Source organism: Sulfitobacter sp. G21635-S1 (genome assembly GCF_027213915.1).
GTDB lineage: Bacteria > Pseudomonadota > Alphaproteobacteria > Rhodobacterales > Rhodobacteraceae > Sulfitobacter.
Genome location: NZ_JAPWGV010000004.1, coordinates 107,054 through 163,762, shown reverse-complemented (window position 1 = coordinate 163,762; position 56,709 = coordinate 107,054). Strand labels below are relative to the sequence as shown.

Sequence of the window (56,709 nt, the reverse complement as noted above, 5' to 3'; positions counted from 1 at the left end):
CAGCGACTCGGTCCATTGCAGCCCGCCCTGTTCGGGAATGGTGGTGGCAACATTGGCCCCGTCGCGCTGCAGGACGCCGGTGATCCAGTCGCCGATCCCCGGCATCGCCGCCACCTCGCCCGAGCGCAGGGCAGACAGCGTGCCACCGTAGTCATAAAAACCCCGCACCTGGGGCCGCAGCGTCAGCGCCGCCTCCTGCACCTGCTGCCAGGCGGCCGTGTCCAGGTCAAAGGGGGCCGGATTGCCTTCGATCAGGCTGATGGTGCCAAAGTTGGGCAGATGCCAGTCGAATTGCCCGACCTTGCCGCGCAGGTTTTCCTGCCACATCGCCCTGTAGCTGCGCGCCTCCGAGCGGCTGATCGCGTCCAGATGATGCGACAGCCCCAGAAAGCCAAAGCGCAGGAACACCGCGTAAAGACCGTCATCATACCAATGGCCCTCGAACTTCTGGAACTCGGGGAAGAAATCATCAAACGGATAATCCGCCGGATCCAGCTGTTCGATGTAATCGGCCTGATACAACTGCGAGACATATTCGGCGTCGGCCAGGATAACGTCATAGGTTCCGGCCGGCGACTGGGCAAACTGCGCCAGCATCTGATCACCGCCGACATATTCCTTGGCGCGGATGCGCACGTTATGGGCCTGTTCAAAGGGGCCAACGACCTCCGGGTCGGCGTGGCCTGCCCATGTCAGCATGGTCAGCTCGCGCTGCGCCTGCGCCCGCACAACCGACGGGGCGGCCAGCACGGCACCCGCAGCCAGACCGCTTTTCAGCAGCGCGCGGCGTGAATATTGAAAATTTGACATATCGTTTTTCTCCCTGTTTTGTGACTGCCACCTTCTGCGAAACGCCCCATTTGCTACAAATTCGTTTATCTCAGGGGGTCTTGAGCAAAACTTCACGAAGGACAAAGGATGCGACGGCTTCCGCCCCTGAATGCGATCCGCGCCTTTGAGGCGGTTGCGCGCTGCCTCAGCTTCTCGGCCGCCGCCGACGAACTGGGCGTGACCACGACAGCGGTCAGCCACCAGATCCGGCATCTGGAAAGCTATCTGGGCTTCAAGCTGATCGTGCGAAACCCCCGCGACATCGCGCTGACCCCCGCGGGCGCAGAGATGTTTCCGAAACTGCGCGAAGGGTTCGACCTGCTGGCCGAGGCCTTTTCGGTGCTGAATGTGGACATCGAAAAGAACGTGTTGCGCGTCACCACAACCCGCGCCTTTGCCGACAACTGGCTGCTGCCCCGGCTCTCGCGCTTTCTGGCCGAAAATCCCGGGATTCAGGTCGAGCTTGTTACCGACGATGCGGTGCGTGACCTGTCTTCGGACCGGCTCGACGTGGCGATCCGCTATGGCCAGAGCCCCAGAGACGCCGCCGACAGCATCCTGTTTTCGGATGCCTATCGCCCGATTGGCCGAAAGGACGTGATCGAGAACGGGTCAGGCACCTATCCGGTGATCGGATTTTACTGGAACAACAAAGATCTGGACGGCCCTGTCTGGGCCCGCTGGGCACATGATTCCGCGCAGAGTTTCGCGGTGGCGGGCGTCCTGAACTGCAGCGATGAATCCGCGGCTTTCGAGGCGCTGGATCAGGGGCTGGGCCTGCTGTTGTGCAGCAACATCCTCGCCGCAGACCGGCTTTCGGCGGGCACCCATCAAAGCCTGGGGGATCTGCAGATCGAGGGGTTTCAATATTACATCGTCACCAATCACGCCTCCCGCGCCAAACCTGCCGCAAAGGTCTTTATCACCTGGCTGCAGGCGCTTGCGCGCGAGACCGCCCGGCAGGTCGAATGCACGCAGGAACAGCAGCGCGGCCCGACCGGGGGCGCAGATCAGCAGGAACACCCTTCCTGAACAACGCCCGCTTGCACACTACTCGGCGGGTTTGGACAAGGGCCCGCCCGACCCCTGCACCGCCAGCTTCATGAATTCCAGAAACGACAGCGCGGCGGGGCAAAGCTCGGCGGCGCGGGGCCAGGCCAATCCGACGTCCATCGTCGGCAGCGTGTCGGTGATATCAATCACATCGACCTTGCTGCCATCCAGCGACCAGGGCCGGTAGACCATGTTCGACAGGATGGAGACCCCCATGCCGGTCGCGACCATGCTGCGGATCGCTTCAACCGAAGAGGTCTTGAAGATGATGTTGGGCTTTGTCGGCAGGTGATCCCAATAATGTTTCGCGGTCTCTGATGCCTCATCCACCGTCAGCATGATATAGGGTTCCCTGGCAACATCGCTGAGCGACACGGATTTCGCCGACAACAGCGGGTGGTTCGCCTGCAGCCACAGCCTGCGCCGCGACCGCAGCAGCACCGTATGATCTATGGCGCTGCGGTTCTTGAGGTTCGAGGTCAGCATGACCGCCACATCGAACCGCCCGTTGGTCAGCCCCTCTTCGATGGCCACCCGCTCGGCTTCGACAAGGGTCACCTGGACATTCGGCAGCGCCTGCTGAAAGCGCAGCAGAAGCGGCGGCAGGAAATACCCCCCCACCGTATAGGTCACGGCAAGGTTGAAGGTGCCGATCACATCTCGCTGAACCCGCCGGGGAATGCGAATCGCCTCTTCGACGGAATCGATGATCCCCCGCGCATGGTTGAGGAACAGGCTGCCCTCATAGGTCAGGGTCACCCCGCCGGCATGGCGGTCGAACAGCGATGTGCCGATCAGCTCTTCCAGCGCCTTGATCGCCGTGGTGATCGCGGATTGCGAGACGTTGATCTCGCTTGCGGCCTTGGAAATCTGGCCCGCATCGGCAGCGGCGATGAAATAACGGATCTGGCGCAGGCTTGGGGTCATGGCAGGTTTCCTTGTGGGGCGGCGCCGCAGCGCAGGGCCAAAGCGGGCGCCGCAGGCAGGCAAAGCATTATCTGTTTTTCAGAATGTACTACCTGAAAAATCATATTTTACAATCAAGTCATGCCCTGCGTAGCCTTGGCGCAACGACGCATCGGCCAGCAGGATTTGGCGGCGCATCAGTGATTTACCTTGGCATTTCCGGGAGGCTGAAATGGCTGTCGACATCAATTGTGACATGGGAGAGAGCTTTGCGCTCTACAGGCTGGGCGACGATGACGCTCTGATGCCCCTGATAACGGAGGCGAATATCGCCTGCGGTTTCCACGGATCGGACCCCAATCACATGCGCCACGCGGTGCGCTCGGCCAAGCAGCATGGCGTGCGGATCGGCGCCCATGTCGCGCTGCCCGACCTGTCCGGCTTCGGCCGCCGCGAAATGGTGATCGACCGGGCCGAGATGGCCAATATCGTGCTTTACCAGATTGGCGCATTGAATGAATTTCTGGCGGTCGAGGGGCTCAACCTGTCTCACGTCAAGCCGCATGGCGCGCTCTATGGGATGGCCGCGCGGCACGAGCATATTGCCCATGCGATCTGCGATGCCTCCGAACATCTCGGCGTGCCGATCTTCGGCCTTGCCGGTACGCTGCACGAAGAGATCTATACCGCACGCGGTCTGGGGTTCCGGGCCGAATTCTTTGCCGATCTCGATTACGACGACAATGGCAAGCTGATCATCACCCGCGAACATGATGCCAAGGACCCGGCGGAAGTTGCCGCCAAGGTGCTGCGCGCGGTGGACGAAGGCATCGTTCTGAGCGCCGCCAAGATGCCAAGCAATGTGCGCGCCGAAACCATCTGCGTCCATTCCGATACGCCCGGTGCCGTCGAAATCACCCAAGCCGTGCGCGCCGCCCTCGGCGACCGGCTGGCAACGCGCGCGGATGCCTGAACACCCAACAACCCGACAGGAGAGAAAACATGGCCAAATCTGAAATCCGCTCCCCGCTGCCCGGTGTCTTTTACCGCCGTCCTTCCCCGGAAGAGAAAAACTACAAGGAGGTCGGCGACGACGTGAAAGCGGGCGATGTCGTGGGTCTGGTCGAGGTGATGAAGACCTATACCGAGGTGAAATCCGACGCAGATGGAAAACTGACCGCCTTCCTGGCCGAGGACGAGGATGCGATCATGCCCGGCCAGGTCATCGCCGAACTGGAAAGCTGAGCGCATCATGGGGATCACAAAGCTTCTGATTGCCAATCGCGGCGAAATTGCCGTCAGGATCATCCGGGCGGCAAAGGAAATGGGCATCCGCACCGTGCAGGTCCACAGTGCGGCGGATGCCGGGTCGCTGGCCGTCGAAATGGCCGATGAGGCGATCGAGATCGGGCCGCCGCCAGCCTCCAAATCCTATCTGAACATTGCCGCCATTCTGGATGCCGCCCGGCAAAGCGGCGCGGACGGTATCCATCCGGGCTATGGTTTCCTGGCCGAGAATGCCGATTTCGCCGATGCGGTCGAGGCCGCCGGCATCGCCTTTGTCGGGCCGACGGGCGACATGATCCGCGCGATGGGGGACAAGGCCTCGGCCCGCCGCGCCGCGCAAAAGGCCGGGGTACCCACGGTGCCCGGCAGTGACGGCGTGATCGGCGACCTGGCAGAGGCGGCCCGCAGCGCCGATGAAATCGGCTATCCGGTCATGATCAAGGCCACAGCGGGCGGTGGCGGGCGCGGCATCCGCGTGGCCGAAAACGCCCGGGACTTTGCCAATCTTGCCCCCCAGGCCGCGGCAGAGGCGAAATCGGCCTTTGGCGACGGCGGGCTCTATCTGGAAAAACTGATCGCCAGGGCGCGCCATATCGAAGTGCAGATTCTCGGCGACGGCACCAACTTCGTGCATTGTTTCGAACGCGAATGTTCCCTGCAGCGCCGCCGCCAGAAGGTCTGGGAAGAGGCCCCGTCGATGGCCCTGACCGACGCCCAGCGCGCCGATCTTTGCATGAGCGCGGTGGCGCTGGCGCAGGCGGTCAAGTATCGCGGCGCAGGCACGGTCGAATACCTATACGACGATGAAACCGGCGCCTTCTATTTCATCGAAATGAACACCCGGATCCAGGTCGAACATCCGGTCACCGAATGCGTGACCGGGCTGGACCTTGTGGCAGAGATGATTGCCATTGCCGGGGGCAAACCGCTTTCCGTGCGTCAGGAGGACATCCAACTGCGTGGCCATGCCATCGAGGTGCGCATCAACGCCGAGGATCCGGCCAATAATTTCGCGCCTTTCCCCGGCATCGTCGATGGGTTCCGCGCCCCCGGCGGGCCGGGCGTGCGCTTCGATCACATGCTCTACGACGGCTACCAGATCCCGCCGTTCTACGATTCCCTGCTGGGCAAACTGATCGTCACCGCAGATGATCGTCCGGCGGCCATCACCCGGCTGAAACGTGCGGTGGGCGAATTGCGCACAGGCGGGTTGAAGACAACCGCGCCCCTGTTCCTCGCCCTGGCGGAGGACGCCGATGTGCAGGCCGGGAACTACCACACAAAATGGCTTGAGCCATGGCTCGCAGAGCATGCCGGGACATTTTCAGATGAGGAAGGTACATAACATGACATCCAGATATACCTTTGGCGGCGACGAACATGTGTTCGTCGAGGTCAGCGAGGAAATGTCGCTTGAGGCATTCTTCACCACGCTTTCGATGACCAATGCCGTGCGCGATGCCAAGATCGACGGGGTGACCGAAATCTGCCCGGCCAATGCCTCGTTCCAGATCAAGTTCGACCCCGATGTGATCCATCCCGATGCGCTGATGGACAGGCTCAAGTCGATGGAGGCCACCGCCGCCAAACAGGAGCCGAAGCTGACAACCCGGATCATCGAGATCCCGGTCTATTACCAGGATCCCTGGACCCATGAGACCCTGATGCGGTTCCGCGAAAGGCATCAGGACCCGGAAGCCACCGATATCGAATATGCGGCGCGGATCAACGGCTATGACAGCGTCGATGCCTTTATCGCGGCCCATTCCGGCGCGCCCTGGTTCGTTTCCATGGTCGGTTTTGTCTCCGGTCTGCCCTTCCTCTATCAGATGGTGGAACGGGAACGGCAGATACAGGTGCCCAAATACCTGCGTCCGCGCACCGACACCCCGAAGCTGACCGTGGGATACGGCGGCTGCTTCTCCTGCATCTATTCCGTGCGCGGGGCAGGGGGTTACCAGATGTTCGGCGTGACGCCGATGCCGATCTACGACCCGGAACAGAAGACAGGCTACCTCAAGGACTTCATGGTCTTCTTCAAACCCGGCGACATCGTGAAATGGAAGCCGATCGACCGCGCCGAATATGACCGCTGCCTGGCCGCGGTCGAGGCGAACACCTATGCGCCCCGCATCCGCGAGGTGGTGTTTTCCCTTGATGAGTTCAACGCGGATATCAACGGCACCAACGCCAGGCTGGAGGAGGCTCTTTATGCCGATTAATGTCATAACATCCGGTTTCGCCACGACAATTCAGGATCTGGGTCGTCCGGGCTATTATCACCTTGGCATCCCCATGGGCGGCGCGATGGACCGTTTCGCCCTGCGCTGCGCCAATATGCTGGTGGGTAATGATGAAGGTGCCGCAGGCCTGGAATGTGTCTTCATGGGGCCGGAACTGGAATTCACCGAAGATTGCACCTTTGCCGTGACCGGCGGCGACCTGCCCCCCAAGCTGGATGGCGAAGTGCTCGAATCCTGGACAGCAATTCCCGTGAAGGCGGGCCAGAAACTGTCGTTCGATTACCTGCGCTCCGGCGCACGGGCCTATATCGCCTTTTCGGGGGGCATCGACACGCCGCTCGATCTGGGCAGCCGCTCCACCTATCCCATCGGTGCCCTCGGCGGCATCGACGGGCGCGCGGTGCAGCCTGGCGATACGCTGCCTCTGGGGGCGGCTGACGGCAAGGCGAAAACCGGCGCGCATATCCCCGAAAACCTGCGGCGCATGCCGGCAAGGGAAACCGAACTCAGGGTCCTGCCCGGGCTCTACTGGCACCGCATCACAGAGGCATCGGGCACCCGGTTCTTTGAGGAAACCTGGAAGGTCGCATCCGAAGCGGACCGCATGGGCTATCGCTTCAAGGGCGGCACGCCGCTGGAATTCGTGGACCGCGAACCACCCTTCGGCGCGGGCTCCGACCCCTCCAACATCACCGACGCCTGCTATCCCTATGGCTCGGTCCAGGTGCCCAGCGGGACAGAACCGATCATTCTGCACCGCGACGCGGTCTCCGGCGGCGGCTACTTCATGATCGGCACGGTGATTTCCGCCGATATGGACCTGATCGGGCAGTTGCAGCCCAATGTGCCGACCCGCTTCGTCAAGGTGGACATGGACACGGCGCTGTCCGCCCGCCGGGACCGCGCCAAAGCCCTGGATGCGGTCCGGGCGCATCTGGCCTGAAACCGCCGAGGGTGGCCAGGCGCCACCCTCGACCCATCACGCAGATGCCAGGTGCCGCGCGGTTCACGGACCGCCACCAGACCACAACCGGAACGAGAGATCTGGAGAAGGAGGAAAACGACAGGGCAAGATATCCGATTTTCCGATATTAAGAGTATGAAAATCGTATTTTACAATATCATGGGGAGAGGCCTAGTCTCAGGCAGACGGCCCTGAAGCGTCAATGCGACCCAACGCCCAAAGGGGCATGTTCGCGGATCTCTTCATGAAAGGCCGCTTATAACCAATAATAAGTCCGCTGCCCGTTTCATACTGCGAACTACAACCAACGACCAAATTTGGCGAACCGGGCCGGAGGGCCGGGCGCACCACATCGGCGCTTATAATGCGAAAAAGCAACCCGCGCTGTTCATCAACAAGACTGGGAGTCCAACATGAAGAAAACACTCAACAGCATTTCGACAGCCGCCCTCATTGCGGCGGGCCTGACCACCACGGCAGCCGCGCAGGATGCGATCTGGCCGTTCGACGTGGTCAACTCCGCCGGTGGCGGCAGCGAAATCGTCTCTTATCAGGGGCTGGAGAAGGCTGAGAAACCCTGGCACATCTGCGTGCTCTTTCCGCATATGAAAGACAGCTACTGGGTCGGCGTGAACTACGGCATCGTCGATCAGGCCCGCAAGCTGGGCGTCAAGGCGACCATCCTCGAAGCGGGCGGCTATACCGAAGCGGCCAAACAGGTGTCCCAGTACAACGATTGCGTGGCGCTCGGCGTCGATGCCATCGTGATCGGTGCAATCTCCGAAGCGGGTCTGGCCAAGAGCATGGCCGAAGGCAACGAAAAGGGCATCGTGCAGGTCGGTGTCATCAACCCGATGAGCGATGTCGCAGGCGCGCGGATCTTTGCGAATTACGACGATGCCGCAGAGGCGGGCGCGAAATTCCTCGCGGACATGACCGAGGGCAAGCCCATGCGCATGGTCCACTTCCCCGGCCCGCAGGGCTCCGGCTGGGCCGAAGCATCGACCGAAGGGGTCGAGCGCGGCATCGAGGGCAGCGGCATCGAACTGCTGGAAGCCAAATACGGCGACACCGGCAAGAGCATCCAGCTGCGCCTGGTCGAGGATGCCCTGCAGGCCTATGACGACGTGAACATCATCTATGGCACGGCTGTCACCGCCGAAGTGGCCAAACAGGCCCTGGAAGAAGCCGGCAACGACGATGCCCTGATCGCGGCCTATTACTCGAACGAAGGGATGGTCGATCTGGTCAAATCCGGCGTCGTGACCGCCACGGTAACGGAATCCCCCGTCATGGAAGCGCGCATCGCCATGGACCTCGCCGTGCGCATTCTGGAAGGCAAGGATCACCTGGTGGAGCTCAACCCCTCGATGACCGTGCTGACCAAGGACAACATCGACAGCTTCGACATGAGCCGCTCGTTCGCCCCCGCGGATTGGGAACCCGTCTACGCGGTCGAGTAACCCCTCATGACAGAACACATGATTGAACCGGACGCAGCACTTGCGTCCGGCCATCCCGCGCATAAGGCCGGGGAAACATTGATCGAACTGCGCGACCTCGACAAATCCTATGGCGCCTTCAAGGCCTTGCAGGGCATGCAGTTCGAGCTTCGCGCCGGTGAAGTCCACGTCCTGTTCGGTGAGAACGGGGCGGGGAAATCGACGCTGATCCAGATCATCTGCGGCGCGCAGGGGTTTGACAGCGGCAGCTACCGTCTTTTCGGCGAACCGGTCTCGGTGATGACCCCGGCGCTGGCCCATGACAAGGGCGTCAGCATCGTGTTTCAGGAATTCAGCCTGATCCCCGAAATGACGGTCGAGGAGAACCTGTTTCTGGGCCACGAGATGGTACAGGGCCTGCGGCTTGCCAAAACCGAAATGCGCCGCAAGGTGCATGCGGTGCTGGACCGTCTGGGCTTTGCCCTTGATCCGCGCGCCAGGGTGCGCAACCTGCGCCGCGCCCACCAGCAGATGGTGGAGATCGCAAAGGCCCTGCTCTGGGACTGCCGGGTGCTGATCCTGGACGAGCCGACCGCCTCGCTCACCGATCAGGAAGCCGCTCAGCTTTTCGACATCATCGAACAATTGCGCGCCGATGGTCTGGGCATTGTCTATGTCTCGCACCGCATGCCCGAGATTTCGCGGCTGGCGGATCGCGTCACGGTGCTCAGGGACGGCAAATACATCGACACTGTCCAGATGGCCGACACAAGCGAGAAAGAACTGGTTCAACTGATGACCGGGCGCACCTTCGACGAATTCTTTCCCGAGATCACCCGCTCTGCAGGCGACACGCTCATGCAGTTCGAGGGCGTCACCCTGCAGCGCGGCATGGCCCATGACCTGAGCTTCAGCGTGCGCCGGGGCGAGGTGTTGGGCTTTGCCGGTCTGGCGGGCTGCGGCAAGTCCGAAGTCCTGCGCGCGGCCTTCGGGCTGGAGCCGCTTTCCAGCGGCCAGATCACCTGCGGCAGCACAAGGCTTGAGCGCCACTCCCCCCGCAAGGCGCTGGGCAACCGCATCTGCTATTTCCCCTCCGACCGCGCGACCGAAGGTCTGGCGATGAGCCAGAACCTGATCAGCAACAGCACGGTCGCCGCCCTCGATGACGAAAAATTCTCCCGCCGCGGCATGTTGCTCAAACGCCCCGCCGAACGATCCTTTACCAAAGAAATCATCGAGAAACTGAAAATCCGCACGCCGGGGCTGAACGCCAGGGCCGATCAATTGTCCGGCGGCAACAAGCAAAAGCTGATGATCGCGCGCGGCCTGTCGCGGGAATTCGACATCTTTCTCTTCGATGAACCGACCGTCGGCGTCGACATCCAGGCCAAGCTGGAAATCTACGATGTGATCAAGACGCTGACCGAAGCAGGCAAGGCGGTGGTGATCGCCTCCTCCGAACTGGCAGAGGTCATGCATATGTCGCACCGGGTCATCGTGATGCGCGAAGGCGCCATCGTCGGAGAGCTGGACGGCGACGAGGTGACCGAACAGGCCCTGCTGTCGCATTTCTTCGCCCATGAAGAACCTGCGGCGCAAGCGGCGGGGGAGGTGAATTAAGATGACCGTTCAAACCATCCGGAGCACCGCGCGCCGCAACCGCATACTTGCCTCCATCGGTATCCTGCCCATCGTGCTGATCGTGACCTGCGGGCTGCTTGCCCTCTATGAACCCCGGTTCCTGCGCAGCTCGAACCTGATCAACGTGCTGCGCAACGCCTCTTTCCTGTCGATCATCTCTGCCGGGCAGATGCTGGTGATCATCGTCGGCGGTTTCGACATCTCGGTCGGGGCCATCGTGGCACTGACCTCGGTCAGCTCGGCCCTGTCCATCGTCTGGCTGGCGGACCTCGGCATCGCAAGCACGGCTGTGGTCGTCGCCCTCGGATGCCTGCTGGGGCTGATCCCCGGCATCCTGGTCGGCCTCGCCAACGGGTTTTTCGTCAGCGTGATGAAAATCTCGCCCTTCATGGTGACCATCGGCACGATGACCATGGCGGCGGGCATTGCCGGATATGTGACCGGCGGAACGCCGATCTATGACCTGCCAGAGCTTTTCACCCGCGAGATCGGGCGCGGCAGCCTGTTCCGGCTGCCCTATATCGTCTATGCGGCGGCACTTGTGCTGTGCCTGCTGTGGTACATGCAGACCCAGACCCGGCTGGGCCGCTATTTCTATGCCGTCGGCGGAAATGAAAAGGCGGCGCGGCTGTCCGGGCTGAACACCCGCAAATACATCTGGGCCGCCTATGTCCTCAGTGCGCTGCTGGCGGGCATCGTCGGGCTGTTTCTGACCGCGCGGGTCGGCTCGGGCGAGGCGACCCTTGGCAGCAACCTGATGCTGGAAAGCATTTCCGTGGCCGTCATCGGCGGCGTGGCCCTGAAAGGCGGGGTGGGGCGCATCCCGATGGTCGCCCTCAGCGCGCTGTTCCTGTCGGTGCTCAGCAACGGGATGAGCCTGATCCGCATCGACAGCAAATACCACATCATCATCATCGGCATCGTGATCGTCATCGCGGTGGCCGCCGAAAGCTACCGCGAACGCCGGAGGGCCGGACATGGCTGACCAGACCCAAAGCACCCCGCTGGACATGCGCGCCATCGCCCCGCATCTGCTCTTGCCGCTGGCCATCATCGGGGTGGTGGTGTTCTTTGCCGCCCTGCAACCCGCAATGATCTCCGGCGGCAATGTCGTCAACATCATGAAGCAATCCTCGCTGTTCTTCTTTGTTGCGGCGGCACAGCTTGTTGTCATCATCACCCGGGGCTTTGACCTGTCGGTGGGGGCCAATGTCTCGCTGGTGTCGGTGGTGTCCTCGATGGTGATGACCAGCCTGCTGCCCGGTCTCGGCACCGGGATCGGCGTCTTTGCAGGGGTCTGCACCGGCCTGGCCATCGGTGCGGCCCTGGGCGCGATCAACGGGGCGCTTGTCGCCTATGCGCGGATCAACCCCTTCATCGTCACCCTTGCGACGATGAGCATCTTCACCGGCATCGCCACAACGGTTTCGGGCGGCTTCCCGATCTTCAACCTGCCCGAAGGGTTCAGCTTTGCCCTGAACCAGATGAAGATCCTGGCGCTGCCGATCCCGCTGGTGATCGCGGGCGCGGTGGCCTGGGCGCTGCATTTCATGCTGACCCGCACCGTGCATGGCCGGGTCCTCTATGTGCTCGGCGACAGCAATGAGGTCGCCCATGTCGGCGGACGGCGGGTGCGCGAACATCTGTTCTTTGCCTATGTCACCAGCGGCATCCTGGCCGCGATTGCCGGCTTGCTGATGACCGCGCAGACCGGATCGGGGGAGCCGAACCTGGGCACCTCGCTGGTCCTCAGCAGCATCGCGGCGGCGGTCATCGGCGGTGCATCCCTGCGCGGCGGCACCGGGACGATCTCCGCCCCGATCTACGGCGCCTTGCTGATCACCTGCCTGTCGATCGGGATGAACCTGCAACAGATCAACGGCTCCTTGCAGCCGGTGGTGATCGGGGCAATCCTGATATTCGGCGCAGCACTCGACGCCTATCGAACCCGTGGACGGTAAGGAAAGGACAGATCATGTGTGACGCAACCGCAGCCGGAACCGCCGTCGGCAAGGTCTTTATGCGGAACGACCGGACCCGCGTGACCGAATGGCGCTTTGCCGGGCGCGGGGCAAAGCTTTATGCGCAAATCGCCAAGTATTCGAATGGCGATAAGATAGGTTGAATTCAACGAGTCGGCCGGTTCACGCCGGAACACGGCCGACAGGGGAGAAGACGATGTATTTTTCGACGGACCATTGCGGTACAATGAACAAGGACGAAGTCTGGACCCGGACCTTGTCCGACACCTATTTCCCGCTCTCGGCAAAATGCGCCCGGCCCGAAACCTTCAAGGGCTCCTTGCAGTCCTGGCGGCTGGGCAACCTCGGCCTGTCCGAGATGAACTGCGACGGCGTCAAATACATCCGCACCAGGTCGCATTTCACCAACGAGCAGGAAAGCAGCCTGCTGATCACCATCCCGCATAAATCGGACGTCTGCTTCCAGCAGGGGGCCCGCGACACCAGCTGCAGCCCCGGCAGCTTCCTGGTGGAACGCGGTGACCTGCCTTATGAATTCTCCCATGGGCAGGCCAACAAGCTCTGGGTGCTCAAGGTGCCCACCGCCAGCGTGCGTTCGCGGCTGGGTGCCACCGACCGGCTTGGCGCGCTGACCTTTGACGCCAGCTCGGGGGTGGGTTCCTATTTCCTGGGGTCGGTGCGCAATACCATCGAAAGCATTGAACTGATCGGCGATGCCGCCCGGGAAATGGCCGGGCAGCACCTGCTGGACCTTCTGTGCCTGTCAATGCGCAGCGACAACCGCATCCTCGACAGCACCGCCTCGACGATCCGCGCGGCGCATTTGCAGCGGGCCGAACAATTCATCCGCGACAACCTCGCCAACCCCAACCTGAACTCCCAGGTCGTGGCGGAATCCTGCGGCATCTCGCTGCGCTATCTGCAACGGCTCTTTGCCGAGAATGACCATTCCGTCGTTGGCTACATCCGCGACAAGCGGCTGACCCGCTGCCACGAGATGCTGCGCATGGTGAACAACACCAGCACCATGGCCCAGATCGCCCATAAATGGGGGTTCTACGACCAGGCGCAGTTCTGCAAACACTACAGAGCCCGGTTCGGCTGCACCCCGACCGATACCCGAAAACAGACCCGGCTGGAGGCCATGGCCCGAAGCTGACGCACCCGAAAGTAAAATGCGCCACCACCCAAAGCTGTGCTTTCGGGTGACCGATACCGGCTTGCCGGCATCTGTGGCCTCAACCGAAGTAGGAAAGCAGAGATGACAAAAACGAGAGTCGCAGTCGATGTCGGGGGCACCTTCACCGATGTCTGCATCATGGACGAAGACACCGGCCAGATCCGGATCGAAAAGACCCCCTCGACCCCCGATGATCCGATGCGCGCCATCATGACGGGCATTTCGGATGCCGGGATCGACCTCGGCGATGTCACGATGTTTTCCCATGGCACCACGGTGGCCACCAATGCGCTGATCACCCGCAAACTGCCCCGCGCGGCGATGGTCTGCACCGAAGGCTTCCGCGATGTGGTCGAAATCCGCCGCTCCAACAAGGAGGATCTCTGGGACACCTACAAGGATGTCGCCAAACCCTATATCCCGCGCCGCGACCGGTTGACCGTGAAGGAACGGATCGACGCGGCAGGCAAGGTCATCACCGAACTGGACGAGGCCGAGGCCCGCCGCGTGGCCCGGATCCTCAAAAAGCGGGACGTAAAGGCCATCGCGGTCTGCTTCATCAATTCCTACGTCAACGGCGACCACGAGGTCCGGATGCGCGACATCCTGCGCGCGGAAATGCCGGATGTGCATATCTCCATCTCCTCGCAGATCATGCCGGAAATCTTCGAACACGAGCGTTTTTCAACCACCATGGTGAATGCCGTGGTCTCGCCTGTCGTGGTCGATTACGTCTCCCGGCTGGGCGACAAGCTGGCCGAGGGCGGCTATACCCGCGACCTGCTGCTGCTGCACACCGGCGGCGGCGTGATGACCCCGGCCAGCGTCAAGGATTTTGCCGCGCGTCTGGCCGGGTCCGGCATTGCGGCGGGGGCGCTGGCCAGCCGCTTCATCGGCAACCTCTGCGGCTATGAAAACTCCATCGGCTTTGACATGGGCGGCACCTCCACCGATGTCTCGCTTTGCTTTCAGGGCAATTCGACAGTGACCAAGGATTGGTACATCGAATACGGCTACCCGATCCGCTTTCCCTCCATCGAAGTGCTGACCATCGGCGCCGGCGGCGGCTCGCTGGCCTGGAAGGACGAAGGCGGCTCGCTGCGCAACGGGCCACAATCGGCAGGGGCCTTCCCCGGTCCGGCCTGCTATTCCAACGGCAATGAGGTCGCCACCAACAGCGATGCCAATGTGGTGCTGGGCCGTCTGGGCCACAGCCTGGCGGGGGGCGACATCACGCTGGACGCGGGGCTGGCGGAAAAGGCAATCCGCGAAACCGTGGCCACGCCTTTCGACATGGAACTGCACGAGGCCGCAGAGGCGGTCATCGACGTGGCCAATGCGAACATGGCCAACGCCGTGCGCCTGCTCTCGATCAGCCGCGGCCACGATCCCCGCGACTTTGCGCTGGTGGCCTTTGGCGGCGCGGGCGCCCTGCACGGCGCCGCCGTGGCCAAGGAACTGTCCATCCCGGTGGTGATCGTGCCGCCGAACCCCGGCGTGACCTCGGCGATGGGCTGCCTGCTGGTCGACATCCAGCACGACTTTTCCGACAGCTTCATGGCCGATGCCTCGCAAACCGCGCCCGAAGACCTCGAAGCCGCCTTTGCGCGGATCGAAAAGGAAGCCGTCGACCGGCTGCGTCACGAGGATGTCGCCCCCGAAAACACCGTCCTGCAGCGCACGGTAGAGATGATGTATCAGGGCCAGTGGCGCTCGCTCGCCGTCTCCGCCCCCGCGACGATCACCAGCACCGAAGACCTCGTGCGCGGTTTCCACGATGAACACGAACGCGAATACAACTTCCGCCGCGAGGATGCGCCGGTCAGCATATTCCGGGTGGGCGTCAAGGCCACCGGCGTGGTGCAAAAGGCCGAGCTGCCCTCCTTCGAGGTGACGCCCCATGCGCCGGACCCCGCCAGCCAGCGCGATGTCTGGTTCAAGGGGAAAAGCTGCCGCACCGATGTCTATGACCGCGCCACCATGAAGGCGGGCGCGGAATTCACCGGCCCGGCCATCGTCGAACAGGTTGATTCAACCGTGGTGGTCCCCCCCGGCGCCACCGCGAAGATTGACCAATATATGAACATTCTGATCCGCGTGAAGGACTGAGACATGAACATGATGCCAAAACAGGAACTGGACCCGGTCACCTTCGAGGTGCTCAAGAACTCCTTCATCACCTCGGTCGACCAGATGGCCGAGCAGATGCTGCGGACCTGCTATTCCTTCGTGATCTACAACCGCGATTTCTCCAACGGGCTGCACGATGCCGAAGGCAACTGCGTGGCCCAGGGCAATTCCGACATCGCGGTCCATGTCGGCACCCTGCACCATACCTGCAAGGAGGTGATCCGCTTCTTCAAGGGGGACATGTACCCCGGCGATGTCTATGCCATCAACGATCCCTATGCGGGCGGCACCCATTTCAGCGATGTGCGCCTGATCCGGCCGATCTTCGACGAGGAAGAACTGATCGGCTTTTCGCAGTCCAACGGCCATTGGTCCGATCTCGGCGGCTCCGTCCCCGGGTCGTTCAACGTGACCGCCCACGAGATGTTCGGCGAGGCAGTGCGCATCACCCCGATCCGGCTGTTCCACAAGGGCAGGTTCTGCGCCGACGTGGCCAATATGATCGCCGCCAACACCCGCGACCCGGCCTCGATCATCGGTGACATTCATTCACAGGCCCAGGCCACCCAGGTGGCCGAGCGCGAATTGCAGCGGCTGGTGGGCAAATATGGCCGCGATCAGGTCACCCAGGGCATGGACGCGGTTCAGGATTACGTCGAACGCGCCGTGCGCCAGCGCATCCGCGACCTGCCGGACGGCACATGGGAGGCGGTGGATTACATCGACCGCGATCCGGGTGCGGGCGAGGGGATGATCCCGATCCACATCAAGATGACCATCAAGGGCGAAGAGATCACCTATGATTTCGAAGGCAGCCACGCCACTATCGCCTCGATCTACAACTCGGCCCCCGGCGCGACCTTCTCCGCCGTGGTGGCGGGCATGAAGACCTTCTTTCCCGACCTGCCGCTGAACAGCGGCTTCTACCGGATGGTAGAGGTGAAGGCCCCCGCCAACAGCGTCGTCAGCGCCCAGTGGCCGGTGGCGGTGACCGGCTTCCTGATGCCGTTCGAAAAGATCATGAACGCGATCTTCGAAATGTGGTCGCAGATCATGCCGGAACGCGCCATCGCCTGTGCCTTCAACCTGGAATACCTGCTGGCGGGCGGCAACGACCTGCGCAAACCGGACAAGCCGATCTACATGTTCTACGAATGGCTCCCCGGCGGCTGGGGCGGGCGCAACGGCAAGGACGGCAGCGACGTGACCACCGCCTGTTTCGGCACCGGCCTGATGTCCCAGCCCTCCGAAGGCAACGAAAGGGTCAACCCGACCCGCGCGGATGAATTCCAGATCAAGCAGGACAGCCCCGGCCCCGGCAAATGGCGTGGCGGGGCAGGGGTGATCAAGGCTTCGACCCTGCTTGAGGCGGAAAACACCGTCATGTCCTACATCTGCGACCGCGAACGCGCGGTGGTCTGGGGTGTCGAAGGCGGCCTGCCTTCCATGCCGCACGGGTTGATGGTCGAACATGTCGACACCGGCGAGGAAGAATGGCTGGGATCGGTCTTTTCCAACTACAAGATCAAGAGCGGCGACAAGTTCACCCGCCCCACCGCAGGCGGCGGCGGCTATGGCGACCCGATGGAACGGGACCCCGAACATGTCCTGAACGATGTGATCGACGAATATGTCTCCGTCAAACGCGCGGAACTGGACTACGGGGTCGTGATCAGGGTCAATGACGCCGAGATGCTCGACTACGAGATCGACCATGCCGCCACCGAAAAGGCCCGTGCCCATATCCGTGCCAACCGCGTCGGCTGGGCCCGGATGGACCCCGAAGAGGTCTCGCAGATGTACCGCAAGGGCAAGATCAACGAGATGGACGCGGTCCGGAAATACGCGGTGATCCTGGATTGGGGCACCGGCGAGCTGATGCCCAAATCCACCGCGCAGTTCCGCGAAAGTTTCGAGAAACGCTCGGTCTCGCACTGGTCGTGATACTGGGGCGGCCCGCCTGCCGGGCCGCCTGATCCCCCGCACCCGGAACCTGAACAGGACATTGCCGGCATGACCCAGACAGATGTGGTTTTTCACCGCCCCGATACGATTGCAGCGGCGCTTTCTATCCTCTCCTCCGCCGCCCCGCGCCCGGCCATCCCGCTGGCGGGCGGTACATGGATCATGCGGGCCGCGCTGCGTGGTGAGGACACCGACAAGACCTTTGTGTCCCTTGCGAATATCGCCTCCCTTCACGGCATCGAAAAAACGGACGCCGGGCTGACAATAGGCGCCATGGTCAGCCACGCCGCACTTGCGCAGTCGCTGGGCGCTGACCCCGCCCATGCCGGCCTGCGCATGGCCTGCGCGGCCTCCGCCAATCCCGCGATCCGGCACCGCGCGACCATCGGCGGCAACCTGTGTTCCGATGGCTTCATGGCCCCCGATCTTGTCCCGGCGCTGATGGCCCTTGGGGCCATGGTCACCCTGCAGGCCCCGTCAGGTGAAAGACGCCTGCCGATCGCTGATTTCCTGCGCGGGCGCGGCGCGCGCCCCGCCGCCGAGATCCTGACCCATGTACACCTGCCCCCGCCCCGGGGCACAGCCGCCCATGCCCGCGCCCTGCTGCGGCAGGCGGGCGAATATCCGGTTGCGGTCGTCAGCGTTCTTGCCGGTTGCCGCGATGACGGCACCTGCCAGAGCCTGCGCATCGCCCTCAGCGCGGTGGAACCTGCACCGCGCCGCTGGGAGACACTGGAAAACGCCCTTCTGGACCGCCCCCTGGACCCGGCGGCGGCGCGCGACGCCGCACAGGCCCGGATCCAGGACCTGCACCCGCGCGACGGCGTCGATGCCAGCGGCTGGTACCGCGCCCGCCTGCTGCCGCAACTGGTGCAACGCGCCTTTGCCGATCTGACCCGGCCCACCGCAAAGGGAGACCCGCAATGACCGTAAGCTTCACCCTCAACGGCCGCGCCCGCAGCTTCTCCGGCGACCCGCGCGCCTCCCTGCTTGAGGTGCTGCGCGACACCTACCGGCTGACCGGCGCCAAGGAGGTCTGCGGCGAGGGGTTCTGCGGTGCCTGCATGGTCCGGATCGACGGGCATCCCGCCACCGCCTGCCTGGTGCCGATGGGCACGTTGGAGGGGTCCGATCTGCGCACCATCGAAGGGATCGGCACCGAAGCAGAGCTGAACCCCGTCCAGCAGGCCTTTGTTGATTTTGACGTGGTGCAATGCGGCATGTGCTTTCCCGGCATGGTGATGACGCTCACCCATTTCATGAAGGACAACCCGCAGCCGACCCGCGAGGCGGTCAAATCCGCGCTGACCGGGAACATCTGCCGGTGCACCGGCTATGAGCGGATCATCGACGCGGTGATGTCGCTCTCGGGTGCCGCACAGCCCGTGACGGAGGTTCAGCCATGAAGAACGCCCATGATCCATCCCTTGCCGTCATGGACCTGCCGCGCCGCGATGCGCGCGACAAGCTGCGGGGCCGGACCAGATACACCGTCGATCAGGCGGGGCCGGAGGTCCTGCACGCGGTCTTGCTGCGCGCGACCGTGGCCTCCGCCCGCATCACCCGGCTGGATGTCACCCCGGCCCTGACGATGGCGGGGGTCCACGCCATCGCCACCCACAGGGACGCACCGGGCCTGCACGGGATCGGCATCGCCGATCATCCGATCTTTGCCGGCGATACCGTGCGCTATCACGGCGAACCCCTTGCCGTCATCGCGGCAGAAACACTGGCCCAGGCCCGGCGCGCCGCCAAGGCCGTGATTGTCGAATATGAAGCCATGCCGCCGGTGCTGACCCTGCAGGCGGCACTGGCCCCCGATGCCCCCCTCGTCCATCCCGGCTGGGAAAGCTACGAGGTGCTCCACCCCGGCGCGACACGGGGCGGTAATATCGCCTGGGAAGCACGCGTCGACCGTGGCGACACCGATGCTGCCTTTGCCCGCGATGACGTCACCATTGTCGAAGGCACCTATGATGTCGGGCGGCAGAACCACCTGTCGTTTGAGCCGCGCGCGGTGATCGCATCTTATGAGGATGGCCGCTTCCACATCCAGACCTCCACCCAGGCGCCCTGGACGGTCAAACATGTCGTCGCCAGGGTTCTTGAGGTCCCGGAATCCGCCGTGCGGGTGACAGTGCCCGCAGTCGGCGGCGGTTTCGGGCTGAAGTTCGATTGCTCCCTCGAACCCTATGCCGCGATCCTGGCCCGCAAATCCGGGCGCGCTGTCTCGCTGGTCAATTCCCGCCGCGAAGAGATGATGACCTGCCTCTGCCGGGAAAACGCCGAAATCCACATCCGCTCCGCCATCGACACGGAGGGAGAGATCGTCGCCCGCGAGGCCAGCGTGCTCATGGATTGCGGCGCATATGGCGGCGAACAGGTCTTCCTGACCACGATGACCGCCCATACGCTGGCCGGCAACTACCGGCTGGGTGCCGCGAAAATCGTGACAAGGGCGGTCTATACCAACACCCCCCCGAACGGGGCCTTCCGCGCCTGCAACGGGGTCTACAACACCTTCGCGCTGGAACGGCATACCGATGAAATCTGCGCCGCGATCGGGATGGACCCCTTCGAGTTCAGACGCCGCAACGTGATCGGTGACGGCGACATCGGGGCCACCGGACAGACCTTTCAGGGCGATGTGCTGGCCCCCATGCTGGACCGCATGGCTGACAAATACCCGGTCGAACGGCGCAGCGGCAGGTTGCCCGACGGGCGGCTCTACGGGCGCGCGACAACCGTGGGGACATGGTTCATCTTTGTCGGCCCCTCTGCGGCAACGGTGAACCTGAACGCCGACGGCAGCGCGACGCTGGTCACCGCCGGGGTCGAGATCGGCTCCGGCACCATGATGCAATCCCTGCCGCAGATCGTCGCGGCAAACCTTGGCATTCATCCCGATGCGGTCATCGTGAAAACCGCCGATACGGATGCCGCGGGGCGCGATCTCGGGGTTGGCGGCGGGCGCACCACGGTCTCCATCGGGGCGGCAAGCGAGGCCGCCTGCGCCGAGGTGCGGGAAAAACTGCTGACCGTGGCCGCCAGATTGCTGCAGACCAACGCAGCCGCACTGGTGCTGACCAACGGCCGGGTCGAGGTTGACGGCAAACCCGGCAGCGGCATGACCCTGAAAGCCGTGATCGCCGAAGCAGAGCTGACCACCGGCCCGATTGCCGGCAGCGGTGCCTTTACCGCGCCGGGCACAACAGCCATGCCCGGCTGCGCCACCGGCCATTTCATTGACGCCATCGACATCCCGGTATTTGCGGTCCACGACTGCGAAGTGGCGGTTGACGAAATCTCGGGCCGTTGCGAAATCCTGTCCTACCGCGTGGTACAGGACGTGGGCCGCGCCCTGAACCGGCGCGCCATTCACGGCCAGATTCAGGGCGGCGTGGTTCAGGGCATCGGCTATGCCCTGACCGAAGAGGTCACGATCGGCCCCGATGGCGCGGTCGATCAGACCGGGCTGGAAAGCTACCGCGTCCCGCTGGCCGGCGATGTCCTGCCCATCGACTTCGAGCTTTACGAGGGGGCGCCCTCCCTCGGCCCGCTGGGCACCAAGGGGGCAGGGGAGGTGCCGATCCTGAATGTCGCCGCATCGCTGGCCTGCGCGATTGCCAATGCCACGGGCAAACCGGTGACCTCCCTGCCGATGACACCGGAGCGCATTGCCACCCTGATTGCCGGAGAGGCACTTTAAGCCCGGCACCACCGATTGATCCACCAAGGCCGGATGCAAGCCGGGCCGTCGCCTGCCCGGGGTAGGCGATGCTGACCTTGGTTCATGCCACTTAATTTCTCAGCTTTGATGAGTCCTATCATGGGAACACCAAGCCTAACCATATCGCCTACCCGACCGGCGGGCAGGCGATGGCCCGGCGCCTGCGGCTTGTTCCGGGCATGGCTGCCATGAACTGCCGGTTACTGCGGTCGCATCACCGCACCACCACCCGGCAATGCGCTTCGCCGCGAAAGTCAGCTCGCCCCGAGGCCATCAACCCTCATCGGCCTTGCCGCCAACCGCCGCGATGACCTGATCCGCAACCGGGTGATCCCCCGCCGCCCGCGCCAGCATCAGCGCGCCGACCACCTGGGCGATGGTGCTCAGCGCCACCGCCCTGTCCTCCGGGGCCACCAGATCCGCCAGCTTCTCCAGCCCCTCGGCAAAGGCGGATTGCAAGGCCTCTCCGTGGCGCGGCGCCTCTGCCGCAAGCGCGGGCAGGACGCAGCCCGCGCCAACCCGCGTCAGGTGACTGTCGTGCAGATAGGCCTGCCGGAAGGCCTCCAGCCGGTCGCCCCCCGCTTTCTCCAGCCGCCTGGCCCAGTCTTTCTCATGCTGCGCCATCGCCGCCTGGGTGGCCTCCACCATCAGCGCCGTTTTATCCGGGAACTGCTTGTAGAACCCGCCATGAGTCATCCCGGCGGCTTTCATCAGGCCCGAAATGCCAATGCCTTCATATCCGTGGATGCGAAACAGCCGGGCGGCTTCGTCAACCACCTTCTGGCGATTTTCCTGTGCAACTTCACGACTTACACGCATGTCAGCGCCTTTTCATCTCTGGTCGGTATGGCCCGCCAATCCTAGAAAAATCCATTTTGGATGTCAATTAACATCTAATCTTGACAGTTTGGATGATGCTTATAATCTAACCGCAAATCACGAGCAAAGCGAGTCGCCCCATGTCCCCTACCGATCCCATCGTCATCTGCGCCGCCCGCCGGACCCCGCTCGGCGCCTTCATGGGCGCGCTTGCGCCGATCCCCGCGCCGCTGCTGGGGGCCACGGCACTCCGCGCCGCCATGGCCGACGCCGGGCTCGGGCCGACGGACGCCACAGAGGTGCTGATGGGCTGCGTCCTGCCCGCCGGACAGGGCCAGGCCCCGGCACGGCAGGCGGCGCGGGCGGCAGGACTCGACGATGCCGTGGGCGCGACCACGATCAACAAGGTCTGCGGCTCCGGGATGAAGGCGATCATGACCGCCGCCGACCTGCTGACGCTGGAACGCGCCGAGATCATCGTCGCGGGCGGCATGGAATCCATGTCCCGCGCCCCCTATCTCGCACCGGAAATGCGCGCAGGCCGCAAGGCAGGCAGCGCCGCGCTGATCGATCACATGATGTTCGACGGCCTCGAAGACGCCTATGAACCGGGCCGCCCCATGGGCGCCTTCGGCGAGGTCACGGCACGGGACTTCGGCTTTGACCGCGCGGCACAGGATGCCTTTGCCATCGAAACGCTGGAACGGGCCCGTATGGCGGTCACCTCGGGGGCCTTCACCAATGAAATCGCGCCGGTCACAGTGCCCCAGCGCAAGGGCGAAGTCACCGTCGCGCAGGACGAACGCCCCGGCCAGGTCGACCCGGCAAAAATCCCCGGCCTCCGGCCTGCCTTTGCCAGCGACGGGACAATCACCGCCGCCAGCGCCTCCGCCAATGCCGATGGCGCGGCTGCGCTGGTGCTGACCCGGCGCAGCCTGGCCCAGGCGAGGGGCCTGCCGGTGCTTGCCACCATCGCCGGGCAGGCCGCCCATGCCCAGGCCCCGGCGCTCTATACCACCGCGCCGATCCCGGCGATTGAAAAGCTGCTGGCCCGCACCGGCTGGACCGCAGATCAGGTCGATCTGTGGGAAATCAACGAGGCCTTCGCCGTGGTCCCCATGGCCGCCGCGCAAAAGATCGGCATCCCCCGCGAAAGGCTCAATGTGAACGGCGGCGCCTGCGCGCTGGGCCATCCCATCGGTGCCACCGGCGCACGCATCCTCGTCACCCTGCTGCACGCCCTGCGGGCGCGGGGCAAGCGGCGCGGCGTGGCCACGCTCTGCATCGGCGGCGGCGAGGCCACGGCACTGGCCATCGAAATCTGACCCGGCTTTCACCCAACCCGAAAGGACACCCAATGGATCTGACCCGGACAACCGCGCATGTCACCAGCGCACCCCATGACAGGGGGCGGCGGGCCAGGGCCCCAGCCCTCTTCCGCAACCGCCCGCAGGGCATTCCCACACCCAGATATTCCGGAGGCACCCATGCCACAGCATGACACCACAACCAAAGAACGCGCCTTTGACGCGGCCACCATGCCCGAAGTGAGCTTCCGCCCGCCGGACCCGCGCCAGATCGCGGCCATGTCCGGGCTCGACATCCTGCGCGCGATCCCCACCGGCGGTGTGCCCGCCCCGACCATGGCGCGGACAATGCGGCAGTGGATACACGCGGTCTCCGAAGGGCAGGCGGAGTTCCGGGGCGATCCGGGGCCGGAATTCCTGAACCCCATGGGCACCGTCCACGGCGGCTGGATCATGACCATGCTGGATTCCGTGCTGGGCTGTGCGGTCCATTCGGTGCTTGGCCCCGGCCAAAGCTATACAAGCATGGGCACGGAGGTGAAGTTCATCCGCCCCCTCGCGCCCGATGCGGGACAGGTCCGGGCGCTGGGCACCCTGGTCTCCCGGGGGCGGCGGTCGGCCACGGCAGAGGCGCGGCTGGAGGATGCCTCGGGCCGGTTGATCGCCACCGGCACCACCACCTGTTTCCTCTTTCCGGCACAGGGGTAGACCATGCCTGTCATCACGCTCCTCTCCGTCCCCTTCGCCTTCCTGCTGGGGGGATTCGTCTTCTCCGGCCTGCTTGGCCCGCTGGCCGCCGACCTCGGCATCAGCGTCTCGGCCGCCGGGCTTTTGCAGGCGGGCTATGCGCTTGGCTGCGCCTTTGCCGGGCCGTTCCTGGCCCATTGGACCCGGCACCGGCGCAAGAAACCGCTGCTCCTGACGGTGCTGGGCAGCATGGTGCTGCTCAATTTCGCCTCGATCCTGGCACCGGGCTTCAATGAGCTCCTGTTCCTGCGCACCGCCCTGGGGATCACCGGCGCGCTTTCGCTGCCGCTGGCGGTCTCCATCGCCGTGACCCTGGTCCCCGCCGAACAACGGGGCGGGGCCATTGCCAAGGTTTATTCCGGCGTCGCCTATGCGCTGATGCTGGGAATGCCCGCGGGCTCGCTGGCCGGGGACTGGCTGGGCTGGCGGGCGAGCTTCGGCGTGGCCGCACTCGCTTCGGCCGTGGCCCTCGTGCTGGTCTGGCGCAACGTCCCCGACATCGCGGCACAGCCTGTCCCCAAGGGCAGCGCGCGCCTCGACGCCAGATCCACGGGGCTGCTGGCCTCGACCTATCTCGCCTTTGGCGCGATGTTCTGCCTGGTGGGCTACATCGGCCCGGTTGTCACCAGCCTGACTGGCGGCACCGGCACCCATGTGGCGCTGTTCCAGCTTGGCGTCGGGCTGTCCTGCCTCGCCGGGCTGATCCTTGGCGCGCGGATCGCGGCCACCCTGGGCGCGCGCGGGCTGGCCTGGCTCTTTGCCGGGATCGCCCTGGGGCTTGCGGTGCTGGTGCCACCGCTGTCGACCAACCCGCCGCTGCTGGTCAATATCCTGGCGCTTGTCGTCAGCGTCGCCCTTGCGCCGGTCTGCCAGTTTGCCACCGCACCGGTGGTGCAGGGGAGCCTTGCGGCAACGGCGGGGCCCTCGACGACCTTCGTTCTGACGCTGAACAGCTCGATGGTCTATCTCGGACAGGGCACCGGCGTGCTGCTGGGCGGCACCGCGATCAGCTTCGGCGGCTATGCTGCCGCGCCGCTGACCGGTGCCTTTGTGGCGTTGCTGGGTCTTGTGGTCGCCATCGCCCTGCGCTCGGGCAGCGCGCGGTCACTGTCCCGGACCTGAGGACACCAGCACATGCACAAGCGCATCCAGCGCCGCCCCCATGTCGGCGGCGCTGGCATATTCATCGGGATGATGGCTCAGCCCGCCCCGGCAGCGCAGGAACAGCATCGCGATGGGGCAGAGATCTGACATGGCAGAGGCATCATGGGTGGCCCCCGAGGGCAGCGTGACCGCCGCCGCACCGCCCTGTTCCACCGCAGCAACCAATGCCGCCGACAGCTCCGGGTCGCAGGACACCGCAGGCTGGACATAGGTCCGCGTCATCTCGAATGACAGGCCGGCATCGCCGGCAATACGATTGCCAAGCGCGCGCATCTCATCGGTAAACCCCTGCCGCGCCTGATCCGAGACCGAGCGCACCTCAAGCGGGAAATCCGCCCGGTCCGGGATCGCATTGACCGCATCGGGATGCACCGAAATCGACCCGACCGTGGCGCGGATACTGTTGGTCTGCCCGGCCTGTTCCGACACTGCCGCGATAAAGCGGGACGCGGCCACAAGCGCATCGCGGCGGTCCGCCATCGGCACCGTGCCCGCATGGCCCGTCTCTCCGGCAAAGCGGATGGCATTGCGCTCGATCCCACAGATCCCGGTCACCACCCCGACCGCCGCAGCCCGGCGCTCCAGAACCGGGCCCTGTTCGATATGGACCTCCAGATAACCCAGCACGTCGGAAGGATCGCGGCGCAACGCCTCCAGCCGCGCCGGATCGCCGCCAAACCCGGCAAGCGCCGCGCCAAGGGTCACGCCATCCCGGTCCGGCAGCGCCAGCGCCGCCGCATCAAACGTCCCGGCTAGCACCCTCGGCCCCAGCAACGCCGTGGGAAACCGCACCCCTTCCTCATCGGCAAAGGCCAGAACCTCCACCGAACAGGCCGGCGCGAGGCCCTCCCGGCGGATCTTCTCCAGCGCGAGGCAGGCCAGCGCAATGCCCATGATCCCGTCATAGCGCCCGCCGCCGGGTACGGAATCCTGATGCGACCCGATCAGCAGGGTCTTGCTGCCCTCCGGCCCCGCGCAGCGCCCGACCATGGTGGCCGCCGCATCCATATGCACCTGCAACCCGGCGGCCTCCATCCAGCCACGGATCTGGTCCAGCGCCGCCCGGTGTTCGGGGGTGAAGGGCAGGCGGGTCACCCCATCCCCGGCCTGCGAACAGGCGGCAATTTCATGCAGGCGGCTCTGGGCAATCTCACCGAAGGTCATAGGCATCCTGAATTTATTATGATAAATTATGAGCTACACAAGACTCCAGCCCTCGTCTAGACAAATGTCATGAAGCAAACCGCCGCCCGCCCCTCCGATCCAAAGATCACCGATGCGCCCCGGGCGCAGAAACGGTCGCGCCCCGTTCAGGTCGCGGATCAGATCAAACGCTGGGTGGTCGAACGTGACATGCAAAAGGGCGACAAGCTGCCGAACGAGGCGGCGATGATCGCAGAATTCGGCGTCTCCAAGGGGACCGTGCGCGAGGCGATGCGCATTCTGGAGGCCCAGGGCCTGATCGTGACCAAGACCGGCCCCGGCGGCGGCAGCGCGGTGGGCGAGGTCAGCAAGGACCGGGCGATGTCCCTGCTTGGAAACTACTTCTATTTCAAGGACCTGTCGCTCTCGGACATCTACGAGATGCGCAAGCTGGTGGAACCGGCCCTGGCCGCCCGTCTGGCCGGCAACCTCTCGGACGAGACATTGGCCGAACTGCGCGAGATGGCGCACAGATACCCCGAACCGGCGCAGACAGCCGAAGAGGAAAAGCAGCAGCATATCTCCTCGCTGGCCTTCCACGCCCGGCTCGCCGATGCCGCCGACAACCAACTGATGGGCTTCCTGATCTCCTTCATGGCGCGGATCCTCTCTGACCTGACAGTGCACCGCCGCCTCTATGCCACGCCCAACCGGGAGCTTTGGGAACGTGGCCGCAGGCATCAGATCGAACTGGTGGAGGCGCTGACCCGGGGCGACGGCCCGCGCGCCCATGCCATCATGACCTCGCATATGGAAGGGGCCGAACGGCTGATGAACGCGCAGGAAATGCGCATCACCCGCGAATTCATGGCCGAATAGACAGGGCCGCGCGCCGATCTTACGACCGCGGCGCGCGGCTGCGGTCCACCGCAACGGGCGCTTCATCCAGCCAGGTGGCATAGGGCGGCGCGCTCACCCTGGCGCATAGCGCTGCAAGATCGTCCAGCGGGCGGGCGCTGTCATCAATCCGCAGGTCGATGGGCGGCGCAACCGGGCTCAGAACCAGAAGGGCGGCAGATTGCAGGCCGCGCACATCCGATCCCGCCGCCTCACCGGCGCGCAGGGCGGCGACAAGCCGCTCGGCCGGCGTGCCCTCCCGCGTGGCAAAGGCGGCGGCAGCGGCCTCCAGAACCCCACGCGACCTGATCATGTTGCCCGCGACAATCACCTCCGGGGCGGCGATGAAACCGGCGTAAGGAACACTGGCCGCGCCGGTGAACCCGGCGGTGGCACCGGTTCTGTCAAGCACCGCCAACTGCCGGTGGTCCCGGCCCGTGTCCGCCCCGGTCAGCGCGGCCACCACATCCCCGGCCCCGGCACCCCCGTGCAACCGCCGCATCGCATCGTCGCGCCAGAAGGTGCTGGGCGCGGTGCCCTGCGAGGCACAGAGCCCCGATTCGATGTCGCCGCGCAGCACCCAGCCCCCGACACAGAGGCTGCCCGTCGCCGCCGCACCTGCGTAAACGCCTGTTTTTTTGTCATATGTCAGAATGGAAAACGTCATGAGGCGGCCCCGGCACATTTAACTTGTATTTATCATGATAATTTGGCCAAATGCAATTTATAATGATAAATAAGATGAAACAGAGAGGATACGCCATGACTTTCCTGACCCTCACCCGCCGTGCCCTGCTGGCGGCGACCGCGGCCTCGGCGCTGGCCCTGTCGGCAGGCGGCGCAACCGCGCAGACCCCCGAAAACGTCCTGATCGTGGGCCAGATCGCCGAACCCAAATCGCTCGATCCCGCCGCCGTCACCGCCGTCAACGATTTCCGCATCCTGATGAATGTCTATGACGGGCTGGTCCGCTACAAGGACGGCACGCTTGAGGTCGAACCCGCCCTTGCCACCGACTGGACCATTTCCGAGGATGGCACCGTCTATACCTTCACCCTGCGCGAGGGGGTCAGCTTCCACGATGGCAGCGCCTTCGACGCCGAGGCGGTCAAATTCAACTTCGACCGCATCCTGGACGAATCCCACCCCTTCCATGACACCGGCCCGTTTCCGCTCGCGTTCTTCTTTTCCGCTGTGGAATCGGTCGACGTCATTGACCCGATGACGGTCTCCTTCACGCTGAACGCCCCCTATGCGCCCTTCCTGTCGAACCTTGCCTATCCCACCGGGCTGATCGTCTCGCCCGCAGCGGTCGAACAACATGGCGCGGATTTCGGGCGCAACCCCTCCGGCACCGGCGCCTTCAAATTCGGCGAATGGCGCAGCAACGAAGCGGTGGTGGTGCAGGCCAACCCCGGCTACTGGGACGGCGCGCCGGGGCTGGAGGCGGTCGTGTTCCGCCCGATCACCGATGCCAATACCCGCACCGCCGAAATGCTGGCGGGCGGCATCGACCTGATGGTCGAAGTCCCGCCGGTCGCGCTCAGCGAATTCCAGGGCGACAGCTATTCCGTCTTTGAACAGGCGGGCCCGCATGTCTGGTTCCTGATCCTGAATGCCAAGGAAGGCCCCTTTGCGGATGTCCGTGTCCGGCAGGCGGCAAACTATGCGATCAACAAGGAGGCCATCGTCAATGACGTGCTCGAAGGCACCGCCGAGGTCGCGGCCGGCCCGACCCCGCCCGCCTTCGCCTGGGCCTACAACCCCGATCTGGAACCCTATCCCTATGACCCCGACCGCGCCCGCGCCCTGCTGGCAGAGGCCGGTGCGGAAGGGGCCGAACTGACCTTCTACGTGACCGAAGGCGGCTCCGGCATGCTGGACCCGGTGTCGATGGGCACGGCAATCCAGGCCGATCTTGAGGCCGTGGGCCTGAAGGTCAGCATCGAAACCTACGAATGGAACACCTTTCTGGGCAATGTGAACCCCGGTCTGGAGGGCAAGGCGGACATGGCCGAAATGGCCTGGATGACCAATGACCCCGACACGCTGCCCTTCCTCGCGCTGCGCACCGAAGCCTGGCCGGACAAGGGCGGCTTCAACTCCGGCTATTACTCCAACCCGGAGGTGGACAAGCTGCTGGACGCTGCCCGCGCCGAGACCGATCAGGCCGAGCGCGCGCGCCTCTACCAGCAGATGCAGGTGATCGTGCAGGAAGACGCGCCATGGGTCTTTGTGGCGAACTGGAAGCAGAATGCCGTCACCTCCGACCGCGTCGAAGGCTTTTCACTGCAGCCCTCGTTCTTCCTGCTTCTGGATGACGTGACCAAGAAGTGATGAGTGACCAAGAAGTGATGAGTGACCAAGAAGTGATGAGTGACCAGGATGTAATGAGTGACCAGGATGTAACCTGACCCGTTGCGGCCCCGCTCAGGGGGCCGCAACAACCCGACGGAGCCGCCCATGACCGGATATATCCTCAAACGCCTGCTCTCGGCCATTCCGGTGCTGCTGGGCATCAGCGTGATCGTCTTTGCGATCATGGCGCTGATCCCCGGTGACCCGGCAACCGCGATCCTGGGCTCCTATGCGACCCCCGAGAACGTCGAGAAGCTGAACCGCGACCTCGGGCTCGATCAGGGCATCGTGGCGCGCTATTTCATCTGGCTCGGCAACATGCTGCAGGGCGATTTCGGGCGCAGCTTTGCCCTCAACCGCCCGGTGCTGGACGAGGTGCTGGACCGCTTCGGTGCAACCCTGATCCTGGCGGGCAGCTCTTTCCTTCTGTGCTCGCTGCTGGGCATCGCCGCCGGTGTCATCTCGGCGGCGCGGCAATACGGGTTTGCCGACAAGGCGATCACCTTTGCCGTGCTGCTGGGCATCTCGATCCCCTCGTTCTTTTTGGGCATGATGATGATCCTGATCTTCGCCGTCCAGCTGCGGTGGTTCCCGGTGTCGGGCATGTGGCCGATCTACGGGGATCGCAACCTGCCGGTGCTGCTGGACCATCTGGCGATGCCCGCATTCGCCCTCTCGGTGGTGGCGACCGGGGTGATCGCGCGGCTGGCCCGTTCCGCCATGCTGGAGGTGCTGCGCCAGGATTTCATCCGCACCGCCCGCGCCAAGGGCGTGAACGAACGCCGGGTGATCTGGCGCCATGCCCTGCGCGCCGCCATGGTCTCGATCATTCCGATTCTGGGCATTCAGGCGGGCTTTGTGCTGTCCGGTGCCGTCTATATCGAGATGGTCTTTCAATGGCCCGGCGTTGGCCGGATGCTGGTCGATGCCATCCTCAAACGCGATATCCTGCTGGTTCAGGGCGGGGTGGTGTTCATCGCCGCCTGCTACGTGATGTTCAACATCCTCGTGGACGTGGCCCAGGCGCTGCTTGACCCGAGGATCAAGACATGACCGCCTTTCTGAAACTGCTGGCGCGCAACCGTCTGGCCCTGGCGGGCCTTGTCATGATCGGCATCGTGGTGCTGCTGGCACTGCTGACCCCGCTTTTGCCGCTGGCCGACCCCGATGTCACCCGGACCGCCGACCGCTTCAAGCCGCCCTTCAGCGAAGGCGCGCTTCTGGGCACCGACCATCTGGGCCGCGACCTGCTGAGCCGCCTGCTCTGGGGCACCCGGCTGAGCCTTGCCATGGGGCTGGCCGCCGCGATCATCGCGGCCACGCTGGGCTCCGCCATCGGCATCATCGCGGGATACTTCGGGGGCAGGACCGACAACATCATCATGCGCGGCGTCGATATGCTGATGGCCTTTCCCTATATCCTGCTGGCGCTGGCCATTGTCGCCGCCCTCGGCCCCGGCCTGATGAACGCGCTGATCGCGGTGGCGGCGGTCAACGTGCCCTTCTTTGCCCGCAACATCCGCGGCATCACCGTCGGCATCGCCCATAAGGAATTCATCGACGCCGCCCGGCTGGCCGGCATGCGCGACCGCGAAATCATCCTGGGCGAGGTGCTGCCCAATGTGCTGCCGGTGATCGTCATCGCCATGTCCACAACCGTCGGCTGGATGATCCTTGAAACCGCGGGCCTGTCCTTTCTCGGCCTCGGCTCGCAGCCGCCACAGGCCGATCTCGGCTCGATGCTGGGCGAGGCACGCTCCGCGCTGATCACCAACCCCCATACCTCCATCGTGCCCGGTGCGATGATCCTGATCATCGTGATGGGCATCAACCTGCTGGGCGACGGCATCCGCGACGCGCTGGACCCGCGCCTGAAATCCGGCGCGCTCAGCCGCCCGATGGCCGCAACCACGGTCGACCGGCAGGGGGCGGTGCCCGCCGCCCGCACCGACAGCCTGCTGGACATCACCGGGCTGCAGACCGAATTCCATGTCCGCGACCGGCAGTACAAGGCCGTCGGCGGTGTCGATCTGCATGTGGAAAAGGGCGCCTGCCTGGGCATCATCGGGGAAAGCGGATCGGGCAAATCCGTCACCGCGCTCAGCGTCATGGGGCTGGTCGCCTCACCACCCGGTGTCATCACCGGCGGCGCGGTCCATTTTGACGGCAAGGACATTGTCGGCGCGCCCTATGAGGTGCTGCGCGCCCTCCGGGGCCGCCGGGTGGCCTATATCTTCCAGGATCCGCTGGCCACCCTGCATCCGCTCTACCGGGTCGGGGATCAGTTGATCGAGGCGATCCAGTCGCATGAATCACTCCCCCGCAGCGCCGCCCGCGCCCGGGCCATCGACCTGCTGAAATCGGTGCGCATTCCCAATGCGGAAAGCCGGATCGACAGCTACCCTTACGAAATGTCGGGCGGCATGCGGCAGCGGGTCGGCATCGCCATGGCGCTGGCCAATGACCCCGATGTCATCATCGCGGATGAGCCGACAACCGCCCTGGATGTGACCGTTCAGGCGCAGATCCTCTCGGTTCTCAGCGATCTCAGGCGCGAACGCGGCCTGGCGATCATCTTCATCACCCATGACTTCGGCGTGGTGGGCCAGCTTTGCGACAGCGTGGCGGTGATGTATGCGGGCCGGATTGTCGAACAGGGACCAACCGGGGCCGTCCTGCGCAACCCGCAACACCCCTATACCAGCCGGTTGATCGACTGCGTGCCGACCCTGGGCGGCGGCCAGCGCAAACTGGCCGCAATACCCGGATTGCCCCCCGTCGTCGACAACCTGCCCGCCGGCTGCGCCTTTGCCGCGCGCTGCGACAAGGCGCAGGCGGAGTGCCGGGCGGGGCAAATTGATCTGCGCCCGACCGGACCGGACCGCCGGGTCCGCTGCCTCTTTCCCGAAAACGCGACGGAGCACAGCATATGACCGATGCGCTCAAACTCACGGGGTTGTCAAAATCCTTCCGGGTCGGCAAACGGTCCTTCGGGGCGTCCTGGTCCTATGTGCATGCGGTCCAGCCGCTGGATCTGACGGTCAAAACCGGCGAGACTCTGGGGATCGTCGGCGAATCCGGCTGCGGCAAATCCACCCTGGCCAAGATGCTTGTCGGGCTCCTGCCGCCCAGCACCGGAGAGATCGAAATCGAAGGGGCGGTTCTGGACAACGCCGATCCCGCCATCTTTGGCAAACGCATCCAATACGTGTTCCAGGACCCGATCAGCAGCCTGAACCCGCGCAAGACCATCCGCCAGATCATGGAGGCACCCCTGCGCAGGCTGCACCGCATGGGCAAGGCAGAGCGCGCCGCGCGGATCAGCGAGATTTTTGCCGCCGTCAACCTGCGCGAGGAATTCCTGGACCGTTATCCGCATGAATTCTCCGGCGGGCAGGCGCAGCGGATCGGCATCGCCCGGGCGCTGGCCGCCAGGGCGCGCATCCTGATCCTGGATGAACCGGTCTCGGCGCTGGATGTCTCGGTGCAGGCGCAGGTGCTGAACCTGCTGGCGGATCTCAAGCAGGAATTCGGCCTGACCTATCTGTTCATCAGCCATGATCTCGCGGTGGTCGAGGCGGTCAGCGACCGGGTTGCGGTGCTCTATTTCGGTGCGGTTGTCGAAATCGGCCCGGCGCGGGAAATCTTCGCCAATCCGCGCCACCCCTATACCGCCCTGCTTGCCCAAAGCGCGCCGGAGGTCGGCCGCCCGATCTCCGCCCCCGAGAAAGCCGGCGTGGAACTGCCCGATCCGCTGGACCCGCCCAAGGGATGCGCCTTCAACGAACGCTGCGCCTTTGCGACAGATCGGTGCCGCCGCGAAAGGCCCGCCCTGACCGGTGACAGGGGTGGCCGGGAAATCGCCTGCTTCAATCCGCTGGACGCTGCGGCAGAGGTTTGATTCTAGCCCGAGGTCAGACCTTCCGTCGGGGGCAGGGGCGCGGGCACCGAGACATGCTCCGGCCGCCGCTTTTCGTAGAACGCATTGCCGCCGGTCGTCACCACATAGTGGATGTTGTTGTAATTCGCCTGATACCAGGCGGCGTGAAAGAACTTGGCCGCGCCGGTATGGGGATGCCGCTCACCGCGATAGACCGCAAGGGCGGTGTCACGGGCAAGTGCCGCCCCCCTGCCTTCCATCGGGCTTGTCATGACGCCGGGGGCGAATTGGTTCGGCTGGCCGACCACGCCGCAGACCGTGTCGGGAAAGGCGTCGGAGGCGACCCGGTTCATCACCACGCTGCCCACCGCGACCATCCCGTCCCGGCTGGAGCGGTTCGATTCGAAATACATCGCCCGGGCCAGGCATTCCACATCGCTTGCAGAGGGCGGCGGCGCTCCGGACCTGCCGCATCCCGCGACAAGGGCAACCAGGGCCAGCCCGGCACCAGTCGGGCGTTTCAAACTAAAACTCGGCACCGTACAGCCCTCGCATCCTGGGTTCGCTTTTGTCGCGCGGAGAATATTCCGCAAGCCCCGCCCTGGGCAAGCGGAATGCTGCGGCGCGGGGCCTGCCCCCTCGCCATGGGCGCGTTGTTGCCTTATGCAAAACCCGACGCCCCTGATGCCCCTGACAACGGAAACCCTGTATGAGATGTTCCGCGATCCTGACCGCCTGCGCGCTGGGCCTGCTGGCCGGACCGGCGCTTGCGGAAAAGCTGAGCTTTGCCATGGCGCTGGGCAACCGCCAGATCGGCACGCTGACCTTTGACGGCGGGCCGCGCGCGGGCCGTCTGCTGGCGGTCATGGACAACACGCCGCTGGGGGTGGCCGACGGCAGTTTCGAGGCGGTGACAAAAGCGCGCGGCGCGGCAGTGGGTTACGAAAGCCGCAGCCGGGGCAGCAAGACGCGCGACATCGCGGTGACCCGGGCAGGGGGGCAGGTGACCGAAGTCACCGTCATCCCGGCGGATGAGGCGACGGACCTCAGCGATGTGGCGCAGGTGCCAAGGGGCGTGATTTCCCTGACCGAAGCCTTTGCCGCGCTGGCGCTGGGCCGCGACTGCCCGCAGCCGATGGTTGTCCACGACGGCCGCCGGGTGGTGCGCATCGCCACCACCGCGCGCAGCGACAGCGGTGGTGAGGTCACCTGCAGGATGTCCTACCGCGTGGTGCAGGGGCCGGGGCATCTGTCACCCTTCCGGTTCAAGTCGCTGGGCATGCAGCTGACCTATGCCACCCGGACCCTGCAACGCATCACGCTCAGCGCAGGCGGTTTCGATGTGACCCTCACCCGGCAGGGCGCGAAAGCCGCGCTGGAGTAGGTTGGTCAAGCCGCCCCGCCCGGCTTCCCGGAATCGAAGTTTGCGGTCTTGTACAGGCGCGACAGAGGTTCGCGCCCGACCCCGAGGGGGGGCGTGGTGAGGCTTGGCGCGCGATCCGGGTATGGCGAGAGGTTGCAACAGGTGAAAACGTTGGAATAATTCGCGCCCGCCCTGGGGGGCGGGGTCGGGCGCGAACCGGATCGCAAGCGATCCGGGGACGAATGGCAAGCGGAATGTACGTTGGCTTCGGGGCACCTAGCCCGCATTGTGAAGCTGAATCAGCCTTCCGACCATCTCCTCGAACGGCGTATGCCGGAATGCCGGACAAAGCGCCGCGAATTTCTCGCCGCACAGACGGTGCGGATGATCGAACAGATAGCGCTGTTCAAGCAGCTCGCGCCCCAGTTCCCAGACCGGCGCGCTCAGGCGCAGCGCCCACCAGGGGAACTGGCCGATCTTCATCGCCCGCCCGCTCTGGCGGGTGATCTCACGGGCCAGATCGTCGATGCTGAAGCTATGCCCCGGCAGGGCGACATCGGCAAAGACCGGCAGGTCGTCCAGTTTCGACAAGGCAACAGCCGCGCGGGCAAAGTCGGGCAGATAGGCATAGGCCCGCTCGACCCCAGGCGCGCCCATCGCCGTGATCCGGCCCTTGTGCAGCTTTTTCAGCACCACCAGCCCGATCGCCTGACCGCTGCGCTGGTCATCAATGAAATCGCCGCCGCGCAGGATCGTCACGGGCAGGCCGGAGGCGCGCCAGGCGGCCTCCATCTCGACGCGGATCTGCCCCTTCCGGCTGCAGGCCCGGTGCGGCGTCTCTGCCGACCAGGGACCGGGCTGATTGCCGTAGACATAGACGTTGCCGGGGATCAGAACCCGCGCACCGCTGGCGCGGGCCGCAGCCATGGCAAGCTCGGTGATCTTCGGGATCTGCCGGGCCCAGTCGTGGTAATCCGGCGGGTTCATGGCATTGACGATCAGATCGGCACCGCGCGCCGCCTGTGCCGGATCGGTGCCACGCTGGAAACGGCGGACGCGCCAGCCATCCGCCGAAAAGGCGCGGTCAAAAGCCTGGCCTGCGAAACCCGAGGCACCGAGAATGAGAACTGTTCGGGACATGTGAACTCCTGTGAAACGATTGCCCCGCCCTTGTTGCTCAAAATAATCCGAATGGGGATTGCCAGAAATTGCAGTTCAGGTATTCATAAATGAATGGATATACGGGCATTGGACTGGTCGCTGCTGCAAAGCTTTCTGCAGGTGGCAAAGGCGGGATCGCTGTCGGCGGCGTCACGCGCCTGCGGCGTCAGCCAGCCGACGCTGGGGCGCCATGTGCGCGCGCTGGAAACCGCGCTGGAACAGCCGCTCTTTATCCGCAAGCCCGACGGTCAGAGCCTGACCGCCCTGGGCCATCAGCTTTATGACCATGTGCGCAAGATGGAGGACGCGGCCTCCCATGTGGCGCTGACCGCCGCGGGCAAGAGCGCGCGGCTGGAGGGGCGGGTGCGCATCACCGCGTCGCGGGTCGTGGCCTATTGGCACCTGCCGCCGATCCTGGCCCGCCTGCGCGCGGAGGAACCGGGCATCCAGATCGACCTTGTGGCCTCCGACATGCCGGAAAACCTGATGCACCGCGAGGCGGACATTGCCCTGCGGATGTTCCGGCCCGAACGCGGCAACCTGATCGCGCAGAAGATCGCGGAGCTGCCGCTGGGGCTCTACGCGGCCCAAAGCTATATCGCCCGTGCGGGCCGCCCCGACACGCCCGAGGCGCTGATGAAAATGGATTTTGTCGGCTTCGACAGGTCCGAGCTGATCCTGCGCCTGATGGCGCAGAACGGCCTGCACGTCACCCGCGACTTCTTTCCGCTGCGCTGCGAGGATCAGCTGGTGAACTGGTCCCTTGTCTGTTCGGGGGGCGGTGTGGGCGGGTTCCAGCGTCTGATCGGCGATGCCGACCCGAGGGTCGAGCGCATCGCCGATTTCGTGACCCTGCCGGCGCTGCCGGTCTGGCTGGTGGTCCCCGATGCCCTGCGCCATGTGCCCCGGATCGCGCGGGTGCGCGACATGCTTGCGCAGGAGCTGTCAACCCTTGGCAGGCCCGCCGGCCAACCGGCATGAGCCAACACCCGACTGCGGCGTGCTGATGGCTTTTGCGGTCTCTCCCGGCTGGCGGCGGACCGCCTGCGGACTGGGCGCATCGCCGCGACCGCGACAGAAGTATTGCTTAATCAGGCGGCGTTCTATTGACTCATCGGGGCCACTGGCAAACGATCTGCAATAATAAAACCAACGGGGGATCATCATGACCACACGTCGCTTTACACGCCGCTTTCTGCTCGGCTCTGCCGCCGCCCTGGCGGGCGCCTTCGCCCTGGCACCGCGCACAGCCCTTGCCGCCGACCCGATCAAGGTTGCGGGCATCTATACCGTACCTGTCGAACAACAATGGGTCAGCCGCATCCACAAGGCGGCAGAGGCGGCACAGGCCCGCGGGGACATCGAATATGTCTTTACCGAAAACGTCTCCAACACCGATTACGCCCGCGTCATGCGCGAATATGCCGAAAGCGGGAACACCCTGATCATCGGCGAGGTCTTCGGCGCGGAACAGGAGGCGCGCGAGGTCGCCGCCGATTACCCCGATGTGGCCTTCCTGATGGGATCAAGTTTCAAGGAAGACGCGGGCCTGCCGAACTTTGCCGTCTTTGACAATTACATCCAGGACGCCGCCTATCTTTCCGGCATCGTCGCCGGGGCGATGACGACAAGCGGCAATATCGGCATGGTCGGCGGCTTTCCGATTCCGGAGGTGAACCGCCTGATGCATGCCTTCATGGCCGGCGCCGCCGAGATGAAGCCGGACATCGCCTTTCAGGTCAGCTTCATCGGCTCCTGGTTCGATCCGCCCAAGGCCAAGGAAACCGCATTCGCGATGATCGAGAATGGTGCCGATATCCTTTATGCCGAACGCTTCGGCGTCTCGGATGCGGCGCAGGAAAAGGGCATTCTGGCCATCGGCAATGTGATCGACACCCAGGCGGAATACCCCGAGACCGTCGTCGCCTCGGCGATCTGGCACTTTGAGCCGACGCTGGATGCCGCGATTGCCGCGGTGAAGGCGGGGAACTTCACCGCCGCCGACTATGGCGTCTATTCCTTCATGAAGGAGGGCGGCGCATCGCTGGCACCTTTCGGCACGTTTGAGGGCAAGATCCCGCAGGAGGCGCTGGACCTGATCGCGGAACGCACCAAGGCGATCAAGGCGGGGGAATACACGGTCGAGATCAACGACGAAGAGCCGAAGTCCAGTTGAGCGCAGTCCTTGCAAATGGTTCCGCCCGGCCGCAGGCCGGGCAGCGCCTGCCTGCCCCCCGGCAGGCGCTTTGGACGTTGCCACCGGATGCAATGATGCATGTACCCCGGCCCGGTCGCCATTTTCGCCGTCACGCCCCTACGCCTCCCCAGGCAGGCGCTGCCCTTTGCATCTGCCTGCACCCGCTGACGGCCCCTGAATGAGCGTGACCACAACCCCCATTGTCCTGCGTCTTGACCGCATCACCAAGCGGTTCGGCGCGCTGACCGCGAATGATGCGATCAGCTTCGAGTTGCGGCAGGGCGAGGTCATCGCCCTGCTGGGCGAAAACGGCGCGGGCAAGACCACGCTGATGAACATCCTCTTTGGCCATTACACGCCGGACGAGGGCAGCGTCGAAGTCTTTGGCCAGCCGCTGCCCCCCGGCAACCCGCGCGCGGCGCTGGAGGCCGGGGTGGGCATGGTGCATCAGCATTTCACCCTCGCCGACAACATGACGGTGCTGGAAAACATCGTGCTGGGCACCGCACCGCTCTGGCGGCCGGGGTTCGGCCGTGCCGCCGCGCGCCGCCGGATCAAGGCCCTGATGCAGGATTACGGGCTGCGGGTGGACATGGAGGCGCAGGTTGGCGCGCTCAGCGTCGGCGAGCGCCAGCGGGTCGAGATCCTCAAGGCGCTCTACCGCGAGGCGCGCATCCTCATTCTGGACGAACCCACCGCCGTGCTGACCCCGCAGGAGACCGACGATCTCTTTGCCACCATGCGCTGGGCGGTGGCGCGGGGGCTGTCGGTGATCTTCATCAGCCACAAGCTGCACGAGGTCACGGCGATTTCCTCCCGCGTGGTGGTGCTGCGCCATGGCAGGCTGGTGGCAGAGGCGCGCACCGCCGATACCGATGCGGCGCAGCTGGCGCAGATGATGGTGGGGGCGGAGGTTGCCGCGCCGCAGGTGCGGCAGGCCAACCCCGGCGCCCTGCGGGTCTCTCTGCGGGCCGTCACCACGCCGGACCGGGGCAGCGCGCCGGGCCTCAAGGCGGTCGATCTGGACCTGCGCGCGGGCCAGATCACCGGGCTTGCGGGGGTGTCGGGCAACGGGCAGGCGGCGCTGGCCGACCTGATCGGCGGGCTGATCGCGCCGGCCTCCGGCGCTCTGCACATCTCGGATGCCCCGGTTACGGGCTGGAGCCCGCGTGCCGCGCTGGCCGCCCGGATCGCGCGCATCCCCGAGGACCGGCACAAGACCGGGACCATCGCGGATTTCGACCTCACCGAAAACGCGGTGCTTGAGCTTTACGCCAGCCCGCCCTTTTCGCGCCGGGGCTGGATGAACTGGCGCGCCGCCCGCGATTTCGCGCAGAACATCATCGCAGGCTATGACGTGCGCTGCCCAGGACCCGAAACCCGCATCCGCCTGCTGTCGGGCGGCAACATGCAAAAGCTGATCCTGGGCCGGGTGCTGGAAACCACCCCCGACGTGGTGTTGGCGAACCAGCCGGTGCGGGGCCTCGACATCGGGGCGCTGACCTATGTGCATGAACAGCTGCTGGCCGCACGGGACCGGGGCGCGGCGGTGCTGCTGATCTCCGAGGATCTGGACGAGGTCACGGCGCTGGCGGATGTGATCCATGTGATCTCCGAAGGGCGGCTGTCGCCCGCCTTTGACCGGGGCGCGCTGAGCGTGGCGGAACTGGGCGTCTGGATGGCGGGCGAGGGGTTTGACCATGCGGCTTGAACCCATTGCCAACCCCGCGCTGACCCGCCGCCTGGGCCTGCCCGCGCTTGCGCTGGCGGGCACCGTGGTGATCGCCTCGCTGCTCGCGATGATCGCGGGGGCGCAGCCGTTTTCGGTGCTGGGGCTGATCCTCAAGGGGGCTTTCGGATCGAAATTCGCCACGCTGGAAACGCTGAACCGCGCGACGCCGCTGATCTTTACCGGGCTGGCGGTTGCCGTCGCCTTCAAGGCCAGGCTGTGGAACATCGGGGCCGAGGCGCAGCTTTACATGGGGGCGGTGGTGACCGTGGTGCTGGGCACCGGCGCGCTGGCCTGGCCTTCGGCCGCGCTGCTGCCACTCATCGCCATCGCCGCGATGCTGGCGGGGGCGCTGGTGCTGCTGGTGCCGACCTTCCTGAAAACCCGCTTTGGCGTGGATGAGGTGGTGACGACCCTTCTGCTGAATTTCGTCGTGCTGCTCTGGGTCTCCATGCTGCTGGAGGGGCCGCTGAAGGACCCGATGGGGCTGGGCTGGCCCAAATCCGCCCGGCTGATCGAAGAGGCCCGGCTGCCGCGCATCATCGACGGGCTGCGCCTGCACTGGGGCTTCGGCCTTGCGCTGATTTCGGCGGCTGTGGTCTGGGTGATCCAGCGCCGCACCACGCTGGGCTATGAGATGCGCGCCGTCGGGCTGAACGCGGAGGCCGCGCGTTTTGCGGGCATCCCGGTCAATGCCACGCTGATCAAGACCGCGCTGCTGTCAGGCGGCCTCGCCGCGCTTGCCGGGTTCTCCGAGGTCTCGGGGCTGAAGGGCAGCCTGACCTTGGATATCTCGCCCGGCTTTGGCTACACCGGGATCATCGTGGCGATGCTGGCGCTGCTGAACCCGCTGGGCGTGGTGGTGGCGGCGCTGTTTGTCGCGGGCATCTTCGTCGGCGCGGACAGCATGAGCCGCGCGGCGGGGGTGCCGACCTATCTGGCCGACATCATGCTGGCGGTGGCGCTGCTCCTGATGGTGCTGGCGATCATGCTGACCAAATTCAGGGTGAGGCGCGGCTGATGGACATCCTTGATATTCTCATCTCCGCCAGTTTCTGGACCGCCGCGATCCGCATCGCCTCGCCGCTGATCTTTGCCGCATTGGGCGAGCTGATCTGCGAACGCGCAGGCGTGCTGAACCTCGGCATCGAGGGGATCATGGTGGTGGGCGCCTTTGCCGGCTGGCTGACGGTCTATCTGGGCGGCGGCCTCTGGTTCGGGGTCTGCGTGGCGATGCTGGCGGGCATGGCATTCGGGTTGCTGCACGGGGTGCTCTGCGTGCCCTTCGGGCTCTCGCAGCATGTGGTGGGCCTTGGCATCACCCTGCTGGCGACCTCGCTGACCTATTACTGCTACCGTCTTGCCCTGCCGGAGGTCACCTCGCCGCCCAAGATCGCGGCCTTCCAGCCCTGGGAGGTGCCGCTGCTGTCGGATCTGCCGCTGGTCGGTCCGGCGCTGTTTTCGCAGACCCCGCTGACCTATCTGGCCTTTGTGCTGGTGGTTGTGGTGAGCGTGTTGCTCTACCGCACGCCGCTGGGGCTGGCCCTGCGCGCGGCGGGTGAAAACCCGGCGGCGGTAGAGGCGCAGGGGCTGAGCGTGTCGGCCATCCGCATCGGCGCGGTGATGGCGGGCAGCGGGCTGATGGCGGTGGGCGGGGCGTTCCTGACCATGAGCGCCTTCAATTCCTTCTTCTTCGAGATGGTGAACGGGCGCGGCTGGATCTGCATCGCGCTGGTGGTCTTCGGCTCGTGGCGGCCCGGCAAGACCCTGCTGGGCGCGGTGCTCTTTGCCGCTTTCGACGCGTTGCAGGTGCGGTTGCAGCAGACCCCGCTGGGGGCGGGGATACCCTATCAGTATTTCCTGATGGCGCCCTATATCCTGTCGATCCTGGCGCTGGTGGTCATGTCGCGCCGCGCACAGGTGCCTGCGGCGCTGATGGTGCCCTTCAACAAGGGGGAGCGTTGAATGACCTCTATTTATCCACAAAGGACAGCCACCGACCGCGGGTGGGGGTGAAGCCCCCGCCCATGGGGGCGGTCGGGGGCTGTCCGGCCCGAGGCCGGACGGAACTTAACTGAAAGGACAGCTCCATGTTCGACATCATCATCAAGGGCGGCACATTGCCGGACGGCACCATCGCCGACATCGGCATCGCGGGCGACCGGATCACCGCCATCGGCACGCTGGAGGCGGAGGCGGGCGAGGTGATCGACGCCACCGGCGATCTCGTCTCGCCCCCCTTCGTCGATCCGCATTTCCACATGGACGCGACGCTGAGCTACGGCACCCCGCGCATCAACGCCTCGGGCACGCTGCTCGAAGGGATCGGCCTCTGGGGCGAGCTGAAGGGCGTGATGACACAACAAGAGGTCTTCGACCGCGCGCTGGAATATTGCGACTGGGCGGCCTCGCTCGGCCTGCTGGCGATCCGCAGCCATGTGGACACCTGCGACGACCGCCTGCTGGGGGTCGAGGCGCTGCTGGAGGTCCGCCGCGCCGTCAGCCCCTATATCGACCTGCAGTTGGTGGCCTTCCCGCAGGACGGCCTTTTCCGCGACCCCACCGCCTATGCCAACACGCTCCGCGCGCTGGACATGGGGGTGGATGTGGTCGGCGGCATCCCGCATTTCGAACGCACCATGGTGGATGGCGCGCGGTCGGTCACCACCCTGTGCGAGATTGCCGCCGAACGCGGGCTGATGGTGGACCTGCATTGCGACGAAACCGACGACCCGCATTCGCGCCATATCGAAACCCTGGCCTATGAGACGCAGCGCCTTGGCCTGCAGGGCCGGGTGGCCGGGTCGCATCTGACCTCGATGCATTCGATGGACAATTACTATGTCTCCAAGCTGCTGCCCCTGATCGCCGAAGCCGGGGTTGCCGCCATCCCCAACCCGCTGATCAACATCATGCTGCAGGGCCGCCATGACACTTTCCCCAAACGGCGCGGGCTGACGCGGGTGAAGGAGATGCAGGCGCAGGGCATCACCGTGGGCTGGGGGCAGGATTGCGTGATGGACCCCTGGTATTCGATGGGCACCGGCGACATGCTGGATGTGGCCTTCATGGGCCAGCATGTGGCGCAGATGAGCAGCCCGGAAGAGATGCGGCGCTGTTTCGATATGGTGACAGAGGTGAATGCGCGGATCATGGGGCTGCAGGATTACGGGCTGCAGGTCGGCGCGCAGGCCTCGCTGGTGGTGCTGGACGCGGGCAATCCGATCGAGGCGCTGCGCCTGCGGCCCGACCGGCTGGCGGTGGTGGCGAAAGGCAAGGTGATCTCGCGCCAGAGCCGCAATGACGCCCGGCTGAACCTGCCGGGGCGCCCCGCATCGGTGCGGCGCAGGCATCCCGCCCATGGGCGCGCAACGGACGGGGCAGCAGGACAGGGTTAACCCTGTGCCGCTAGAACCCCACCTGTCGCGACATCCGCACCCGGTCTGACACGCCGGGCGCATTCGGAGAAACAGAGGCCCGTCCTCAACGGGCCACTTTGAACCGTTCAACGTGCAGGGTCATCCCTGTCTCATCCATCCGATCCGGCGGCGCCGCCATTTCAACGGTCCCCACAGATCCAAAGACCCAGACGAGGCAAGCAAGGCGCGGCCGCTGCGGCGGGCGCTAAAGCGATGCGTTGGAACGCGATGAAATATCTGATTTCAGACGATCCCGGATCACTCAGGCCGAAGCCGCAACCATAGGCTTTGCACCGCTGTCATCTGCCGCCACTGCCCTGCTACCTGCTACCTGCTACCTGCTACCTGCTGCCTGCAGGTGAAGACATGTCATAATAGACCTGTCATTTTTGACATGTCATGTATGACATGTCTTCCCCTGCAGTATGGCGCGCCAAGTTGCGTCCTCGGGGCCGGGCGCGAACCTCTGTCGGGCACCCGCTTCAACGCTGCAACTTCGATTCCGACCTAGTATGGCGGAAACGAAATGCGCATCATTTCCCACTGCCCCCGGATCGCTTGCGATCCGGTTCGCACCGGACCCCGCCCCCGTCAAACCGCAGGTTTGCCTTCGGCAAAACGGCGGGTGCGAAACTCCAACCTCGCAAGATGCTGCGAACTATGGAAAAAGTGAAAATGTCTCACCAAATGGAGGGCCGCCCTCGGGGTCGGGTGCGAACCTGCCGTTGAGAGCTGCATTTAATGAACCGAACTTTGATTCCGGGTGACTAGGCTTCCTGCTGCGCGGCCTGACGGGCCAGCGCAAAGGCCCCCTGCATGGCATTGCCCTGCGGGGCGACCAGGTTGCGCACCACGTCCTCGGACAGGTAGCCGCGGTAATGCGGACCCACGCCGCCGGTCAGGCAGAGCCTGTCGCCGGGCGTGAAATCAAGCGCCGCCAGCCCCTTTTCCAGAAAGTCCACCGCCCGGGCGATGATCTGCATCGCGGCGGGGTCCTGTTCCTGCGCGCCGCTCAGCACCTCGGGCGCGAGGGTTGCGTAATCGGTCGGCGTGGCGGTCAGGCAGAACCGGCGCATCTCGTGCAGCCCGCCCATCCGGTCCAGCGTCCGGCGGGTGAGGGCGCTTTGCGGTTCGATCCCGTCATGGGCCAGCAGCGTGCGTTCCAGCAGCCGGTGGCCCAGCCATGCGCCCGAAGCCTGATCGGAGATCTGGAAACCCCAGCCCGACACGGTGCTGACCACGCCGCCGCACTGGCGCGAGATGAAGGTGCCGGTGCCGATGCCCAGCACATAGCCGTCATGTGCCCCCAGCGCCCCGGCGACGGTGGTTTCCTTGTCGCCCGACACCATGGTGTGGCCATAGGGCAGGGCGGCGGCAACCTCGGCCATCGTCTCGGGGCTGTTGGCCCCGGCGGCGCCGACATGGCCGATGATCCGCTCCAGCGGTGTATCGGCAAGCCCGGCCTGGGCCAGCGCCGCGCGCACGGCGGCGGTGATATTGGCGATTGCCCCGCCAAAATTGTTCTCGACATTGGCGGGCCCGCCCCGCGCATCGGCCAGGATGCCGCGTGCCGCAGTGCCGGCCGCGGCCCGGCACCCGGTGCCGCCTGCGTCCACCGCAATCAGAATGGGTTCATGCATATTGGTCATGGCGGCTTCTATAGGGCACCTGCGCGCGCAGTACAGGGTGAAAATGCGACTTGCCCCGCTGCTTTTTTGAGCACAGCCCCCGCGCCGGGCAGGTGGCCGGGCACGGGCGCGCGCCCATTCCACTTTATCCCCGCACGTCCCGGCCATCGGGTCAACTTTGCGTGATGCCGCCCGTTGAGCGGGGTCGGAAAATCCCGCGCGCCGGGTCAAAGCCGTGTCACGCTGCACAAATCGGAGGCACTCCGCGGCGCCGGCGGGATTGGAGGTTGTAATTTCCCCTTGTTAGCGCTAACGAGAACCAAAGTCGTATCCAGATGTCCTGCAACAGGCGGGATGCGCGGTGTCGCGCGGAATGGACCGGTCCGGAAGGGGAGAGAAATATCATGACCACGAAAATCGCAATCAACGGATTTGGACGGATCGGGCGTAACGTGCTGCGCGCGCTGCTGGAAAACGGCGCCCGGGGGATCGAGGTGGTGGCGGTCAATGACCTGGCCCCGGCGGCGACCCTGCTGCACCTGCTGAAATATGATTCCGTACACGGGCGGCTGACCGAAACGGCACGCCTGGACGGCGACACATTGCGCGTCGGTGATCATACCATCCGCCTGACGGCAGAGCGTGACCCGGCCAGGCTGCCCTGGGCCGACGTGGACATCGTCTATGAATGCACCGGCATCTTCACCACCCGCGAGGGCGCGGCCAAACATCTGGAAAACGGATCGAAGCGGGTGCTGATCTCGGCCCCCGGCAAGGGGGTGGACCGCACGGTGGTCTATGGCGTGAACCACGGCGATCTGACGGCAGATGACGTGATCGTTTCCAACGCCTCCTGCACCACCAATTGCCTGGCCCCGGTGGCCATGGTGCTGGAGCAGAATTTCGGGATCGAGACCGGCTATATGACCACGATCCACGCCTATACCGGTGACCAGCCGACCCATGATGGGCCGCACAAGGACCTGTATCGCGGGCGCGCGGCGGCACTGTCCATGGTGCCGACCTCGACCGGGGCGGCGGCGGCGATTTCAGAAGTCCTGCCGGGGCTGAAGGGCAGGCTGGAAGGCTCTGCCGTGCGGGTGCCGGTGGCCAATGTCTCGATGGTGGACCTGTGTTTCCTGCCCGGGCGCAAGGCCACGGTGGCAGAGGTCAATGCGGCGCTGGAAAAGGCCGCGCAGGGCCCGCTGAAAGGGGTTCTGTCCTATGAGACCGATCCGCTGGTCTCGGTGGATTTCAACCATGATCCGCATTCCTCCTGCTTTGCCGCCGCGCAGACCAGCGTGACCGATGGCGGTCTGGTGCGGGTGGTCAGCTGGTACGACAATGAATGGGGTTTCTCCAACCGGATGAACGACACCGCCCGCGCCATGGCGGCGCTGCTCTGACCCGGGTGGATCAGAGCGAGGCGGCAGCCCGGCTGGCCTGATCGTATTGCCCCGACATGGTGCGCAGGCTGGCGGCGACCAGACGCAGGTCGTCGCCGCCCAGATCCATCCGGTTGAGCCCGTCGAGAAAGCAGGTCTCGCGGATCGCGCGGTAGGCATCGCAAAGCGCGGCACCGGTCTCCGAGGTGCGGTAGAACACTTCCTTGCCGCGTTTTTCGGCCACCAGAAGGTCCGACTTCAGCAGCTTTTTCAGCGCGTAGTTGACGGTATGGGTGTCCTCGATGTTCAGCAGGAAACAGATGTCCGTCAGCCGCTTTTCGCGGCTGCGGTGGTTGGTGTTGTGCAGCACCAGGATTTCCAGCGGCGTCAGGTCGGCATTGCCCGCCGCCGCCATGCAGCGCGACATCCAGCGGGTGAAGGCGTTGAAGGCGATGATCATCCCGTATTCCAGCTCGGAGGCTTCCCAGCCCTCGCCCTCTGCCAGGTGGCGGGAAGAGACGATGCGACGCCCCGGCAGGGCTTTCGGCGGCTGGGACATGACAACTCCTGAACCAAGGTAACCCGTCTAACGTTAACAAATCGCCGGTGTTTTGCAACGGTATTTGTGGTAAATGATGGGCAGATTCCGTGGCAGACGCTGCCGGAAGGGGGGCTCAGGCCATCTGCACCCCGCCGCGCGCCGGCGTCAGGGGGAAGGCCAGACCGCCCCAAAGGCTCCGGCCCGACATCAAGGTCATTTTGCAACACCCTGAAAAATGACATGATTATGGCTATGCAGGTCGGGCAAGCTTTGCTACCTATGGGGTAATAAAAAACTGAGGCAGGCAGAACGAGCAATGAAAACGGGCTTTAAGGGCACGTTTGTCATCAGCTGGTCGCAAACAGAAATAGACGGCCTTGAAGCCGCGCCGGTGCAATCTCTCTCTGTAGGGGCGGCATGGGCCTGGCGAGGGGACGCGATCCGGGTCGATGGCCCGAATGACGTATTGCGGCTGGACCAGGCAGACGAGGCGGAAAATCTGCGCAAACGCGCTGCCAGAATGGTGCGGCGGCTGGTCGGCGCGGCGCTGGAAGAAAGCGGCGGCGCCTTCAGGGGCGGTCTGCGCGGGGCGGGGCAGGATACCGGTCCGCTGATGGACAACAGCTTTGTCGTGACCGACGGCGGGCGCAGCTATACCGTGACGCTGATCGAACTGGGCCGTGGCAGCCAGCCCCTGCTGATGTTTCTGGATGAGATGCCGCCGCGCAACTGCGATCTGTGGATCGTGCATCACACCCTTGGCCCCTCCTGCGGCAATGCGGCTTCGGACACTGATGGCGGCGTGATCTGTTTCACCCCCGGCACCCGCATCCGCACGCCCCAAGGCCAGCGCCTGATCGAGGACCTGCGCGAGGGCGATCTGGTACAGACCAAGGATGACGGCGCCCAGCCGATCCGCTGGGTCGGCAGCAGGCGCATGTCCGGGGCGCGGCTGTTCGCGATGCCCAAGCTGCGCCCGGTGCGGATCGCGGCCGGTGTGCTGAACGCGGGCGAGCCCGATGCGGATCTGATCGTGTCACCGCAGCACCGCCTGCTGATCAAGGGCCCCACCGCGCAGGAGCTGTTCAACACCCCAGAGGTGCTGGTCGCCGCAAAGGACCTGATCAACGGCGATACCATCACCGTGGATCTGAAAATGCGCGAGGTCACCTATATCCACGTGCTCTTTGATTCCCATCAGGTGCTCTGGGCCAACAGCGTGGAGACCGAAAGCTTTCATCCCGCCTCCGCGGCGCTATCCGCGCTGGACGAGGGCGACCGCAAGCGGTTGCTGGCCACCCATCCGGAGCTTGAATACGATCCGCATACCTATGGCAGTTTCTCGCGGCGCAATCTGTCGGCCTCCGAAGCGGCGATCCTGAACCACGCGGCGTGAGGGGGCGAATTCTTTGAAGAATTCGGTCCGGTGTTTTTGAAAACACCGCCGGGCGTTGCGACACGGTCTGAGGGTTGGGCTTTTTCGAAGCGGTGCGCCTTTGCGAATTCTTTGAAGAATTCGGTCCGGTGTTTTTGAAAACGCCGCTGCAGGTCACGCCGCGACCTGCGGGTTACAGCTTCACGGGGCCGCTCCCGTTAACCGCCGGCGCGCTCTGCGATCAGCGCCTTGATGATGGATTTTGCGCTGTCGCTGGACCAGTCCGCATCCCCGCGCAGCCGTGCGATCTCGCGGCCTTCGGGGTTCACCAGCACGGTGATCGGCAGGCCGAAAATCCCCATCTGGCTGGCCAGGGCCTGTTTCGGATCCTGGTGGCGCGGCAGGCTGGTGACACCGGCCTCGGCAAAGAACTTCTTGATGCCTTCGGGTGAATTGCGCCCCGCTGCGATGGTCAGCACCTCGAAATCATCGCCGCCGAATTCCCTTTGCAGCGCGTCGAGCTGCGGCATTTCCTTGCGGCAGGGTGCGCACCAGGTCGCCCAGAAGTTCACCAGCACATATTTGCCCCGGTATTCGGCCAGCGTCCCCTTGCCCGCCCCGTCGGCCAGGTCGAAGGCGGCATCGGAGGTGGCGGCAGGCGTGTCATGCACCACCAGCTTTTTCATGTCCCCCGCGCGCAGGCCCAGAATGTCCACCGTCCCGGCCAATGCGGGGTTTGCACCTGCCAACAGGGCCGTATACACGAGGCCTAACACGAATTTTCTCATCTGTCCCTCCGAGGGTTTGACATGACTGACACGACTTCCAACAAGATGTGGGGTGGCCGGTTTGCCGCCGGGCCAGACGCGATCATGGAGGCGATCAATGCCTCGATCTCGTTTGACAAGCGGATGGCCGCACAGGACATCGAAGGCTCGCGTGCCCATGCCGCCATGCTGGCTGCCACGGGCATCATCACTGATAGCGATGCGGATGCGATCCGGGAAGGCTTGCTCACGATCTTGTCAGAGATCGAAGGCGGCACATTCGAGTTTTCCGCAGCCCTTGAGGACATCCACATGAATGTGGAGGCGCGCCTGAAGGATCTGATCGGCGCACCCGCGGGCCGGTTGCACACCGGGCGCAGCCGCAACGACCAGGTTGCCACCGATTTCAAGCTCTGGACCCGCGATCAGTTCGATGCCTTTGACGCCGGTCTGGTGGCGCTGATCCATGCCCTGCTGGCCCAGGCAGAGGCGGGCGCCGATTGGGTGATGCCCGGTTTCACCCATTTGCAGACCGCCCAGCCGGTGACCTGGGGCCATCACATGCTGGCCTATGTGGAGATGTTCGGCCGCGATCTTTCCCGGGTGCGCGACGCCCGCAGGCGGATGAACGAAAGCCCGCTGGGTGCCGCGGCGCTGGCCGGCACCTCCTTTCCCATCGACCGCGACATGACCGCGCAGGCGCTGGGTTTCGACCGTCCCTGCGCGAATTCGCTGGATGCGGTCAGCGACCGGGATTTCGCGCTGGACTTCCTGTCCTGCGCCAGCATCTGCGCCATGCACCTCAGCCGCTTTGCCGAAGAGCTGGTGATCTGGTCCTCGGCCCAGTTCCGTTTCGTGGCGCTGTCGGACCGGTTTTCCACCGGCTCCAGCATCATGCCGCAGAAGAAGAACCCCGATGCCGCCGAGCTGATCCGCGCCAAGATCGGCCGCATCTTTGGCGCCAATACCGCGTTGATGATGGTGATGAAGGGGCTGCCGCTGACCTATTCCAAGGACATGCAGGAGGACAAGGAACAGGTCTTTGACGCTGCCGACAACCTGATGCTGGCGCTGGCCGCGATGGAGGGCATGGTGCGCGACATGACCGGGCAGCGCGACAATCTTGCCGCCGCCGCAGGCAGCGGCTTTTCCACTGCCACGGATCTGGCGGACTGGCTGGTGCGGGTGCTGGGCCTGCCGTTCCGCGATGCGCATCATGTCACCGGCACCCTGGTGGGCATGGCGGAAAAGGCGGGCTGCGATCTGCCCGACCTGACGCTGGAACAGATGCAATCGGTGCATGGCGGTATCACGCATGGTGTTTTCGATGTCTTGGGCGTGGAAAATTCCGTGAATTCGCGTATGTCTTATGGCGGGACGGCACCGGCGCAGGTGCGCGTTCAGATCGAACGGTGGAAGGACATTCTGGCATGAGGATCATCCTGGCCCTTTTGGGCATCTCGGCGCTGGTGGCCTGCGGCGCGGACGGCGAGCCGGTGCAGCCATCGGCGAATTCGACCGTCACCCTGTCCAGCAGTGGCATGCAGGCGGACACCAGCCTGGGGCTGCGGCAGGGCCCCTTCGGGATGTCGCTGGGGCTGGGCCTGTGAGGGCCGCCCTGATCATCGCGGCGCTTGCGGCACTTGCGGCGCTGGTGTCCTGCGGGCCGAAGAACCCCGATGACGATCCGGCGGGCCGGGCGGATACGCGCCAGCAGCCGAGCAATCTGACGCCGGGGGTCAGCATCTCGGGCTATGCCAACATCGGCGTGAAGAAAAGGTTCTGACATGTCGGCACTGCGGATGACATTCCTCGGGCTTGCGGTCTGGGGAGCAATCCACCCGATGTATTATTTCATCACCTGGTTCCAGGCCAATGGCTGGGACATCATGGCGATGGTGGCGGCCTGGCATGCCAATGCGGCGGCCAGCGGGCTGGTCTGGGACCTGACCATCGCGGCGGTCACGCTGACGCTCTGGATCCTGGCCGAGGTCGCTGTGCGGCGCAACTGGGGGGCGCTGATCGCGATTCCCGCGACCTTCTGCATCGGGGTGAGTTGCGGGCTGCCGCTCTATCTGTTTTTGCGGACGGCGCCGGTCCGATAGGACGGGAGCCTCCGGCGGGGAATATTTAAGGCCAAAAAGAACATGGATCACTTTCTCTACCGCGACGGCGCGCTTTTCGCCGAGGATGTTGCTGTGGCCGATATTGCCGCTGCGGTCGGCACGCCGTTTTACGTCTATTCCACCGCCACCCTGCTGCGGCATTTCCGGCTGTTCGACGAGGCGCTGGAGGGCATGGATCATCTGGTCTGCTATGCGATGAAGGCCAATTCCAACCAGGCGGTGCTGCGCACGCTGGCGCAGGCGGGTGCGGGGATGGATGTGGTCTCGGGCGGCGAATACCGGCGCGCCCGGGCGGCAGGCGTGCCGGGCGAACGGATCGTGTTCTCCGGCGTGGGCAAGACCCGCGAGGAGATCCGCACCGCACTTGAGGGCGGCATCCGCCAGTTCAACGTGGAAAGCGAGCCGGAGATGGCGGTGCTGGATGCCTGTGCGCGCGCCCTGGGGAAGGTCGCCCCGATCACCATCCGCGTGAACCCGGATGTGGATGCAAAGACCCATGCCAAGATTGCCACCGGCAAATCCGAGAACAAGTTCGGCATCCCGATCGCGCGCGCGCGGGAGGTCTACCGCATGGCTGCCGCCATGCCGGGGCTGGAGGTGGTGGGCATCGACGTGCACATCGGCTCGCAGCTGACCGATCTGGAACCCTATGCGCTGGCCTATCGCAAGGTGGCGGAGCTGACCGGGGTGCTGCGCGCCGACGGCCATGAGATCCGGCGGCTGGATCTGGGCGGCGGCCTTGGCATCCCCTACGAGCGCAGCAATGCCGATCCGCCGCTGCCTTCGGATTACGGTGCCATGGTCAAGCGGACGCTGGGGCATCTGGACTGCGAGATCGAGATCGAGCCGGGCCGGCTGATCGCGGGCAATGCGGGGCTGATGGTCAGCGAGGTGATCTATGTCAAATCCGGCGAGGGGCGCGATTTCCTGATCCTGGACGGGGCGATGAACGACCTGATCCGCCCGGCGATGTATGATGCCTGGCACGACATCATTCCGGTCGTCGAACCCGCTGTGGGCGTGGAACGTGCGCCCATCGACGTGGTGGGGCCGGTCTGCGAATCCGGCGATACCTTTGCAAGGCAGCGGATGATGCCGCCGCTGGCGGCGGGCGATCTTGTCGCCTTCCGTTCTGCGGGCGCATATGGCGCGGTCATGAGCAGCGAATACAACTCCCGGCCCCTGATTCCGGAAGTTCTGGTGCATGGGGATCAATTCGCGGTTATCCGCCGACGTCCGAGCTTTGACGAAATGATAAATCGCGATACCATCCCTGAATGGTTGTAAGGCATATTGCCTGCGGCCGCGCCGGAGGCAATTCCTGATGAACACATCCCCCAACACCGACCGCAAGGACGCCTTGTCCGCCCTGCGCTGGCCGCTGCGCCTGACATGGGCGGGGATGCTGGCCGAGGGGTTGGTGCAGGCGCTCTGGCCGCTGTTGAGCGTCACGCTTCTGGTGCTGGCGGCGCTGATGATGGGCCTGCAGGACATGGTCAGCCTCGAAGTGGTCTGGGGCGCTGCGGTTGTGGCGGGCCTGGGCTGGCTGGCGGCGCTGGTCCATGCGCTGCGCCGGTTCCGCCTGCCCACGCAGGGCGCGGCCATGGCGCGGCTGGACCGCAGCCTGCCGGGGCGTCCGATTCAGGCGCTGCTGGACGATCCGGCCATCGGCAAGGGCGACCCGGCGGCGATGGCGGTCTGGCGCGCGCATAAGGCGCGGATGGCGGCGCGCGCGGCCACGGCCCGGGCGGTGCCTGCCGATCTGCGGGTGTCGCGGCGCGACCCCTATGCGCTGCGCTATGTGGCGGTGCTGGCCTTTGGCATGGCGCTGCTCTTCGGTTCGGTGCTGCGGGTGGCCTCGGTGGCGGATATGGCACCGGGCCGGGGCGGGCTGGCGCAGGGTCCGGTCTGGGAGGGCTGGGCGGAGCCGCCGCGTTATACCGGCAGGCCGACGCTGTATCTGAACGATCTGGACGCCGGGCCGCTGACCCTGCCTGCGGGCACGCTGATCACCCTGCGGTTCTATGGCGATGTGGGCGCGCTGACGCTGGCGGAAACCGTGTCGGGGCGCACCACGGATGTGCCTCCGGCCTCTGACCCGGCGCAGGATTTTGCCGTGGTGCAGGATGGCAGCATCGCGATTGACGGGCCCGGCGGGCGGCGCTGGGATGTGACCATGCTGGCCGATACCGCCCCCGAGGTGGAACAGCTGGGCCCGCCCGAGGTCTCGGCGCTGGGCGAGATGCGCCTGCCCTTTGCCGCGCGGGACGATTATGGCGTGGAGGCGGGCGAGGCGCGGATCACGCTGGATCTTGCCTCGGTCAGCCGGCGCTACGGGCTGGTGGTGGATCCGGACCCGCGCCCGGAGGTGATTGTGCCGCTGCCGACACCGATCGCGGGGAACCGCGCGGATTTCGAGGAAAACCTGATCGAGGATTTCTCCAAACACCCCTGGGCGAACCTGCCCGTCCGGATCAGCATGAGCGTGCTGGATTCCGCCGAGCAGATCGGCCAGACGGCACCGCGCCAGATGATCCTGCCGGGGCGGCGCTTTTTCGATCCGGCGGCGGCGGCGGTGATCGAGATGCGGCGCGACCTGCTGTGGTCCAAGTCGAACACGACGCGGATGGCGCAGGTGTTGCGCGCGGTGGCCTACCGGCCCGGGGATCTGTTCCGCTCGGAGGTGACGGCGCTGCGGCTGCGCGATGTGATCAACCGGCTTGAGCTTCATGCCCGCTATGGTCTGAGCGACGAGATTCAGGACGCGCTGGCAGAGGACCTCTGGGGGCTGGCCATCGAGCTGGAAGAAGGCGTGCTGGCCGATGCGCTGGAGCGGATGCGCCGGGCGCAGGACCGGCTGAACGAGGCGATCAAGAACGGCGCCTCCAAGGAGGAAATCGCCGAGCTGATGGATGAGCTGCGCCGTGCGACAGAGGAATATCTGCAGCAGTTGCAGCGCCAGCAGGCGCAGGAGAACGAACAGAACGGCGACCCGCAGCAGCAGGGCGAACAGGGCGAGACCATGCAGATGACGCAGGATGACCTGCAGCGCATGATGGACCGCATTCAGGAGCTGATGGAACAGGGCCGCATGGCCGAGGCCGAAGAGGCGCTGCGCGAGTTGCAGGAGCTGATGGAGAACATGCGCGTGACCGAGGGGCAGCCCGGCCAGAACGGGCAGTCTCCGGGGCAGCAGGCGATGGAGGGGCTGTCGGAGACCCTGCGCGAGCAGCAGGGGCTGAGCGACCAGGCATTCCGGGATCTGCAGGAACAGTTCAACCCCGGCGCCCAGGCCGGCGAAAGCGAGGGCAACGAGGGGCGCAACGGCGGCCAGGGCCGGGGCGAAAGCCACGAGGGCCAGAACGGGCAGGGTCAGGGCCAGGATCAGCAGCAGGGCGAGAACGGCCAGCGCGGCGAACAGGCCGGACCGGGACAGGGCCAGGAGGGGCTGGCGGAACGTCAGCAGGCGCTGCGCGAGGAATTGCGCCGCCAGCAGCAGAACCTGCCGGGTCAGGGCACGCCCGAGGGCCGCGCGGCGCGGGATGCGCTGGACCGGGCGGGCCGGGCCATGGACGGTGCCGAAGAGGCGCTGCGCAACAATGATCTGGCCGAGGCGATCGACAACCAGTCGCAGGCCATGGAAGCGCTGCGCGAGGGCATGCGCGCGCTGGGCGAGGCGATGGCCGAGCAGGAACGTCAGCAGCAGCCCGGTCAGGGCGACACCGAACAGGGCGGCCGCGCCAACCGTGACCCGCTGGGCCGCGAGGGCGAAAGCGCCGAGGGCGGATTGTCGGACGGTGGCCGCATCGGCGAGGGGCCGGATGCCAGTGACCGCGCCCGCCGCCTGCTGGACGAAATCCGCCGCCGCTCGGGCCAGACCGAGCGTCCGGAACTGGAACGCGATTATCTGAACCGGCTGCTTGACCGGTTCTGACGCGGGTTCGGAGGGGGCCTGAACTACAGCGTTTCGGGATAGGCTTGAAACATCCCGCGTCACTTTTCGCGTAGGGCCGAAGGGAGAGGCAGCGAACAAGTGATTCAGGTATATCCCGAAACGCTTTAGGTCAGCACGTAGTTGCTGGCCTTGAGCGGTTCGGGCGCCGGTTGTTCGAGGGCTTCGGCCACCGAAATCTCGATGGTGCGGCACATGGCATCCAGCGGCAGCCCGTTGTGGACGTTCTGGAACGGCAGCTCCAGTTCATTGGTCACCATCTGCAGGCCGAAAAAGACGTAGGCGACGACGGCGGCAAAGATTGGTGCGAACCAGCCGGTGGCTTCGATCAGGGCAAAGGGCAGCAGCCAGCAGTAGAGATAGGTCGTCCGGCGGATGAGCAGCGAATAGACGAAGGGCAGCGGTGTTGTCAGGATGCGTTCGCAGCCCGCCTGTGCAAGGGCCAGGGAAGAGAGGGTTTGTGAAATGGTCATCTGGCCAAAGCCGCTGATCGCCTCCTTTCCCGTCAGATTGCCGATCTGGTCCGCCATCGAACGCAGGGCGGCATCTGCGGGGTTCTGATGGGCGAGCATGGCATCGGCTTTCTTGGGGCCGACCCAACCGACGATATCGCCGCGCGTATCCACCTGCCGCAGGTAGCCGCGATGCAGATGTGCAAATGCCACGGCACAGGACAGGATCCGCGCGCGGTCCGTGCCGTTGCCGACAAAGATGCACATGTGCCGGCCCAGGTTGCGCACATCCGCGATCATCGACCCCCAGAGCCTGCGCGCCTCCCACCACCGGTCATAGGCGGCGTTGTTGCGAAACCCCAGAAACAGGGAAAGCGCCACGCCGAAGATGCCCATGGCCGAGATCGAGATATGGGGCAGGCCGACATGGTATCGGTCAAGGTAGAGCACCAGGCCGGTCAGCACCGCGATGCCCAGGATCTTGCCCATGATCTTTGGCACGATCGAGCCTTGCATGACGATAAACAGCTGCAGTGTTGAGGGGTGGTCCCGGACAATCATTCTGATCTGGTCTCCTGGCGGGTTACCTGTGGGAAATGCGGAAACGCGGGGTCTGGAAGGGGGTGCCCCGTGAGGTTTTCTTAACGGCTGGGGCGGGGATTTGAGGGTCACGTTGCGCCGTTGCAGCGTGCAAAAGCGCCTTGTCCCGGAGAAGGGCCGGTTTGCAATTGGTCAGGGGGGCGAGGTGGTTGGCGCAGGAAAGCCCGAGGCGGCAATCCACCGGGCGCTGCCCGCCCCGGGCGAGACGCAACCTGATCTCCTCGCGCCTGAGGTGACAGAGAGTGGGGGGGGGGGGGGATGGGGAGTTTTTATTGTTGAAACACCAGCACGACAAGGGAGGCCGGAAGGTGGCGGGGGGGGGGGGGGGCGGAAGACGCCGCGGGG

General features: G+C 65.0%; 51 protein-coding genes (1 of these 51 running past the window's edge). 40 read left to right on the top strand and 11 right to left on the bottom strand.

Features of this window, described 5'->3' with window-relative positions; translation table 11 throughout:
- A protein-coding gene (locus O4H53_RS06595; protein ID WP_269362343.1) for a polyamine ABC transporter substrate-binding protein crosses the window boundary here: on the bottom strand, nt 1–810 show its 5' portion. 303 nt of this gene lie to the left of the window's left edge; only the first 810 of its 1,113 coding nucleotides appear in the window; its start codon is at nt 808–810; its stop codon lies off the left edge, out of view.
- A gap of 108 nt (nt 811–918) precedes the next feature.
- On the opposite strand from O4H53_RS06595, the gene O4H53_RS06590 reads away from it, so the two are divergent.
- Nucleotides 919–1,863, top strand: coding sequence for a LysR family transcriptional regulator (locus O4H53_RS06590; RefSeq protein ID WP_269362341.1), 945 nt, complete (start codon nt 919–921; stop codon nt 1,861–1,863).
- Between the two features lie 18 nt (nt 1,864–1,881).
- On the opposite strand, the gene O4H53_RS06585 is transcribed toward O4H53_RS06590, so the two are convergent.
- Nucleotides 1,882–2,811 carry a LysR family transcriptional regulator gene (locus O4H53_RS06585; protein WP_114275040.1) on the bottom strand — a complete coding sequence of 310 codons (930 nt, stop codon included), beginning with the start codon at nt 2,809–2,811 and terminating at the stop codon, nt 1,882–1,884.
- Between the two features lie 211 nt (nt 2,812–3,022).
- On the opposite strand from O4H53_RS06585, the gene pxpA reads away from it, so the two are divergent.
- From pxpA to O4H53_RS06505, 16 genes are all read left to right on the top strand, one after another.
- Complete coding sequence (gene pxpA / locus O4H53_RS06580) at nt 3,023–3,763, top strand: 5-oxoprolinase subunit PxpA (RefSeq protein WP_269362338.1); 741 nt, start codon at nt 3,023–3,025, stop codon at nt 3,761–3,763.
- A 29-nt stretch (nt 3,764–3,792) separates the two neighbouring features.
- Entirely contained in the window at nt 3,793–4,035 is a 243-nt protein-coding gene (locus O4H53_RS06575) for an acetyl-CoA carboxylase (protein WP_114274825.1), read from the top strand.
- A 7-nt stretch (nt 4,036–4,042) separates the two neighbouring features.
- Entirely contained in the window at nt 4,043–5,422 is a 1,380-nt protein-coding gene (locus O4H53_RS06570) for an acetyl-CoA carboxylase biotin carboxylase subunit (RefSeq protein WP_269362335.1), read from the top strand.
- Between the two features lies 1 nt (nt 5,423).
- The gene (locus tag O4H53_RS06565) at nt 5,424–6,299 is read left to right on the top strand and encodes a 5-oxoprolinase subunit B family protein (RefSeq protein ID WP_269362333.1); all 876 of its coding nucleotides are present in this window, start codon (nt 5,424–5,426) and stop codon (nt 6,297–6,299) included.
- Entirely contained in the window at nt 6,289–7,263 is a 975-nt protein-coding gene (locus O4H53_RS06560; RefSeq protein ID WP_269362331.1) for a biotin-dependent carboxyltransferase family protein, read from the top strand. The genes O4H53_RS06565 and O4H53_RS06560 overlap by 11 nt, the downstream gene beginning before the upstream one ends.
- Before the next feature lie 434 nt (nt 7,264–7,697).
- Nucleotides 7,698–8,747, top strand: coding sequence for a TMAO reductase system periplasmic protein TorT (gene torT / locus O4H53_RS06555; RefSeq protein WP_269362329.1), 1,050 nt, complete (start codon nt 7,698–7,700; stop codon nt 8,745–8,747).
- A gap of 18 nt (nt 8,748–8,765) precedes the next feature.
- Nucleotides 8,766–10,346, top strand: coding sequence for a sugar ABC transporter ATP-binding protein (locus tag O4H53_RS06550; protein WP_269362327.1), 1,581 nt, complete (start codon nt 8,766–8,768; stop codon nt 10,344–10,346).
- 1 nt (nt 10,347) lies between these two features.
- Nucleotides 10,348–11,352 carry an ABC transporter permease gene (locus O4H53_RS06545; RefSeq protein ID WP_269362325.1) on the top strand — a complete coding sequence of 335 codons (1,005 nt, stop codon included), beginning with the start codon at nt 10,348–10,350 and terminating at the stop codon, nt 11,350–11,352.
- On the top strand, nt 11,345–12,328 hold the full coding sequence (locus tag O4H53_RS06540) for an ABC transporter permease (RefSeq protein ID WP_269362323.1): 984 nt from the start codon (nt 11,345–11,347) through the stop codon (nt 12,326–12,328). The genes O4H53_RS06545 and O4H53_RS06540 overlap by 8 nt, the downstream gene beginning before the upstream one ends.
- Before the next feature lie 14 nt (nt 12,329–12,342).
- Nucleotides 12,343–12,492: a hypothetical protein gene (locus O4H53_RS06535; protein WP_269362321.1), complete on the top strand. Its 150-nt coding sequence runs from the start codon at nt 12,343–12,345 to the stop codon at nt 12,490–12,492.
- A 53-nt stretch (nt 12,493–12,545) separates the two neighbouring features.
- Entirely contained in the window at nt 12,546–13,508 is a 963-nt protein-coding gene (locus O4H53_RS06530) for a helix-turn-helix domain-containing protein (RefSeq protein ID WP_269362319.1), read from the top strand.
- 102 nt (nt 13,509–13,610) lie between these two features.
- The gene (locus O4H53_RS06525; protein WP_269362317.1) at nt 13,611–15,638 is read left to right on the top strand and encodes a hydantoinase/oxoprolinase family protein; all 2,028 of its coding nucleotides are present in this window, start codon (nt 13,611–13,613) and stop codon (nt 15,636–15,638) included.
- 3 nt (nt 15,639–15,641) lie between these two features.
- Nucleotides 15,642–17,603 carry a hydantoinase B/oxoprolinase family protein gene (locus O4H53_RS06520; protein ID WP_269362316.1) on the top strand — a complete coding sequence of 654 codons (1,962 nt, stop codon included), beginning with the start codon at nt 15,642–15,644 and terminating at the stop codon, nt 17,601–17,603.
- Between the two features lie 69 nt (nt 17,604–17,672).
- Nucleotides 17,673–18,551 carry an FAD binding domain-containing protein gene (locus O4H53_RS06515; RefSeq protein WP_269362314.1) on the top strand — a complete coding sequence of 293 codons (879 nt, stop codon included), beginning with the start codon at nt 17,673–17,675 and terminating at the stop codon, nt 18,549–18,551.
- Nucleotides 18,548–19,030, top strand: a complete 483-nt coding sequence (locus tag O4H53_RS06510) for a (2Fe-2S)-binding protein (protein ID WP_269362311.1) — start codon at nt 18,548–18,550, stop codon at nt 19,028–19,030. The genes O4H53_RS06515 and O4H53_RS06510 overlap by 4 nt, the downstream gene beginning before the upstream one ends.
- Nucleotides 19,027–21,333 (top strand): xanthine dehydrogenase family protein molybdopterin-binding subunit, encoded by a 2,307-nt coding sequence (locus O4H53_RS06505; protein WP_269362309.1) that lies wholly within the window; start codon nt 19,027–19,029, stop codon nt 21,331–21,333. The genes O4H53_RS06510 and O4H53_RS06505 overlap by 4 nt, the downstream gene beginning before the upstream one ends.
- Nucleotides 21,334–21,627: 294 nt before the next feature.
- Here O4H53_RS06505 and O4H53_RS06500 read toward each other — a convergent pair whose 3' ends face one another.
- Entirely contained in the window at nt 21,628–22,173 is a 546-nt protein-coding gene (locus O4H53_RS06500) for a TetR/AcrR family transcriptional regulator (protein WP_269362307.1), read from the bottom strand.
- 140 nt (nt 22,174–22,313) lie between these two features.
- Here O4H53_RS06500 and O4H53_RS06495 point away from each other — a divergent pair, with 140 nt between their 5' ends.
- From O4H53_RS06495 to O4H53_RS06485, 3 genes are all read left to right on the top strand, one after another.
- On the top strand, nt 22,314–23,498 hold the full coding sequence (locus O4H53_RS06495) for an acetyl-CoA C-acyltransferase (RefSeq protein ID WP_269362305.1): 1,185 nt from the start codon (nt 22,314–22,316) through the stop codon (nt 23,496–23,498).
- Between the two features lie 162 nt (nt 23,499–23,660).
- Nucleotides 23,661–24,188 (top strand): PaaI family thioesterase, encoded by a 528-nt coding sequence (locus tag O4H53_RS06490; protein ID WP_269362303.1) that lies wholly within the window; start codon nt 23,661–23,663, stop codon nt 24,186–24,188.
- Between the two features lie 3 nt (nt 24,189–24,191).
- Complete coding sequence (locus O4H53_RS06485; RefSeq protein WP_269362301.1) at nt 24,192–25,349, top strand: MFS transporter; 1,158 nt, start codon at nt 24,192–24,194, stop codon at nt 25,347–25,349.
- On the opposite strand, the gene O4H53_RS06480 is transcribed toward O4H53_RS06485, so the two are convergent.
- Nucleotides 25,332–26,561 carry a M20 family metallo-hydrolase gene (locus O4H53_RS06480; protein ID WP_269362298.1) on the bottom strand — a complete coding sequence of 410 codons (1,230 nt, stop codon included), beginning with the start codon at nt 26,559–26,561 and terminating at the stop codon, nt 25,332–25,334. The genes O4H53_RS06485 and O4H53_RS06480 overlap by 18 nt on opposite strands.
- A gap of 63 nt (nt 26,562–26,624) precedes the next feature.
- Here O4H53_RS06480 and O4H53_RS06475 point away from each other — a divergent pair, with 63 nt between their 5' ends.
- Complete coding sequence (locus O4H53_RS06475; protein ID WP_269362296.1) at nt 26,625–27,413, top strand: FadR/GntR family transcriptional regulator; 789 nt, start codon at nt 26,625–26,627, stop codon at nt 27,411–27,413.
- Nucleotides 27,414–27,432: 19 nt separating this feature from the next.
- On the opposite strand, the gene O4H53_RS06470 is transcribed toward O4H53_RS06475, so the two are convergent.
- Nucleotides 27,433–28,098, bottom strand: a complete 666-nt coding sequence (locus tag O4H53_RS06470) for a DUF1028 domain-containing protein (RefSeq protein ID WP_269362295.1) — start codon at nt 28,096–28,098, stop codon at nt 27,433–27,435.
- 95 nt (nt 28,099–28,193) lie between these two features.
- On the opposite strand from O4H53_RS06470, the gene O4H53_RS06465 reads away from it, so the two are divergent.
- The 4 genes from O4H53_RS06465 to O4H53_RS06450 all read left to right on the top strand — a co-directional run bounded on the left by O4H53_RS06465 (nt 28,194) and on the right by O4H53_RS06450 (nt 33,690).
- Nucleotides 28,194–29,768 (top strand): ABC transporter substrate-binding protein, encoded by a 1,575-nt coding sequence (locus tag O4H53_RS06465; RefSeq protein ID WP_269362423.1) that lies wholly within the window; start codon nt 28,194–28,196, stop codon nt 29,766–29,768.
- 126 nt (nt 29,769–29,894) lie between these two features.
- A complete protein-coding gene (locus tag O4H53_RS06460) occupies nt 29,895–30,842 on the top strand; it encodes an ABC transporter permease (RefSeq protein WP_269362294.1) in 948 nt (315 codons plus the stop codon).
- A complete protein-coding gene (locus tag O4H53_RS06455; RefSeq protein WP_269362292.1) occupies nt 30,839–32,722 on the top strand; it encodes a dipeptide/oligopeptide/nickel ABC transporter permease/ATP-binding protein in 1,884 nt (627 codons plus the stop codon). Before O4H53_RS06460 ends, O4H53_RS06455 begins: the two co-directional genes overlap by 4 nt.
- Nucleotides 32,719–33,690 carry an oligopeptide/dipeptide ABC transporter ATP-binding protein gene (locus tag O4H53_RS06450; RefSeq protein WP_269362290.1) on the top strand — a complete coding sequence of 324 codons (972 nt, stop codon included), beginning with the start codon at nt 32,719–32,721 and terminating at the stop codon, nt 33,688–33,690. Before O4H53_RS06455 ends, O4H53_RS06450 begins: the two co-directional genes overlap by 4 nt.
- A 2-nt stretch (nt 33,691–33,692) precedes the next feature.
- On the opposite strand, the gene O4H53_RS06445 is transcribed toward O4H53_RS06450, so the two are convergent.
- Nucleotides 33,693–34,193 (bottom strand): cell wall hydrolase, encoded by a 501-nt coding sequence (locus O4H53_RS06445; protein WP_443069517.1) that lies wholly within the window; start codon nt 34,191–34,193, stop codon nt 33,693–33,695.
- A 185-nt stretch (nt 34,194–34,378) separates the two neighbouring features.
- On the opposite strand from O4H53_RS06445, the gene O4H53_RS06440 reads away from it, so the two are divergent.
- Nucleotides 34,379–35,053, top strand: a complete 675-nt coding sequence (locus O4H53_RS06440; protein WP_269362288.1) for a hypothetical protein — start codon at nt 34,379–34,381, stop codon at nt 35,051–35,053.
- Nucleotides 35,054–35,308: 255 nt separating this feature from the next.
- Here O4H53_RS06440 and O4H53_RS06435 read toward each other — a convergent pair whose 3' ends face one another.
- Nucleotides 35,309–36,172 carry an epimerase gene (locus O4H53_RS06435; RefSeq protein ID WP_269362286.1) on the bottom strand — a complete coding sequence of 288 codons (864 nt, stop codon included), beginning with the start codon at nt 36,170–36,172 and terminating at the stop codon, nt 35,309–35,311.
- A 93-nt stretch (nt 36,173–36,265) separates the two neighbouring features.
- On the opposite strand from O4H53_RS06435, the gene O4H53_RS06430 reads away from it, so the two are divergent.
- The 6 genes from O4H53_RS06430 to O4H53_RS06405 all read left to right on the top strand — a co-directional run bounded on the left by O4H53_RS06430 (nt 36,266) and on the right by O4H53_RS06405 (nt 43,517).
- Nucleotides 36,266–37,174: a LysR family transcriptional regulator gene (locus O4H53_RS06430; protein WP_269362284.1), complete on the top strand. Its 909-nt coding sequence runs from the start codon at nt 36,266–36,268 to the stop codon at nt 37,172–37,174.
- Nucleotides 37,175–37,358: 184 nt separating this feature from the next.
- Nucleotides 37,359–38,369, top strand: a complete 1,011-nt coding sequence (locus O4H53_RS06425; RefSeq protein ID WP_114274798.1) for a BMP family protein — start codon at nt 37,359–37,361, stop codon at nt 38,367–38,369.
- Between the two features lie 199 nt (nt 38,370–38,568).
- Nucleotides 38,569–40,101: an ABC transporter ATP-binding protein gene (locus O4H53_RS06420; protein ID WP_269362282.1), complete on the top strand. Its 1,533-nt coding sequence runs from the start codon at nt 38,569–38,571 to the stop codon at nt 40,099–40,101.
- On the top strand, nt 40,091–41,140 hold the full coding sequence (locus tag O4H53_RS06415; RefSeq protein ID WP_269362279.1) for an ABC transporter permease: 1,050 nt from the start codon (nt 40,091–40,093) through the stop codon (nt 41,138–41,140). The genes O4H53_RS06420 and O4H53_RS06415 overlap by 11 nt, the downstream gene beginning before the upstream one ends.
- Entirely contained in the window at nt 41,140–42,084 is a 945-nt protein-coding gene (locus O4H53_RS06410; RefSeq protein WP_269362277.1) for an ABC transporter permease, read from the top strand. The genes O4H53_RS06415 and O4H53_RS06410 overlap by 1 nt, the downstream gene beginning before the upstream one ends.
- Nucleotides 42,085–42,209: 125 nt before the next feature.
- Entirely contained in the window at nt 42,210–43,517 is a 1,308-nt protein-coding gene (locus tag O4H53_RS06405; protein ID WP_269362275.1) for an amidohydrolase family protein, read from the top strand.
- A 788-nt stretch (nt 43,518–44,305) separates the two neighbouring features.
- Here the strand turns inward: O4H53_RS06405 and O4H53_RS06400 are convergent.
- Nucleotides 44,306–45,187 (bottom strand): BadF/BadG/BcrA/BcrD ATPase family protein, encoded by an 882-nt coding sequence (locus O4H53_RS06400; protein ID WP_269362273.1) that lies wholly within the window; start codon nt 45,185–45,187, stop codon nt 44,306–44,308.
- Nucleotides 45,188–45,570: 383 nt separating this feature from the next.
- On the opposite strand from O4H53_RS06400, the gene gap reads away from it, so the two are divergent.
- Nucleotides 45,571–46,572 carry a type I glyceraldehyde-3-phosphate dehydrogenase gene (gene gap, locus O4H53_RS06395; RefSeq protein ID WP_269362271.1) on the top strand — a complete coding sequence of 334 codons (1,002 nt, stop codon included), beginning with the start codon at nt 45,571–45,573 and terminating at the stop codon, nt 46,570–46,572.
- A gap of 10 nt (nt 46,573–46,582) precedes the next feature.
- On the opposite strand, the gene O4H53_RS06390 is transcribed toward gap, so the two are convergent.
- Nucleotides 46,583–47,110 carry a winged helix DNA-binding protein gene (locus O4H53_RS06390; protein WP_269362269.1) on the bottom strand — a complete coding sequence of 176 codons (528 nt, stop codon included), beginning with the start codon at nt 47,108–47,110 and terminating at the stop codon, nt 46,583–46,585.
- Between the two features lie 298 nt (nt 47,111–47,408).
- Here O4H53_RS06390 and O4H53_RS06385 point away from each other — a divergent pair, with 298 nt between their 5' ends.
- Nucleotides 47,409–48,488, top strand: coding sequence for a Hint domain-containing protein (locus O4H53_RS06385; RefSeq protein ID WP_269362268.1), 1,080 nt, complete (start codon nt 47,409–47,411; stop codon nt 48,486–48,488).
- 197 nt (nt 48,489–48,685) lie between these two features.
- Here O4H53_RS06385 and O4H53_RS06380 read toward each other — a convergent pair whose 3' ends face one another.
- Nucleotides 48,686–49,255: a TlpA family protein disulfide reductase gene (locus tag O4H53_RS06380; protein WP_269362267.1), complete on the bottom strand. Its 570-nt coding sequence runs from the start codon at nt 49,253–49,255 to the stop codon at nt 48,686–48,688.
- 21 nt (nt 49,256–49,276) lie between these two features.
- Here O4H53_RS06380 and argH point away from each other — a divergent pair, with 21 nt between their 5' ends.
- The 6 genes from argH to O4H53_RS06350 are packed head-to-tail and all read left to right on the top strand — an operon-like array spanning nt 49,277 to nt 55,294.
- Nucleotides 49,277–50,668: an argininosuccinate lyase gene (gene argH / locus O4H53_RS06375; protein WP_269362265.1), complete on the top strand. Its 1,392-nt coding sequence runs from the start codon at nt 49,277–49,279 to the stop codon at nt 50,666–50,668.
- Nucleotides 50,665–50,844 (top strand): hypothetical protein, encoded by a 180-nt coding sequence (locus O4H53_RS06370; RefSeq protein WP_269362264.1) that lies wholly within the window; start codon nt 50,665–50,667, stop codon nt 50,842–50,844. The genes argH and O4H53_RS06370 overlap by 4 nt, the downstream gene beginning before the upstream one ends.
- On the top strand, nt 50,841–51,020 hold the full coding sequence (locus O4H53_RS06365) for a hypothetical protein (RefSeq protein WP_269362263.1): 180 nt from the start codon (nt 50,841–50,843) through the stop codon (nt 51,018–51,020). The genes O4H53_RS06370 and O4H53_RS06365 overlap by 4 nt, the downstream gene beginning before the upstream one ends.
- Nucleotide 51,021: 1 nt before the next feature.
- Nucleotides 51,022–51,339 carry a DUF2834 domain-containing protein gene (locus tag O4H53_RS06360; RefSeq protein WP_269362261.1) on the top strand — a complete coding sequence of 106 codons (318 nt, stop codon included), beginning with the start codon at nt 51,022–51,024 and terminating at the stop codon, nt 51,337–51,339.
- A gap of 42 nt (nt 51,340–51,381) precedes the next feature.
- On the top strand, nt 51,382–52,647 hold the full coding sequence (lysA, locus tag O4H53_RS06355; RefSeq protein WP_269362259.1) for a diaminopimelate decarboxylase: 1,266 nt from the start codon (nt 51,382–51,384) through the stop codon (nt 52,645–52,647).
- A 37-nt stretch (nt 52,648–52,684) separates the two neighbouring features.
- Entirely contained in the window at nt 52,685–55,294 is a 2,610-nt protein-coding gene (locus O4H53_RS06350; protein ID WP_269362257.1) for a TIGR02302 family protein, read from the top strand.
- A gap of 125 nt (nt 55,295–55,419) precedes the next feature.
- On the opposite strand, the gene O4H53_RS06345 is transcribed toward O4H53_RS06350, so the two are convergent.
- A complete protein-coding gene (locus O4H53_RS06345; RefSeq protein WP_269362255.1) occupies nt 55,420–56,325 on the bottom strand; it encodes a bestrophin family protein in 906 nt (301 codons plus the stop codon).
- Nucleotides 56,326–56,709 lie beyond the last annotated feature (384 nt).

Coding starts and splice junctions, on each gene's coding strand:
- O4H53_RS06590 (WP_269362341.1), top strand. CDS start 919: ATGCGACGGCTTCCGCCCCTGAATGCGATCCGCGCCTTTGAGGCGGTT.
- O4H53_RS06585 (WP_114275040.1), bottom strand. CDS start 2,811: ATGACCCCAAGCCTGCGCCAGATCCGTTATTTCATCGCCGCTGCCGAT.
- pxpA (WP_269362338.1), top strand. CDS start 3,023: ATGGCTGTCGACATCAATTGTGACATGGGAGAGAGCTTTGCGCTCTAC.
- O4H53_RS06575 (WP_114274825.1), top strand. CDS start 3,793: ATGGCCAAATCTGAAATCCGCTCCCCGCTGCCCGGTGTCTTTTACCGC.
- O4H53_RS06570 (WP_269362335.1), top strand. CDS start 4,043: ATGGGGATCACAAAGCTTCTGATTGCCAATCGCGGCGAAATTGCCGTC.
- O4H53_RS06565 (WP_269362333.1), top strand. CDS start 5,424: ATGACATCCAGATATACCTTTGGCGGCGACGAACATGTGTTCGTCGAG.
- O4H53_RS06560 (WP_269362331.1), top strand. CDS start 6,289: ATGCCGATTAATGTCATAACATCCGGTTTCGCCACGACAATTCAGGAT.
- torT (WP_269362329.1), top strand. CDS start 7,698: ATGAAGAAAACACTCAACAGCATTTCGACAGCCGCCCTCATTGCGGCG.
- O4H53_RS06550 (WP_269362327.1), top strand. CDS start 8,766: ATGATTGAACCGGACGCAGCACTTGCGTCCGGCCATCCCGCGCATAAG.
- O4H53_RS06545 (WP_269362325.1), top strand. CDS start 10,348: ATGACCGTTCAAACCATCCGGAGCACCGCGCGCCGCAACCGCATACTT.
- O4H53_RS06540 (WP_269362323.1), top strand. CDS start 11,345: ATGGCTGACCAGACCCAAAGCACCCCGCTGGACATGCGCGCCATCGCC.
- O4H53_RS06535 (WP_269362321.1), top strand. CDS start 12,343: ATGTGTGACGCAACCGCAGCCGGAACCGCCGTCGGCAAGGTCTTTATG.
- O4H53_RS06530 (WP_269362319.1), top strand. CDS start 12,546: ATGTATTTTTCGACGGACCATTGCGGTACAATGAACAAGGACGAAGTC.
- O4H53_RS06525 (WP_269362317.1), top strand. CDS start 13,611: ATGACAAAAACGAGAGTCGCAGTCGATGTCGGGGGCACCTTCACCGAT.
- O4H53_RS06520 (WP_269362316.1), top strand. CDS start 15,642: ATGAACATGATGCCAAAACAGGAACTGGACCCGGTCACCTTCGAGGTG.
- O4H53_RS06515 (WP_269362314.1), top strand. CDS start 17,673: ATGACCCAGACAGATGTGGTTTTTCACCGCCCCGATACGATTGCAGCG.
- O4H53_RS06510 (WP_269362311.1), top strand. CDS start 18,548: ATGACCGTAAGCTTCACCCTCAACGGCCGCGCCCGCAGCTTCTCCGGC.
- O4H53_RS06505 (WP_269362309.1), top strand. CDS start 19,027: ATGAAGAACGCCCATGATCCATCCCTTGCCGTCATGGACCTGCCGCGC.
- O4H53_RS06500 (WP_269362307.1), bottom strand. CDS start 22,173: ATGCGTGTAAGTCGTGAAGTTGCACAGGAAAATCGCCAGAAGGTGGTT.
- O4H53_RS06495 (WP_269362305.1), top strand. CDS start 22,314: ATGTCCCCTACCGATCCCATCGTCATCTGCGCCGCCCGCCGGACCCCG.
- O4H53_RS06490 (WP_269362303.1), top strand. CDS start 23,661: ATGCCACAGCATGACACCACAACCAAAGAACGCGCCTTTGACGCGGCC.
- O4H53_RS06485 (WP_269362301.1), top strand. CDS start 24,192: ATGCCTGTCATCACGCTCCTCTCCGTCCCCTTCGCCTTCCTGCTGGGG.
- O4H53_RS06480 (WP_269362298.1), bottom strand. CDS start 26,561: ATGCCTATGACCTTCGGTGAGATTGCCCAGAGCCGCCTGCATGAAATT.
- O4H53_RS06475 (WP_269362296.1), top strand. CDS start 26,625: ATGAAGCAAACCGCCGCCCGCCCCTCCGATCCAAAGATCACCGATGCG.
- O4H53_RS06470 (WP_269362295.1), bottom strand. CDS start 28,098: ATGACGTTTTCCATTCTGACATATGACAAAAAAACAGGCGTTTACGCA.
- O4H53_RS06465 (WP_269362423.1), top strand. CDS start 28,194: ATGACTTTCCTGACCCTCACCCGCCGTGCCCTGCTGGCGGCGACCGCG.
- O4H53_RS06460 (WP_269362294.1), top strand. CDS start 29,895: ATGACCGGATATATCCTCAAACGCCTGCTCTCGGCCATTCCGGTGCTG.
- O4H53_RS06455 (WP_269362292.1), top strand. CDS start 30,839: ATGACCGCCTTTCTGAAACTGCTGGCGCGCAACCGTCTGGCCCTGGCG.
- O4H53_RS06450 (WP_269362290.1), top strand. CDS start 32,719: ATGACCGATGCGCTCAAACTCACGGGGTTGTCAAAATCCTTCCGGGTC.
- O4H53_RS06440 (WP_269362288.1), top strand. CDS start 34,379: ATGAGATGTTCCGCGATCCTGACCGCCTGCGCGCTGGGCCTGCTGGCC.
- O4H53_RS06435 (WP_269362286.1), bottom strand. CDS start 36,172: ATGTCCCGAACAGTTCTCATTCTCGGTGCCTCGGGTTTCGCAGGCCAG.
- O4H53_RS06430 (WP_269362284.1), top strand. CDS start 36,266: ATGGATATACGGGCATTGGACTGGTCGCTGCTGCAAAGCTTTCTGCAG.
- O4H53_RS06425 (WP_114274798.1), top strand. CDS start 37,359: ATGACCACACGTCGCTTTACACGCCGCTTTCTGCTCGGCTCTGCCGCC.
- O4H53_RS06420 (WP_269362282.1), top strand. CDS start 38,569: ATGAGCGTGACCACAACCCCCATTGTCCTGCGTCTTGACCGCATCACC.
- O4H53_RS06415 (WP_269362279.1), top strand. CDS start 40,091: ATGCGGCTTGAACCCATTGCCAACCCCGCGCTGACCCGCCGCCTGGGC.
- O4H53_RS06410 (WP_269362277.1), top strand. CDS start 41,140: ATGGACATCCTTGATATTCTCATCTCCGCCAGTTTCTGGACCGCCGCG.
- O4H53_RS06405 (WP_269362275.1), top strand. CDS start 42,210: ATGTTCGACATCATCATCAAGGGCGGCACATTGCCGGACGGCACCATC.
- O4H53_RS06400 (WP_269362273.1), bottom strand. CDS start 45,187: ATGACCAATATGCATGAACCCATTCTGATTGCGGTGGACGCAGGCGGC.
- gap (WP_269362271.1), top strand. CDS start 45,571: ATGACCACGAAAATCGCAATCAACGGATTTGGACGGATCGGGCGTAAC.
- O4H53_RS06390 (WP_269362269.1), bottom strand. CDS start 47,110: ATGTCCCAGCCGCCGAAAGCCCTGCCGGGGCGTCGCATCGTCTCTTCC.
- O4H53_RS06385 (WP_269362268.1), top strand. CDS start 47,409: ATGAAAACGGGCTTTAAGGGCACGTTTGTCATCAGCTGGTCGCAAACA.
- O4H53_RS06380 (WP_269362267.1), bottom strand. CDS start 49,255: ATGAGAAAATTCGTGTTAGGCCTCGTGTATACGGCCCTGTTGGCAGGT.
- argH (WP_269362265.1), top strand. CDS start 49,277: ATGACTGACACGACTTCCAACAAGATGTGGGGTGGCCGGTTTGCCGCC.
- O4H53_RS06370 (WP_269362264.1), top strand. CDS start 50,665: ATGAGGATCATCCTGGCCCTTTTGGGCATCTCGGCGCTGGTGGCCTGC.
- O4H53_RS06360 (WP_269362261.1), top strand. CDS start 51,022: ATGTCGGCACTGCGGATGACATTCCTCGGGCTTGCGGTCTGGGGAGCA.
- lysA (WP_269362259.1), top strand. CDS start 51,382: ATGGATCACTTTCTCTACCGCGACGGCGCGCTTTTCGCCGAGGATGTT.
- O4H53_RS06350 (WP_269362257.1), top strand. CDS start 52,685: ATGAACACATCCCCCAACACCGACCGCAAGGACGCCTTGTCCGCCCTG.
- O4H53_RS06345 (WP_269362255.1), bottom strand. CDS start 56,325: ATGATTGTCCGGGACCACCCCTCAACACTGCAGCTGTTTATCGTCATG.